51 protein-coding genes, 1 tRNA gene and 2 pseudogenes are annotated in these 55,315 nt (G+C 67.9%); 24 read left to right on the plus strand and 30 right to left on the minus strand.

What is annotated here, in order from left to right; translation table 11 throughout:
- Nucleotides 1-239, plus strand: a pseudogene (locus tag SLNSH_RS25245) (hypothetical protein); the annotation flags it as partial.
- Between the two features lie 1,093 nt (nucleotides 240-1,332).
- Nucleotides 1,333-3,150 (plus strand): methyl-accepting chemotaxis protein, encoded by a 1,818-nt coding sequence (locus SLNSH_RS20655; protein ID WP_158266842.1) that lies wholly within the window; start codon nucleotides 1,333-1,335, stop codon nucleotides 3,148-3,150.
- A gap of 63 nt (nucleotides 3,151-3,213) precedes the next feature.
- Here the strand turns inward: SLNSH_RS20655 and SLNSH_RS20660 are convergent, their stop codons facing one another.
- The 4 genes from SLNSH_RS20660 to msrB all read right to left on the minus strand — a co-directional run bounded on the left by SLNSH_RS20660 (nucleotide 3,214) and on the right by msrB (nucleotide 5,545).
- Nucleotides 3,214-3,459 carry a hypothetical protein gene (locus tag SLNSH_RS20660; protein ID WP_106339521.1) on the minus strand — a complete coding sequence of 82 codons (246 nt, stop codon included), beginning with the start codon at nucleotides 3,457-3,459 and terminating at the stop codon, nucleotides 3,214-3,216.
- A 108-nt stretch (nucleotides 3,460-3,567) separates the two neighbouring features.
- The gene (locus SLNSH_RS20665; protein WP_106339523.1) at nucleotides 3,568-4,509 is read right to left on the minus strand and encodes a phosphatase PAP2 family protein; all 942 of its coding nucleotides are present in this window, start codon (nucleotides 4,507-4,509) and stop codon (nucleotides 3,568-3,570) included.
- 68 nt (nucleotides 4,510-4,577) lie between these two features.
- Nucleotides 4,578-5,135 carry a 2'-5' RNA ligase family protein gene (locus SLNSH_RS20670; protein ID WP_158266843.1) on the minus strand — a complete coding sequence of 186 codons (558 nt, stop codon included), beginning with the start codon at nucleotides 5,133-5,135 and terminating at the stop codon, nucleotides 4,578-4,580.
- Nucleotides 5,135-5,545 (minus strand): peptide-methionine (R)-S-oxide reductase MsrB, encoded by a 411-nt coding sequence (gene msrB, locus SLNSH_RS20675; protein ID WP_106339527.1) that lies wholly within the window; start codon nucleotides 5,543-5,545, stop codon nucleotides 5,135-5,137. Before msrB ends, SLNSH_RS20670 begins: the two co-directional genes overlap by 1 nt.
- Before the next feature lie 306 nt (nucleotides 5,546-5,851).
- Here msrB and glgA point away from each other — a divergent pair, with 306 nt between their 5' ends.
- Nucleotides 5,852-7,291, plus strand: a complete 1,440-nt coding sequence (gene glgA / locus SLNSH_RS20680; RefSeq protein WP_106339529.1) for a glycogen synthase GlgA — start codon at nucleotides 5,852-5,854, stop codon at nucleotides 7,289-7,291.
- Nucleotides 7,292-7,303: 12 nt separating this feature from the next.
- Here glgA and trhA read toward each other — a convergent pair whose 3' ends face one another.
- Nucleotides 7,304-7,975, minus strand: a complete 672-nt coding sequence (gene trhA, locus SLNSH_RS20685; RefSeq protein ID WP_106339620.1) for a PAQR family membrane homeostasis protein TrhA — start codon at nucleotides 7,973-7,975, stop codon at nucleotides 7,304-7,306.
- Between the two features lie 269 nt (nucleotides 7,976-8,244).
- On the opposite strand from trhA, the gene SLNSH_RS20690 reads away from it, so the two are divergent.
- Nucleotides 8,245-8,553, plus strand: a complete 309-nt coding sequence (locus SLNSH_RS20690; RefSeq protein ID WP_146140338.1) for a hypothetical protein — start codon at nucleotides 8,245-8,247, stop codon at nucleotides 8,551-8,553.
- Between the two features lie 14 nt (nucleotides 8,554-8,567).
- On the opposite strand, the gene SLNSH_RS20695 is transcribed toward SLNSH_RS20690, so the two are convergent.
- On the minus strand, nucleotides 8,568-8,783 hold the full coding sequence (locus SLNSH_RS20695) for a hypothetical protein (RefSeq protein ID WP_106339533.1): 216 nt from the start codon (nucleotides 8,781-8,783) through the stop codon (nucleotides 8,568-8,570).
- 101 nt (nucleotides 8,784-8,884) lie between these two features.
- Here SLNSH_RS20695 and SLNSH_RS20700 point away from each other — a divergent pair, with 101 nt between their 5' ends.
- From SLNSH_RS20700 to SLNSH_RS20710, 3 genes are all read left to right on the plus strand, one after another.
- The gene (locus tag SLNSH_RS20700; protein WP_146140339.1) at nucleotides 8,885-9,451 is read left to right on the plus strand and encodes a metallophosphoesterase family protein; all 567 of its coding nucleotides are present in this window, start codon (nucleotides 8,885-8,887) and stop codon (nucleotides 9,449-9,451) included.
- A gap of 405 nt (nucleotides 9,452-9,856) precedes the next feature.
- Nucleotides 9,857-16,045, plus strand: a complete 6,189-nt coding sequence (locus tag SLNSH_RS20705) for a HAMP domain-containing protein (protein WP_245422436.1) — start codon at nucleotides 9,857-9,859, stop codon at nucleotides 16,043-16,045.
- Between the two features lie 11 nt (nucleotides 16,046-16,056).
- Nucleotides 16,057-17,763 (plus strand): response regulator, encoded by a 1,707-nt coding sequence (locus SLNSH_RS20710; protein WP_106339537.1) that lies wholly within the window; start codon nucleotides 16,057-16,059, stop codon nucleotides 17,761-17,763.
- Here SLNSH_RS20710 and SLNSH_RS20715 read toward each other — a convergent pair whose 3' ends face one another.
- The 12 genes from SLNSH_RS20715 to SLNSH_RS20770 all read right to left on the minus strand — a co-directional run bounded on the left by SLNSH_RS20715 (nucleotide 17,764) and on the right by SLNSH_RS20770 (nucleotide 27,277).
- Nucleotides 17,764-18,036 carry a DUF5985 family protein gene (locus tag SLNSH_RS20715; RefSeq protein ID WP_106339539.1) on the minus strand — a complete coding sequence of 91 codons (273 nt, stop codon included), beginning with the start codon at nucleotides 18,034-18,036 and terminating at the stop codon, nucleotides 17,764-17,766.
- Nucleotides 18,036-18,299: a DUF5985 family protein gene (locus SLNSH_RS20720; RefSeq protein WP_106339541.1), complete on the minus strand. Its 264-nt coding sequence runs from the start codon at nucleotides 18,297-18,299 to the stop codon at nucleotides 18,036-18,038. The genes SLNSH_RS20715 and SLNSH_RS20720 overlap by 1 nt, the downstream gene beginning before the upstream one ends.
- A gap of 3 nt (nucleotides 18,300-18,302) precedes the next feature.
- On the minus strand, nucleotides 18,303-18,641 hold the full coding sequence (locus tag SLNSH_RS20725) for a hypothetical protein (RefSeq protein WP_106339543.1): 339 nt from the start codon (nucleotides 18,639-18,641) through the stop codon (nucleotides 18,303-18,305).
- 297 nt (nucleotides 18,642-18,938) lie between these two features.
- Nucleotides 18,939-19,289 (minus strand): RidA family protein, encoded by a 351-nt coding sequence (locus SLNSH_RS20730; protein ID WP_106339545.1) that lies wholly within the window; start codon nucleotides 19,287-19,289, stop codon nucleotides 18,939-18,941.
- A gap of 25 nt (nucleotides 19,290-19,314) precedes the next feature.
- The gene (locus SLNSH_RS20735) at nucleotides 19,315-20,445 is read right to left on the minus strand and encodes an NAD(P)/FAD-dependent oxidoreductase (protein WP_106339622.1); all 1,131 of its coding nucleotides are present in this window, start codon (nucleotides 20,443-20,445) and stop codon (nucleotides 19,315-19,317) included.
- Complete coding sequence (locus SLNSH_RS20740; protein WP_106339547.1) at nucleotides 20,442-21,902, minus strand: NAD(P)/FAD-dependent oxidoreductase; 1,461 nt, start codon at nucleotides 21,900-21,902, stop codon at nucleotides 20,442-20,444. Before SLNSH_RS20740 ends, SLNSH_RS20735 begins: the two co-directional genes overlap by 4 nt.
- Nucleotides 21,899-22,225: a (2Fe-2S)-binding protein gene (locus tag SLNSH_RS20745; RefSeq protein WP_106339549.1), complete on the minus strand. Its 327-nt coding sequence runs from the start codon at nucleotides 22,223-22,225 to the stop codon at nucleotides 21,899-21,901. Before SLNSH_RS20745 ends, SLNSH_RS20740 begins: the two co-directional genes overlap by 4 nt.
- Nucleotides 22,206-23,339 carry an NAD(P)/FAD-dependent oxidoreductase gene (locus SLNSH_RS20750; protein ID WP_106339552.1) on the minus strand — a complete coding sequence of 378 codons (1,134 nt, stop codon included), beginning with the start codon at nucleotides 23,337-23,339 and terminating at the stop codon, nucleotides 22,206-22,208. The genes SLNSH_RS20745 and SLNSH_RS20750 overlap by 20 nt, the downstream gene beginning before the upstream one ends.
- 6 nt (nucleotides 23,340-23,345) lie before the next feature.
- On the minus strand, nucleotides 23,346-24,146 hold the full coding sequence (locus tag SLNSH_RS20755) for an ABC transporter permease (protein ID WP_106339554.1): 801 nt from the start codon (nucleotides 24,144-24,146) through the stop codon (nucleotides 23,346-23,348).
- Nucleotides 24,143-25,003: an ABC transporter permease gene (locus SLNSH_RS20760; RefSeq protein WP_245422434.1), complete on the minus strand. Its 861-nt coding sequence runs from the start codon at nucleotides 25,001-25,003 to the stop codon at nucleotides 24,143-24,145. The genes SLNSH_RS20755 and SLNSH_RS20760 overlap by 4 nt, the downstream gene beginning before the upstream one ends.
- On the minus strand, nucleotides 25,000-26,085 hold the full coding sequence (locus SLNSH_RS20765; RefSeq protein WP_106339556.1) for an ABC transporter ATP-binding protein: 1,086 nt from the start codon (nucleotides 26,083-26,085) through the stop codon (nucleotides 25,000-25,002). Before SLNSH_RS20765 ends, SLNSH_RS20760 begins: the two co-directional genes overlap by 4 nt.
- 157 nt (nucleotides 26,086-26,242) lie before the next feature.
- On the minus strand, nucleotides 26,243-27,277 hold the full coding sequence (locus SLNSH_RS20770; RefSeq protein WP_106339558.1) for an ABC transporter substrate-binding protein: 1,035 nt from the start codon (nucleotides 27,275-27,277) through the stop codon (nucleotides 26,243-26,245).
- A 106-nt stretch (nucleotides 27,278-27,383) separates the two neighbouring features.
- Between SLNSH_RS20770 and SLNSH_RS20775 the strand changes: the two genes are divergently transcribed.
- The 3 genes from SLNSH_RS20775 to SLNSH_RS20785 all read left to right on the plus strand — a co-directional run bounded on the left by SLNSH_RS20775 (nucleotide 27,384) and on the right by SLNSH_RS20785 (nucleotide 29,308).
- Entirely contained in the window at nucleotides 27,384-28,289 is a 906-nt protein-coding gene (locus SLNSH_RS20775) for a LysR substrate-binding domain-containing protein (RefSeq protein WP_210202552.1), read from the plus strand.
- 63 nt (nucleotides 28,290-28,352) lie between these two features.
- Nucleotides 28,353-28,688, plus strand: coding sequence for a hypothetical protein (locus tag SLNSH_RS20780; protein ID WP_106339560.1), 336 nt, complete (start codon nucleotides 28,353-28,355; stop codon nucleotides 28,686-28,688).
- A gap of 209 nt (nucleotides 28,689-28,897) precedes the next feature.
- Nucleotides 28,898-29,308, plus strand: coding sequence for a hypothetical protein (locus tag SLNSH_RS20785; RefSeq protein ID WP_146140340.1), 411 nt, complete (start codon nucleotides 28,898-28,900; stop codon nucleotides 29,306-29,308).
- 3 nt (nucleotides 29,309-29,311) lie between these two features.
- Here the strand turns inward: SLNSH_RS20785 and SLNSH_RS20790 are convergent, their stop codons facing one another.
- A complete protein-coding gene (locus SLNSH_RS20790) occupies nucleotides 29,312-30,388 on the minus strand; it encodes a GlxA family transcriptional regulator (protein WP_106339564.1) in 1,077 nt (358 codons plus the stop codon).
- Between the two features lie 123 nt (nucleotides 30,389-30,511).
- Between SLNSH_RS20790 and SLNSH_RS20795 the strand changes: the two genes are divergently transcribed.
- The 5 genes from SLNSH_RS20795 (at nucleotide 30,512) to SLNSH_RS20810 (ending at nucleotide 35,214) form a co-directional block, all read left to right on the plus strand.
- Nucleotides 30,512-31,159 carry a trimeric intracellular cation channel family protein gene (locus SLNSH_RS20795; RefSeq protein ID WP_106339628.1) on the plus strand — a complete coding sequence of 216 codons (648 nt, stop codon included), beginning with the start codon at nucleotides 30,512-30,514 and terminating at the stop codon, nucleotides 31,157-31,159.
- Nucleotides 31,160-31,293: 134 nt separating this feature from the next.
- The gene (locus tag SLNSH_RS24700) at nucleotides 31,294-31,596 is read left to right on the plus strand and encodes a hypothetical protein (protein WP_146140341.1); all 303 of its coding nucleotides are present in this window, start codon (nucleotides 31,294-31,296) and stop codon (nucleotides 31,594-31,596) included.
- A 79-nt stretch (nucleotides 31,597-31,675) separates the two neighbouring features.
- A complete protein-coding gene (locus tag SLNSH_RS20800) occupies nucleotides 31,676-33,574 on the plus strand; it encodes an ABC transporter ATP-binding protein/permease (protein ID WP_158266844.1) in 1,899 nt (632 codons plus the stop codon).
- A 156-nt stretch (nucleotides 33,575-33,730) separates the two neighbouring features.
- Nucleotides 33,731-34,690 carry an acetamidase/formamidase family protein gene (locus SLNSH_RS20805; protein WP_106339568.1) on the plus strand — a complete coding sequence of 320 codons (960 nt, stop codon included), beginning with the start codon at nucleotides 33,731-33,733 and terminating at the stop codon, nucleotides 34,688-34,690.
- Between the two features lie 119 nt (nucleotides 34,691-34,809).
- Nucleotides 34,810-35,214, plus strand: a complete 405-nt coding sequence (locus SLNSH_RS20810) for a hypothetical protein (protein WP_106339570.1) — start codon at nucleotides 34,810-34,812, stop codon at nucleotides 35,212-35,214.
- A 15-nt stretch (nucleotides 35,215-35,229) separates the two neighbouring features.
- On the opposite strand, the gene SLNSH_RS20815 is transcribed toward SLNSH_RS20810, so the two are convergent.
- Nucleotides 35,230-36,237, minus strand: a complete 1,008-nt coding sequence (locus tag SLNSH_RS20815) for a ribonuclease Z (protein WP_106339572.1) — start codon at nucleotides 36,235-36,237, stop codon at nucleotides 35,230-35,232.
- A 136-nt stretch (nucleotides 36,238-36,373) separates the two neighbouring features.
- Here SLNSH_RS20815 and SLNSH_RS20820 point away from each other — a divergent pair, with 136 nt between their 5' ends.
- Nucleotides 36,374-36,922, plus strand: coding sequence for a c-type cytochrome (locus SLNSH_RS20820; protein ID WP_106339574.1), 549 nt, complete (start codon nucleotides 36,374-36,376; stop codon nucleotides 36,920-36,922).
- 20 nt (nucleotides 36,923-36,942) lie between these two features.
- Entirely contained in the window at nucleotides 36,943-38,421 is a 1,479-nt protein-coding gene (locus tag SLNSH_RS20825) for a hypothetical protein (RefSeq protein WP_106339576.1), read from the plus strand.
- Between the two features lie 82 nt (nucleotides 38,422-38,503).
- Here SLNSH_RS20825 and SLNSH_RS20830 read toward each other — a convergent pair whose 3' ends face one another.
- Both SLNSH_RS20830 and SLNSH_RS20835 read right to left on the minus strand, forming a co-directional pair.
- A complete protein-coding gene (locus SLNSH_RS20830) occupies nucleotides 38,504-39,844 on the minus strand; it encodes an MFS family transporter (RefSeq protein WP_106339579.1) in 1,341 nt (446 codons plus the stop codon).
- A gap of 96 nt (nucleotides 39,845-39,940) precedes the next feature.
- Nucleotides 39,941-40,600 carry a TetR/AcrR family transcriptional regulator gene (locus tag SLNSH_RS20835; RefSeq protein WP_106339581.1) on the minus strand — a complete coding sequence of 220 codons (660 nt, stop codon included), beginning with the start codon at nucleotides 40,598-40,600 and terminating at the stop codon, nucleotides 39,941-39,943.
- A 291-nt stretch (nucleotides 40,601-40,891) separates the two neighbouring features.
- On the opposite strand from SLNSH_RS20835, the gene SLNSH_RS20840 reads away from it, so the two are divergent.
- Nucleotides 40,892-40,968, plus strand: a tRNA-Met gene (locus SLNSH_RS20840).
- A gap of 230 nt (nucleotides 40,969-41,198) precedes the next feature.
- On the opposite strand, the pseudogene SLNSH_RS25455 reads toward SLNSH_RS20840, so the two are convergent.
- Together SLNSH_RS25455 and SLNSH_RS20850 are read right to left on the minus strand one after the other, a co-directional pair.
- Nucleotides 41,199-41,510 (minus strand): annotated as a pseudogene (locus tag SLNSH_RS25455) (site-specific integrase); the annotation flags it as partial.
- Nucleotides 41,511-41,827: 317 nt separating this feature from the next.
- Complete coding sequence (locus SLNSH_RS20850; RefSeq protein WP_106339583.1) at nucleotides 41,828-42,838, minus strand: LacI family DNA-binding transcriptional regulator; 1,011 nt, start codon at nucleotides 42,836-42,838, stop codon at nucleotides 41,828-41,830.
- Nucleotides 42,839-42,980: 142 nt separating this feature from the next.
- Between SLNSH_RS20850 and SLNSH_RS20855 the strand changes: the two genes are divergently transcribed.
- From SLNSH_RS20855 to SLNSH_RS20880, 6 genes are all read left to right on the plus strand, one after another.
- Nucleotides 42,981-44,264: an ABC transporter substrate-binding protein gene (locus SLNSH_RS20855; protein ID WP_106339585.1), complete on the plus strand. Its 1,284-nt coding sequence runs from the start codon at nucleotides 42,981-42,983 to the stop codon at nucleotides 44,262-44,264.
- Between the two features lie 52 nt (nucleotides 44,265-44,316).
- Complete coding sequence (locus SLNSH_RS20860; protein WP_106339587.1) at nucleotides 44,317-45,336, plus strand: carbohydrate ABC transporter permease; 1,020 nt, start codon at nucleotides 44,317-44,319, stop codon at nucleotides 45,334-45,336.
- On the plus strand, nucleotides 45,333-46,385 hold the full coding sequence (locus SLNSH_RS20865; RefSeq protein WP_106339589.1) for a carbohydrate ABC transporter permease: 1,053 nt from the start codon (nucleotides 45,333-45,335) through the stop codon (nucleotides 46,383-46,385). The genes SLNSH_RS20860 and SLNSH_RS20865 overlap by 4 nt, the downstream gene beginning before the upstream one ends.
- Nucleotide 46,386: 1 nt before the next feature.
- The gene (locus SLNSH_RS20870; protein WP_106339591.1) at nucleotides 46,387-47,472 is read left to right on the plus strand and encodes an ABC transporter ATP-binding protein; all 1,086 of its coding nucleotides are present in this window, start codon (nucleotides 46,387-46,389) and stop codon (nucleotides 47,470-47,472) included.
- A 3-nt stretch (nucleotides 47,473-47,475) separates the two neighbouring features.
- Nucleotides 47,476-49,827 (plus strand): glycoside hydrolase family 31 protein, encoded by a 2,352-nt coding sequence (locus SLNSH_RS20875; protein ID WP_106339593.1) that lies wholly within the window; start codon nucleotides 47,476-47,478, stop codon nucleotides 49,825-49,827.
- Nucleotides 49,828-49,898: 71 nt separating this feature from the next.
- A complete protein-coding gene (locus SLNSH_RS20880; RefSeq protein WP_106339595.1) occupies nucleotides 49,899-50,696 on the plus strand; it encodes a UDP-2,3-diacylglucosamine diphosphatase in 798 nt (265 codons plus the stop codon).
- Between the two features lie 3 nt (nucleotides 50,697-50,699).
- Here the strand turns inward: SLNSH_RS20880 and SLNSH_RS20885 are convergent, their stop codons facing one another.
- From SLNSH_RS20885 to SLNSH_RS20910, 6 genes are all read right to left on the minus strand, one after another.
- Nucleotides 50,700-51,797 (minus strand): glycosyltransferase family 4 protein, encoded by a 1,098-nt coding sequence (locus SLNSH_RS20885; RefSeq protein ID WP_106339597.1) that lies wholly within the window; start codon nucleotides 51,795-51,797, stop codon nucleotides 50,700-50,702.
- 232 nt (nucleotides 51,798-52,029) lie between these two features.
- Nucleotides 52,030-52,935 carry a sigma-70 family RNA polymerase sigma factor gene (locus tag SLNSH_RS20890; protein ID WP_106339599.1) on the minus strand — a complete coding sequence of 302 codons (906 nt, stop codon included), beginning with the start codon at nucleotides 52,933-52,935 and terminating at the stop codon, nucleotides 52,030-52,032.
- Between the two features lie 82 nt (nucleotides 52,936-53,017).
- A complete protein-coding gene (locus SLNSH_RS20895; RefSeq protein ID WP_106339601.1) occupies nucleotides 53,018-53,443 on the minus strand; it encodes a cupin domain-containing protein in 426 nt (141 codons plus the stop codon).
- Nucleotides 53,444-53,484: 41 nt separating this feature from the next.
- Nucleotides 53,485-54,234, minus strand: a complete 750-nt coding sequence (locus SLNSH_RS20900; protein WP_106339603.1) for an SDR family oxidoreductase — start codon at nucleotides 54,232-54,234, stop codon at nucleotides 53,485-53,487.
- 209 nt (nucleotides 54,235-54,443) lie between these two features.
- Entirely contained in the window at nucleotides 54,444-54,899 is a 456-nt protein-coding gene (locus SLNSH_RS20905) for a carboxymuconolactone decarboxylase family protein (protein ID WP_106339605.1), read from the minus strand.
- Nucleotides 54,900-55,001: 102 nt separating this feature from the next.
- On the minus strand, nucleotides 55,002-55,268 hold the full coding sequence (locus SLNSH_RS20910; protein WP_146140342.1) for a hypothetical protein: 267 nt from the start codon (nucleotides 55,266-55,268) through the stop codon (nucleotides 55,002-55,004).
- Nucleotides 55,269-55,315: the final 47 nt, after the last annotated feature.

The following is a 55,315-nucleotide window of genomic DNA, read 5'->3' on the forward strand; positions in this document are numbered from 1 at the left end:
CAAGCGGAGCCGCGCCGGGGGCGGGCGGCTCAGTCGCGGTGGACGGCGAAGGCGCAAGGCGCGGCTGGGCGGCGGTGGGCGGAGCAGCGGCGGGCGCGCGGCCCGGCTCCGGACGGCCGGGCTCGGGCCGGTTCAGGTCGGGCCTCTGCGGCTGGTTCGGGACCTGTGCGCCGCGGGGCGCGAGCGAAGGCTCTCCGGGAGCCGGCCTTCCGCTGGGCGCGCGCTCGGGCGCGATCTGACCGCGTACGGGGGGCGGCTCTCCGGCGCCTGGCCGGACGCCAGGGGCGTGCTCGGGGCCGCGGCCCGGGGCCATCTGGCCGCGGGGAGAAGGCTCGCCGGGAGCGGGCCGGCCCATCGGGGCGCGCTCAGGCATGCGTTCCGGCATCCGTTCGGGAGCGGCCTGCGGGCGCGGCGCCATTGGAGCGGCCGGGGCCCGCGGGGCTTCGGGAGCGGGGGCGCGCGGGGCGGACGGAGCCGGGGGCGGGGCCACGTGCGGAGCGGCTGGCGGCGCGACCCGAGGAGAAGGAGGGGCGGCCGGCGGGGCCGCGTGGGGCGCTCCGGGAGGAGCCCCGTGCGGGGCGCCGGGAGGAGGGGCGCCAGCCGGTCCCGGCGGACGCTGGCCCTGGGGGCGCTGTCCGGGCTGCTGGCCCGGGGGAACCTTGCGTTGCTCCCCGGGAGCCGCAGGCTGCTCCTGCGCGATGATGATGCGCGGCTCGGACTGAGCGAACGCGAACGAAGGCTGGCCGGCGAGAAGCGCGGGAGTCATCACGCCGGCGAGCAGAAGATCTCTTATCTTGGTCATGCGCTCTTTATGTTGTTTCGGGGCCTGCACGTTTTCAATCGAGCACGACTGCCATGTGGCGAGGGTGCGGCGAACGTGCGGCGAATCACGCCTGAACTCAAGGCGCCAGCGAAAGAACTGCGGCGGCGACACCGCCCGCCAAATAGCAAAATACGAGAAGTTCAATGGTGCGCCGTATCAATCGGCGCAGCCGCATCTCGGTCAGTTCCGTCATGCGAGCCTCCTGGCGCTTCGCTCGACGCCCCCCGACCTGTTTACGACTCTAAGTTCAAGCTCCCGTTTTCATCAGTGCGCCGCGTCACACCTTCGATCTTTTTTGTCGGGTTTTAAGCCGAGGAGGCCGCCTTGCGAGAAGTGACTCGTTCCGGATCGAATTTGCTGCGTCAAATGACGCACACAAAGGTTGCATTAATCGGTTGTGTCTAGGTTCGGAGGTGGCCAGCGATGGCCTCTTCACCGGATTTGCGATGACGCGTCCCCACTCGATTTGGCTTAGTTGCTGTGGCCTTGTGCTCCTGATCTGCGTTTCAGTGGCGGCTCACGTCTATGAGTATTCAAGGCTCGCGAAGGACGAGGCCGAGGCTTACGCCACCAACGTCGCAAAAGCCGCGACGACGGGCATTGAGCAGATCTTCAACAACGTGGACAGCAACATCCAGGTCACGCGCAACATCTTCACTGAGATCAAGGACCTGAACGCCTTCGCGTACAAGTTCTCGCGCTATGTGCACGCGGAAAAACACACGCTGCAGATCGCGGTACTCGACCGCAGCGGGATGCTGATCTTCTCGTCCCTTTCTGCAGTGACCAAGCCCCTCGACCTGAGCGATCGCGCGTATTTCCAGTTCCACGCCAATGTCACGGACGACGTGCTGTATGTCGGCTCGCCCATTCCCGGCCGCCGCGACATCTGGAACGGCGCATACTTTATCCCGGTGAGCCGGCGCATCACGAACCCGGACGGCACGTTTGGCGGCGTGATCGTCGCGACGCTGGATCCCTATTACTTCGCCAACACCTTCGACAACCTGGACATCGGGGCCGACGGGGCGCTCACGATGATTTCCGAATACGGGACGGTGATGTCCCGGCGCGGGCTCACGAAAGACACCATCGGCAAGTCGATGGCCGGCTCCGACCTGCTGAAGCTGGCGCGCTCCCAGCCGCTGGGCCTGCTCGACGGCGTCGACGAGATCGACGGCAAGCGTCGGCTCATGGCCTATCGTTCGCTCGGCCCATCCGGGCTGATGCTGGCGCTCGGGCTCTCCCACGAGCGCGCCTATGGCGCCTCGGAGCGCCAGGCGCTGCTGGGCCTCATCGTGGCGCTGGTGAGTTGCACGCTGGTCGTGGGGCTGGGCGCCGCCTATGGCCGCAGCCGCAGGAAGCTGGTGAGCAACCAGGCCCTGCTGGAGCAGGCTGCGGCCTCGAACCAGGCCAAGGACGCCGAATTGTCCGCGCTGCACGCCGAAGAGGAGCGCCTGCGGCGCGAACTCGAGCTGGCCACAGGCCTGGACGCCTTCGAGACGAACGTCCGCAACACGGCTCACGGCATCTCCGAGGCGATCGAGCAACTCGGCCACGCATCGCAGGCCCTGTCGGCCCGGGCGCAGGAGACTCGCCAGCACGCCACGGCGGTGCTCACCGTCTCCGAGCGGGCGCTCAGCCGCACGGAAGAGGTGGTGCAGATGGCGGGCGAGCTTGTCGCCCTCAGCGAGCGGATCAGCGACAGCGCCGCGGCGACCTCGGGGCTGGCGAACCAGTCGGTCGAGAGCGCGCGGGAAACGGATGCGGTGGTCAAGGAGCTCGACGGCGCGGCTGCGGAGATCGACTTCGTGGCGAGCTTCATCGCCGGCGTGGCCCGGCAGACAAACCTGCTCGCGTTGAACGCCACGATCGAAGCGGCCCGCGCCGGCGAGCGCGGCAAGGGCTTCGCCGTGGTGGCCGGCGAGGTGAAGGCGCTGGCGGAGCAGACCGGCCAGGCCGCGCAGAAGATCGCGATCCAGACCCAGGCCATCAAGCGCGCTGGGGCGCGCACGGCCGGCGTGGTGCGCGGCATCGTCCAGAGCATCCACGACGTGGCCGACATCAGCCGGACCGTCGCGCAGGCCACCGGCGAGCAGGCGACCTACTCCGCCGACATGGAGCGCTCCATCGCGAAGGTGCAGGGCGCGAACGAAGAACTCGCGCAGGCCGCCGAAAGCCTGAACAACGCGACCGAAGAGGCGGAGACGGTGGTGGCCGACGTGGTGGCGTTCGCCAGTTCGCTCAGGTCCCACGCGGGCGCGCTGACGACCCAGAGCCAGACGGTTTCGGCGGGGTTGCGGAAGCCGGAGCAGCAGGCGGTCTGAGCCGCCGCGTCATCCTGCGGAGCGTGGCGGGCGCCGGCGCACGGATGATGCGCCGGCTCCGACTTACATGGAGTGGTGCTTGGTCCGCTTCTTGTGGCGCTTGGTCACGTGATGCGAGCGGCCGGCGCCGGTGCTCATGGCCATGCCCGGGTTCGTGTCCGAGTGCTTCATCATGGGGCCGCTGCCCGTGTTCATGCTGCGGGAGGCGCCGGGCTGGTCGGGAGGCGTCGCAGACGTCGAGGTCTGGGCCATGGCGATGGCGGGAAGGGCCAGGGTCAGGCCGGCGGCGATGAGTGTAGCTTTGATCACGGGGTCACTCCCTCGGTGCTCATTGACCGTGGGCCAATTCCGCTTGGCGTGATCGGTTCCCCGGCATGGCTTCACCGCCGCGCGAGGTTGGTCCCTGCGACGACCGGTTCAGGCCTTCCTGAGAGCCAGCGTCGAATCCCGTTCCGGCGCGGGTTCCGCAAGTGTTTCGGCCGCCTCCGGCGCCCATCGCCAGCCAGCCGCATAGGCGGCCGCGCAGGCCATGAGGGCGCCCGCGGGCAGGTCGATGAGGTAATGGCCTCCCACCCAGACCGCCGACGCGATTTCGGCGGCCGCAAGCGCGACGGCGAAGCCCCTGAGCCAGGGGACGCCCCACAGGGCGATCACGGCCAGGACGGACCCTGCGGTGTGGTACGAAGGGAATGTTCCGATGCCCTCGAAGGCGTCGATGGTGGTCAGCGCGCCCGAGCGCAGGCTTTCCACGATCGGCCCCGAAAAGGCGGAGAGCGCGAGGGTGCTGTTCGCTTGCGCCTGGGCGCCCAGGGCGGTGGCGGCCGACACCGCCGGCGCCACGCACGAGGCGATCGCGAAGACGAGTTCCGCGATCATGCTCGCCCGGACATAGAATTCGGCTTCGCCCATGCGGCCCAAAAGGGGCAGGATAAACAGAGGCGCGACCACGAAGGCCGGGAAGACGGCATAGACCAGCAGGAAGAAGCTCGTGACGGCGGCGTGCTGGTTCATCCATGGCCCGGCGAGCACCCAGTCGAAGCCGAGCAGGCGATCCGCCGCCAGGAACATCTCGTCCCGGAGGGGGAAGGCCGCCCACGCCTGACCGCAGTAGAACAGGATGAACCCGCAATTCACCGCGAGCGCGAAGTAGATCAGCAGCGTGATCCACTTCAGCAGGCGCAATTCGCGTTCGGACCTGGCCTTCGGAAGGAGGGCCTGCATGAGGATCCAGGCCGCGACCAGCCCCGCCGGGATGCGCAGCACGGGCGTGAAGTCCAGCCCCGAAGTCGGGATCATCAGGACGGCCGCAGCAAGTCCCGCCACGAGGGGCAGCAGCGTTCTGGCTTCCAACGGGAACATCGGGTCGCTCGCGGATGGATTCACGCGAGCCGATTGAACGCACGTCCTGTTTAAGAATTCGCCTTGGCCTACCCGGGCGCTGCGCCGAAGCCGAAGTCGGCGACACGGTCCCAGGGACCGCTGAGATAGCGCCACAGGTCCAAGCCTTCGATCTCGCAGTCGAACGGTGCGAACACCGCGCAGAACGCGTCGAAGGTGCGGCGCGCGTTTTCGGCCGACGTCTTGTTCTGGACCGTGACGTGAGGGCGGTAAGGGCGAAGGTCCTGGGGCGTCAGGGACAGGCTCCACCGCTCCGCCAATCGCGCCCTCAGTTGCTCGAGAGAGGGTGAGGCGATCACCACCTGGACGCCCTGGCCGGTGAAGCGAAGATGCGTCGCGCGGGCCGGAACGGGGTCCAGACGCCAGCACTCTTCCGCCAGTTCGTCCTCGACCTCCGCAATCTGGTCGCCCGGGAGGTTGTGGAACAGCGTCAGATGCGCCGGAACCTTGTTGCGGTCGGCTGGATAATAAGCCCGCCGCCGGGCCTCGAACCAGGCCTGCGCGCGCTCGTCGAAGCGCGCCGTCAGAATGAGCGGCAGCGGGCCCGCCGCCGTTTCGGACTGGCCGGACGGGGAAGGGGCGTCCATCACTCGGGCTGGAAATCCATCGCGACGCCGTTCATGCAGTAGCGCAGACCGGTCGGGGGCGGGCCGTCCGGGAACACGTGCCCCAGATGGCCGCCGCATTGGCTGCAGTGGACCTCCGTGCGGACCATGCCGTAGCTGCGATCCTCCGATGTCTCGACCGAGCCGGGAAGGGGCGTGTTGAAGCTCGGCCAGCCCGTTCCGCTCTCGAACTTGGTCTCGTTGCGAAACAGCGGTTGGCCGCAACCCGCGCAGGAGAAGGTTCCACGGCGCTTCTCATGCAGCAGGGCGCAGCTTCCCGGTCGCTCGGTGCCGTGGCCGCGCAGCACCGCGAATTGCTCCGGGGTGAGGATGCGGCGCCATTCCTCGTCAGATTTGGTCACCGGGTACCGATGCTCGGGGGCAGCAGCCATGAACGGCTCCTTTGGAGGCAGGTCGCGCCGAAGCGCTTAGCCCCAATATAGGCCTGAGCCTGCTCTGGTACAGGTGCTCCCGGCGCCAGAGCCTTCGTGCGGGGAGTTCAAGCTTTCATCACCTTGTCATCTGAATTGTTCAAGTTTTAGCCTCGCCGGCTACGCTGAAGGCGCCCGCTCAGGACGTTTTCGCACGAGCGAAAAAATCGCTCGCAGCCAGGGAACAAACGTGAGCTAATCCACGTTGAGCGATCATCTCAGTCCGCGCGGCGTTATCTGTACGGCGCGCCTATTCCAGAATTGAAAATGCGTGAACGTATATTGTTCGTCACGCCGGAATTTGCTGGGTTCGCCAAGGCGGGCGGACTCGGCGAGATTTCGGCTGCTCTTCCGCGTGCGCTCCGTCGTCATGTCGACGTCAGGATCCTGATCCCGGGATATCGGGAGGTCGTCGGCTCGACCGGGCCGATGGAGGTGGTGAGCCATCTTCCCGCCCGGGGCGCCATTCCGGCCTGCTCCATCGGGAAAACGCACACGGCCGACGGCTTGATCGTCTATGTTCTGCTTTGTCCGGAACTGTTCGATCGGGCAGGGTCTCCCTATGGCGACCAGAATGGGGTGGACTGGGCGGACAACGACATCCGCTTCGCGCGCCTGAGCCTTGCGGCAGCCGACATCGCCGGCGCCTATCCGGTGGAAGGCTGGCGGCCCGATCTGCTACATGTCCATGACTGGCCGGCCGCGCTGGCTCCCGCCTATCTCGCCTGGAACAAGAGCGCGGTCCCCTGCATCCTCACGGTCCACAACCTGGCCCACCAGGGCCTGTTCCCGCCGGAGCGCATGGACAGGCTCGGAATTCCCTCGCAGGCCTATTCCATCAACGGCGTGGAGTTCCACGGCAAGGTCTCGTTCCTGAAGGCGGGCCTGTTCTACGCCAACCACATCACGACGGTCAGCGAGAACTATGCGCGCGAGATCACGACGCCGGAGCACGGCTGCGGCCTGGAAGGTCTTTTGCGGGCGCGGTCCGACCAGGGGCGCCTCACGGGCATCCTGAACGGCATCGACGAGAGCTGGGATCCCTATACCGATCCCCACCTTGCGGCGCCTTTCGCGGCGGGCCGTTGGCGCGGCAAGGCGAAGAACGCCGACAGCGTTCGCAAGGCGTTCGGGCTGGCGGTTTCGCGGGGGCCGATCTTCGCCGTCGTGTCCCGGCTCGTGGCCCAGAAAGGGGTCGACCTCACCATCGAGGCGGCGGAATCCATCGTCCGTCACGGAGGCCAGATCGTGGTCACCGGCAAGGGCGAGGCGCATTTCGAAAAGCAGTTCTCGACTCTCGCGGAGAAGTACCCGGGCGCGGTCGGCATCTCGATCGGTTTCGAGGAGCAGCTTGCGCGCCGGATCTATGCCGGCAGCGACTTCCTGCTGATGCCCTCGCGCTTCGAGCCCTGCGGCCTGAGCCAGATGTACGCCCAGAGGTTCGGCTCGCTGCCCGTGGCGCGCGCGACGGGCGGCCTGGCCGAGACGATCGAGGACGGCGAAACCGGGTTCCTTTTCGAGACCTCGAGCCTGGGCAGCTTCCTCGGGGCGGTGTACCGGGCGTTCGACGCTTATCGCTCCCGGGCGCGTCTCGAGGAGATGCGACGGGCCGCGATGGCTTGCGACCGAAGCTGGGCCAAGCCTGCGCTGGGCTACGCCAGGCTGTTCGGCGAAGCGCTGTCGATCCGCAAGGAGGCGGCGGCCTGAGCGCGTCGCCCTTCAGGCAGCCCGCGACAACACCATGCAATCCAGAACGGCGCCGTAGTGGCAGCCCGCGGCGGCCAGCACGAAGCCGTGCCAGATCGCGTTCTGGAAGCGCAGGCTTTCCCACACGTGGAAGATGACGCCCAGGGTGTAGAGGCCTCCGCCGACGCACAACAGCACGAGGGTGGAGGTCTGCAGCGACGCCGCCAAGGGCCCGAAGGCGAGCACGACGCTCCAACCCAGGGCAAGATAGAGTCCGATCGAGAGGCGGTCGAAGCGTCCCGGCATGAAGATCTTCAGGGCGGCCCCAACCAAGGCGCCGATCCAAACGGTCGTCGACAGGGCGGCGCCCCAGGCGCTCGCCTTGAGCACCGTCATGAAGGGTGTGTAGGTGCCGGCGATCATCAGGTAGATCGTCGAATGGTCCGCGCGCCGCAGCAGCCACTTGGCCCTCGAGGGGGGCGTCATGTTGTAGGCCGCCGAGCAACCCAGCATGGCCACGAGCGCGACGGCGTAGATCGCAACCGAGGTGTATTCGAGCGCTCCGACCACTCCCGCCGCGAGCACCAGCAGAAGCAGCGCCGCGATGAGCCCGCCGACCACCCCGACGGCATGGATGCAGCCATCGGCGATCAACTCCGCCCAGTCGTAGACGCGGGTGAGCCCTGGAGGTCGTCCGTCCGTCATGTGGCGGTCCCCCTGCAGCGATCGTTCATGCGTGAACATTCAGCCCCCTTCGCTCCGCCGTCAAGGCGCCCAAAGAGGTGCAACGCGGCAAGGCGTCTCGGCGTTCGGGCTGCCGGCCGAAGCTTGGGATCCAAAGACTCGGGTTCGAATTCGAACCCAGCACGATCCGATCAATTCGCGCGATTCGACACAGCGGAAATTCATCTTCTATGTTGTCAAGAGTGAGGCCTCCAATTCTCGGTGGATAACTCAACCCAAGAGAGGTCAGCGTGCGAGCGTACACGGTTGGATTGAAGCGCGTGGAAGTGTACGAGCCGGCGGACGTGCGGCCTGCGGACTCCGTCGCAGTCGAGAGCGAAGGCGAAGTCTTCTGCTATGTCGGCCCTCTGGACGCCTGCGACGCAGAGCGCTGCATGATCGAGGCCGCGAGACGGCACCTCCGGCTCAAGATGGCCGCCTATCCCGAGGAGGCGACCTGGCGCGGGTCGCGGCTGCGGCTCTGGGGTCCCGCGGGTCTGGCCGGGGCGCCGCGGAAGAGCCTCTTCGGCCGTGCGGATGCGCGGGCGGCTGTGCACTGACCAGCGTCGCGGCCCTAGGGATCCGGGTTCTTCGCTCCGCCCCCCGGCTGTTGCCCGGGCTGGTAGAACCAGTGCCCCGCAGCGGACACCCGCTCGACAATGGCAGGGTCGATCTCGTGGGGATCCACCTCCTTGAGCAGCCGCCATTGTCCGGCTGGCAGGGTTCGGCCCTGCTGGTCGCGGCTTACGGCCAGGGAGAAGCTCTCGTTGGTGAAGAGATAAAGCGGCATCGGTCGGGGCTCGGTTTCTGCGACAATGTCCGACTAGGGTGGCGGGTTGCGTATCCAGCGTCCCGGATGGACCTTAGCCAGCCCGCGCTAAATGTCGTCCCATGACCATCTTCTTCACCAGCGACACCCATTTCGGCGATCCGCGCGTGCTGCGCATCGATCGGCGACCCTTTCGGTCCCTGGACGAGCATGACGAGGCCCTGATCGCGCGATGGAACGAGACGGTGGCGCCTGGCGACGTCGTTTGGCACCTGGGCGACTTCGCGCTCGGGCGGCCTCCAGGCCAAGCCGACCGGCTGCTCGAGCGCCTTTCCGGCACGAAGCACCTCATCATCGGCAACAATGACGGGCCTGAGACGGTGACGAGCGCCGGTTGGGCCAGCGTGCAGCACTACGCCGAGATCACGGTCGACGGGGCCGAGCTTGTGCTCTGCCATTATCCCTTCCGGACCTGGAACCACATGGGTCGCGGCGTCATCGACCTGCACGGCCATAGCCACGGCAAGCTGACCCCAGTTCCGCGCCAATACGACGTCGGCGTGGACGCCCAGGACTATAGGCCCGCCACGCTGGAGCAGATTCGCCGCTCGCGCCGGGGGCGCAAGGCCGGGACGAAGCCGACAGTCGAGAGGGGCGCGCGCGACCGAGGCCCGGACGCCAACCCCTGAGACGGACTCCAGACCCGCTGACGTAAAGATGATCATGGACTCGATCATCTTCGATTGCCCGTCATCCTGCCTTTTTTGAAACAATTTCCCGTGGCTGTGGATCGATGACGTGGCTCTCATCGAGGCATTTACGGAACGTCCGCTCTGCCGCATAAGTGGACCCAATCTTTCACAGTCTGATGGAACGTTGGCTTGAGCTAGGCGTTTGCTTGCGCTGGGTTGCGCGCGCGCGTCGGGCGTTCTGTCGGCGAATGACAACAACACTCAGGGTGGAGTGGGCACATGAAGGCGAACACGAGCGCTGCCGCAGTGGCGGACGAAGTCGTCGAGCAGCCGGTTCACGCCTCTCCCGCCGAAGCCGAAGAGACGCTGGTCCTGAAGGAACTGCTGGAAGCCCTGCAGGCGATGCGGGTCGGCGACTTCTCCGTCCGCCTCCCGGCCAACCGCACCGGCCTCACCGGCAAGATCGCCGACACCTTCAACGAGATCGTGGCGGCCAACCAGCGCATGGCCTCGCAGCTCGAGAAAGTCGGGCAGAGCGTCGGCCGTGAGGGACGCATCCGCACCCGCGTGAAGTTCGGCATGCAGACCGGCTCCTGGGTCGACATGGAGACTTCGGTCAACACGCTGATCGACGACCTTCTCTGGCCCACGACGGAAGTCACCCGCACCATCACGGCGGTCGCCAAGGGCGACCTGCTGCAGCCGATGCCGCTGGACGTGGACGGGCGCCCCCTGAAGGGCGAGTTCCTGAGGTCGGCGAACATCGTCAACGCCATGATCAAGCAGCTGAGCGTGTTCACCTCCGAGGTGACGCGCGTGGCGCGCGAGGTCGGCACCGATGGCAAGCTCGGCGGCCAGGCGCAGGTGAAGGAAGTGACGGGCGTCTGGCGCGACCTGACGGAGTCCGTGAACTCCATGGCGTCGAACCTGACGGCCCAGGTCCGCAACATCGCCGAGGTGACCATCGCGGTCGCCAACGGCGACCTGTCCAAGAAGATCACCGTGGACGTGCGTGGCGAGATCCTTCTGCTGAAGGACGCCATCAACACCATGGTGGACCAGCTGCGCTCCTTCGCGTCGGAAGTGACCCGCGTGGCCAAGGAGGTCGGTACGGAAGGCAAGCTCGGCGGCCAGGCCATCGTGCCCGGCGTCGCCGGCACCTGGAAGGACCTCACCGACTCCGTGAACGCCATGTGCGGCAACCTCACCGCGCAGGTCCGCAACATCGCGCAGGTGACGACGGCCGTGGCGCGCGGCGACCTGTCGCGCAAGATCACCGTGGACGTGTCGGGCGAGATCCTGGAGCTGAAGGAAACCATCAACACGATGGTGGACCAGCTCAACGCCTTCGCGGGCGAGGTGACGCGCGTGGCGCGCGAGGTGGGCACGGAAGGGCGCCTCGGCGGCCAGGCGCAGGTGCCGGGTGTGGCCGGAACGTGGAAGGACCTGACGGACTCGGTGAACTCCATGGCCGGAAACCTGACCGGCCAGGTGCGCAACATCGCGGAGGTCGCCACAGCCATCGCCAACGGCGACCTGTCCAAGAAGATCACCGTGACGGTGTCGGGCGAGATCCTGGAGCTGAAGGAAACCATCAACACGATGGTGGACCAGCTCAACGCCTTCGCGTCCGAAGTGACGCGCGTGGCGCGCGAGGTGGGCACGGAGGGCCGGCTGGGCGGCCAGGCGAACGTGCTCGGCGTCGCCGGCACGTGGAAGGATCTCACCGACTCCGTGAACTCCATGGCGGGCAACCTGACGGCGCAGGTCCGCAACATCGCGGAGGTGTCGACCGCGATCGCCAACGGCGACCTGTCCAAGAAGATCACCGTCGACGTGAAGGGGGAGATCCTCCAGCTCAAGGAGACGATGAACACCACCGTGGACCAGCTGAACGCCTTCGCGTCGGAGGTGACGCGCGTGGCGCGCGAGGTGGGCACGGAAGGCAAGCTCGGCGGCCAGGCCCAGCTCAAGGGCGTGGCGGGCACATGGAAGGACCTCACGGACTCCGTGAACTCCATGGCCTCCAACCTGACCGCCCAGGTGCGCAACATCGCCGAGGTGGCGACCGCGGTGGCGCAGGGCGACCTGTCGAAGAAGATCTCGGTGACGGTGTCGGGCGAGATCCTGGAGCTGAAGGAAACCATCAACACGATGGTGGACCAGCTCCGCTCCTTCGCCGGCGAGGTGACGCGCGTGGCCCGCGAAGTCGGCACGGAAGGCCGCCTCGGCGGCCAGGCGCAGGTGCCCGGGGTGGCCGGCACCTGGAAGGACCTGACCGACTCCGTGAACTCCATGGCGGGCAACCTGACCGCCCAGGTGCGCAACATCGCCGAGGTGTCGACCGCCATCGCCAATGGCGACCTCAGCCGCAAGATCACCGTGGACGTGCGCGGCGAGATCCTTCAGCTGAAGGAGACGCTCAACACCATGGTGGACCAGCTCAACCGCTTCGCGTCGGAAGTGACGCGCGTGGCGCGCGAGGTGGGGACGGAAGGCAAGCTCGGCGGCCAGGCGCAGGTGCCCGGCGTCGCCGGCACGTGGAAGGACCTCACCGAGAACGTCAACTCGATGGCGTCCAACCTCACCGGCCAGGTGCGCAACATCGCCGAGGTGACGACCGCGGTGGCGCGCGGCGACCTGTCGCGCAAGATCACCGTGGACGTGAAGGGCGAAATCCTGGAGCTGAAGAACACCATCAACACGATGGTGGACCAGCTCAATGCCTTCGCCGGCGAGGTGACGCGCGTGGCGCGCGAGGTGGGCACGGAAGGCAAGCTCGGCGGCCAGGCGCAGGTGCCCGGGGTGGCCGGCACGTGGAAGGACCTGACAGACTCCGTGAACTCCATGGCCGGCAACCTGACCGGCCAGGTGCGCAACATCGCCGAGGTGGCGACCGCGATCGCCAACGGCGACCTCAGCCGCAAGATCACCGTGGACGTGCGCGGCGAGATCCTGCAGCTTAAGGAGACCATCAACACGATGGTCGATCAGCTGCGCTCCTTCGCGGGCGAGGTGACGCGCGTGGCGCGCGAGGTGGGCACGGAGGGCCGCCTCGGCGGCCAGGCCGTGGTGCCCGGCGTCGCCGGCACGTGGAAGGACCTCACCGACAACGTCAACCTGCTGGCGGCGAACCTCACCACCCAGGTGCGCAACATCGCCGAAGTGACCACCGCGGTGGCGCGCGGCGACCTCAGCCGCAAGATCACCGTGGACGTGAAGGGCGAGATCCTCGAGCTCAAGAACACCATCAACACCATGGTGGACCAGCTCAACGCCTTCGCGGGCGAGGTGACGCGCGTCGCGCGCGAGGTGGGCACCGAAGGAAAGCTCGGTGGCCAGGCGCAGGTGCCCGGCGTGGCCGGCACCTGGAAGGACCTCACCGACACCGTGAACGTGATGGCCGCCAACTTGACCGAGCAGGTCCGCGGCATCGTGAAGGTCGTGACGGCGGTCGCCAACGGCGACCTGAAGCAGAACCTCACGGTGGCGTCGAAGGGCGAGGTCGCGGCGCTCGCCGAAACCATCAACAACATGACCAACACGCTCGCCACCTTCGCCGACCAGGTGACGACCGTGGCGCGCGAGGTGGGCGTGGAAGGCCGTCTCGGCGGCCAGGCGCACGTGCCCGGCGCGGCCGGCACCTGGAAGGATCTCACCGGCAACGTGAACCTGCTGGCGGCGAACCTCACCACCCAGGTGCGCGCCATCGCGGAGGTCGCCACCGCCGTGACCAAGGGCGACCTGACCCGCTCCATCCAGGTGGAGGCGCGCGGGGAGGTGGCCGAGCTCAAGGACAACATCAACACGATGATCGGCAACCTCCGCCTCACGACGGACCGGAACACCGAACAGGACTGGCTGAAGACGAACCTCGCCCGCTTCACCAACATGCTGCAGGGCCAGCGCGACCTCGGCAATGTGGGCCGCATGCTGCTCTCCGAACTCGCGCCGCTCGTCGAGGCGCAGCATGGCGTCATCTACCAGGTGGACGAGAGCGGCCTCGAGCTGCTCCATGCCTATGCGGACGACGGTGTGGCCGGCCACCCGCGCCGGATGCGGATGGGCGAAGGCCTGATCGGCCAGTGCGCGCGCGACGGCAAGCGCCTCGTCATCACCGAGCTACCGCCCAACGTGGTGCCGATCTCGTCGGGCCTGTTCAAGGCGACGCCGCGCAACGCCATCGTGCTGCCGGTGCTGTTCGAGGGCCAGGTGAAGGCGGTCATCGAACTGGCCTCGCTCAAGAACTTCACCGACCTGCAGATGAGCTTCCTGGAGCAGCTCACGGCCAGCATCGGCATCGTGCTGAACTCGATCGAAGCGACCATGCAGACCGAGGGCCTGCTCAAGCAGTCGCAGCAGCTCGCGGCCGAGCTGCAGACCCAGCAGAAGGAGTTGCAGCAGACCAACGAGCAGCTGGAGCAGAAGGCCCAGCAGCTCGCCGAGCGCAACGTCGAGGTGGAAGCCAAGAACCAAGAAATCGAGCAGGCCCGCCGGGCGCTGGAAGAGAAGGCGGCCGAGCTCGCGCTCACCTCGAAGTACAAGTCCGAGTTCCTGGCGAACATGTCGCACGAGCTGCGCACGCCGCTGAACTCGATCCTGATCCTCGGCCAGCAGCTGACCGACAATCCGGAAGGCAACCTCACGGCCAAGCAGGTGGAGTTCGCCCGCACCATCCATGGGGCCGGCACGGACCTCCTGAACCTGATCAGCGACATCCTCGACCTGTCCAAGATCGAGTCCGGCACGGTCTCGGTGGAGGCCGAGGAGATCGTGTTCAGCAACCTGCTGGACATGATGGCCCGGCCCTTCAAGCACGAGGCGGAGAACCGCAAGCTCAGCTTCGACGTGGATCTCGATCCCGACCTGGAGCGGAGCATCATCACCGACTCCAAGCGCCTGCAGCAGGTGCTCAAGAACCTGCTGTCGAACGCCTTCAAGTTTACCGAGAAGGGCGGCGTGCGGCTCACGGTGCGGCCAGCCAAGAGCGGCTGGAACCCGGACCACCCCATGCTGCGCAACGCGCCCTCCGTGGTGGCCTTCGAGGTGTCAGACACCGGCATCGGCATCCCGCCCGAGAAGCAGAAGATCATCTTCGAGGCCTTCCAGCAGGCGGACGCCGGCACCAGCCGCAAGTACGGCGGCACGGGCCTCGGCCTCGCGATCAGCCGCGAGCTGGCGAGCCTGCTGGGCGGCGAGATCCAGCTGCGCAGCCAGCCGGGCCTGGGCAGCACCTTCGTGCTCTACCTGCCGCTCACCTATGTGGGCGGGCAGTCGGCGGCGCGGCCGGTCGCGGCCGAAACCTCCGTGGTCTCGCTTGGGCAGGCCGCCCCCAAGGCGAGTCCGACGCCCCAGTCGCGCCTCACCGAGGTCCCGGTGGAGACGCTCACGGACGACCGGGCGGACATCCATCCGGGAGACCTCGTGCTCCTGGTGGTCGAGGACGACCCCCACTACGCGCGGGTGGTCGCGGATCTGGCCCGGGACAACGGCTTCAAGGTTCTCGTGGCGCTCCGCGGCGCCGACGCTCTGACGCTCGCGCGGCAGTACCAGCCGAGCGCGGTGTCTCTGGACGTGTTCCTGCCCGACATGCTGGGCTGGACCGTGCTGAGCCAGCTCAAGCGCGATCCTTCGACCCGGCATATCCCCGTGCAGATCGTGACGCTGGACGAGGACAAGCAGCACGGGCTCGCTCGCGGCGCCTTCGCGTTCATGAACAAGCCCACCACCATCGAGGGACTCGAGGCCTCGCTGAACAGGCTCAAGGGCCTGGCCGGCGCCCGGCGCAAGCGCTTGCTGGTGGTCGAGGACAATCCGGCGGAACAGCTCAGCCTCAACGAGTTGCTCGGTCACGACGATGTCGAGATCCTGACCGCCGACACGGGCGAGGCCGCGCTCGAGCTTTTGCGCAACGAGCCGGTCGATTGCATCGTGCTCGACCTCAAGCTGCCGGACATTTCGGGATTCGAGGTGCTCGAGCGCATGCGGGACGACCCGAAGCTGGCGGACACGCCGGTCGTGGTGTTCACCGGCCGCGAGCTTTCGCCCGAAGAGGACGCCCGCCTGCACACCATGGCGCGCAGCGTCGTGGTGAAGGGCGTGGAGTCGCCCGAGCGCCTGCTCGACGAGACCGCCCTGTTCCTGCACCGGGTCGTCACGCAGCTGCCGCCAGAAAAGCAGCGGATGCTGGAGCGGCTGCACAGCTCCGACGAGGACCTCGTCGGCCGCAGCGTGCTGCTGGTCGATGACGACGCCCGAAACATCTTCGCGCTGAGCAGCGTTCTCGAACGCCGCGGGATGAAGGTGTTGACGGCGACCACGGGCAGCGAAGCCATCCAGGTCATCGAGCAAACGCCTGAACTCGCGATCGTGCTGATGGACATCATGATGCCCGGAATGGACGGCTACGAGACTATGCAGGTGATCCGGGCCAACCCGGCCTATCGCCGCCTTCCGATCATCGCGCTCACGGCCAAGGCCATGAAGGGAGACCGTGAGAAGTGTCTGGAGGCTGGCGCGTCCGACTACCTGGCGAAGCCCGTCAACACGGAGCAGCTGCTCTCGGCCCTTCGCATGTGGCTGCACCGGTGAGCGCGACCAGAGTGAGCGAACAGGACAAGGTCAACATCCTCCTCGTCGATGACCAGCCGGCGAAGCTGCTCAGCTACGAGGTGATCCTGGAAGGCCTGGGCGAGAACCTGCTCACGGCCACGAACGCGCGCGAGGCTTTCGAGCACCTGCTCAAGTCGGACGTGGCCGTGGTGCTCATGGACGTGCAGATGCCGGAGCTGGACGGCTTCGAGCTTGCGGCCATGATCCGTGAGCACCCGCGCTTCGAGAAGATCGCGATCATCTTCGTGTCGGCGATCCATCTCACGGACCTCGACCGGATGCGTGGCTACGCGGCGGGCGCTGTGGACTACGTCCCGGTTCCCGTGGCGCCCGAGATGCTGCGCGCGAAAGTGCGTATCTTCATCGACCTCTATCGGAAGACCCGGCAGCTCGAGCGCATGAACGAGGAGCTGGAGCTGCGCGTCTCCGAGCGTACGGCCGAGTTGGAGGCCTCGACGCAGGCCCTGTCGCGACTCAACGAGGAGTTGGAGGCTCGCATCGAGGAGCGGACGCGCGAGCGCGAGGCGGCGCTGGCGCAGCTGTTCGAAGCGCAGAAGATGGACACCATCGGCCAGCTCACGGGCGGGGTCGCGCACGACTTCAACAACCTGCTGATGGCCGTGCTCGGCAGCCTGGAGCTGCTGCGCAAGCGCGTCACGGACGAAAGGGGCGTGCGCCTGCTGGAGAACGCCATCGAGGGCGCCGAACGCGGGGCCGCGCTGACCAAGCGCTTGCTGGCGTTCGCGCGGCGGCAGGAGCTGAAGCCGGAGGCCGTGCGGGTCGACACGCTGCTGAACGGCATCGAAGACCTGCTGAGCCGCGCAGTCGGCCCCTCGATCCGGATCGAGACGGCGCTGGACAGTGATCTCCCGCCGGTCCGCGCCGACGTGAACCAACTGGAGCTCGCCTTCCTCAACCTGGCCGTGAACGCCCGCGACGCGATGCCCGAGGGCGGCAGCCTGCGCATCTCGGCCGAGCGGATCTCGCTTGTGGCGCCTTCCCAGGACGGGCTCGCGCCCGGCGACTACCTGTGCATCGCCGTGAAGGACACGGGTACCGGCATGGACGAGGCGACCCTGGCGAAGGCGGCGGAGCCGTTCTTCACCACGAAGGGCCCGGGCAAGGGCACGGGGCTGGGCCTCTCCATGGTGCACGGCATGGCCGCCCAGAGCGGCGGGGTGCTGCGCCTGTCGAGCCGGGTGGGCGAGGGCACGGTGGCCCACCTGCTCCTGCCCGTGGCGCAGGGCGATGCGGCGAAGGCGCCGTCCCGGGCCTCCTCCCAGCGCCAGCCGACCTTGGCGAGGGCGCCGGCCAAGCGCGTTCTGATCGTGGACGACGACGCCCTGGTGCGCACCGGAACGGCGGCCATGATGGAAGACCTTGGGCACGAGGTGATCGAGGCGGATTCAGCCGCACAGGCGCTCGCGATCCTCGGATCGAAGGCCATGGTCGATCTCGTGCTGACCGACCACGCGATGCCTGGCATGAGCGGGGCGGAGCTCGTGGCTCGCCTGAGGGAGCAATATCCTGAGGTCAGGGCCATCCTGGCCAGCGGCTACGCCGAGTTGCCGTCCGGCCCGGCGCCCGTGGACGCCATCCGCTTGTCCAAGCCGTTCACGCAGGATGAACTCGCGGCGGCGATCGCCCGCGCCACAGCGGACGCAGATCGGTCGGCCGCCAAGCGCCGGGCCATCTGATCAGCGAGGCGCTTCGCGGTTTTTACGGATCACCGACACGATGATGACCAGGAAGGCGGCCAAGCGAAGCAGGTAAACCCAACCCTGCTCCTCTCGGATGGCGTTGAACCATGTGCCGACGCCCTGCTCCAGCGCGAGCAGGGCGAAAGCAGCGGCGAAGGCGAGGAAGAGGCCGTCGCGAGCACGCGTCCAGAAACGGAGAAAGAACAGGGCGCTGGTCAGGAAGCCCATCGCGGTCAGACCGGAGGTGAAGTCGATCGCCTGCGCGGTCATCACTCCGTCTCCCAGACAAAGCCCGCGACCATGACGGCCGCGGCCGCAAGGGACGTCAGTTTGCGGGCGGGCACCAGGTCGACGTTGGGCAGGATGAGGATATCCAGCACCACGAACAGGTTGTTCAGCGCCAGCAGCGCGAAGCACAGGGCCGTCCACAAGGCCAGTCGGGTAGCCTTGCGGCGATAGCTGGCGAAGAGCACAGCGGCGCAGCCGACGCTTGCAAGCAGGCAGAGCAGGTATATCGCGGCCTTGAGCGCCATGCCTCAGTCCTTCTTCAGCCGGAATGCGTCCGCAAAGCTCTGGAGCTTGGCGTTGGGGGCGCCCAGGACGGCGTTCATCACGGTGGTGGGGCGGTCCCGGTAGAGCTGGTCGAGGCGGTCGACCAGTTCGTCCAGGTGACGGCCTGCGGCCGCGTACCTGCAGAGCGCGCCGTCAGCGACCACCAGTCCAGCCTTTTGAAGCCGTTCCAGCCCCTTGCCGATAATGGAGGGGCTGGCGCGCAGTTCGCGCACCAGTTGGTCGTGGGTCCAGTCCCGGTCCCGGCCGCGGCGCAGGAGCAGCAAGAGCTCCAATTCCCACACCGAAGCCACGGACGCGTTCATGAATCGGAGGACGTCAGCCTCAATCAATCCCTGGTCGTCCTTCTTCAGCCCGCTGCAGGGCTAGAGCAACCTGCGATGCAAGGCAAGCAGAGCCTTCGATGTCGCGCCCGCTGTGTCAGCAAGCATACCTTTTCGGCGAGGCGGCGTGCGGAATTGAATTTGGAATCACCAAGCATCGCTACGAATCAGCTTGGGCTATGAATTTCGAATCGAGCGCTCGTTAAGCTGAAGCTTCGCACCGCCCGAGAGCCGCTTTCCCGCGCGCCCACTACTGGACGCGCGGGAAAGCGTCGAGGATCAGCCCTTGGCGGCCGTGACCACGATCTCGATCAGGGCGCCGCCGCCGAGGTCGGCCACGCCGACGGTGGCGCGCACGGGCAGGATCTCGGGCGAGAGCCAGGCGGTCCAGGCGGCGTCCATCTCCTTCTTCTTGGAGAGGTCGGTCACGAAGATCGTAGCGGCGACGAGCTTCGTCTTGTCGGTCCCGGCCTCGGCCAGGTAGTTGTCGATCTTCTTCAGGATGTTCTCGGTCTGGCCGCCCATGGAGAGGGTGGTGTCGTCCGCGATCGTGCCGCCGACGAAGACGAGGCCGTTCGCCTCGACGACGCGGTGCATGATGGGCGTGCGGATTGAACGCTTGATGGTCATCTCTGGTCCTCTACGGGGTGGGAAGTCAGGCCGAAGCGGCGGTTTGGAAGCGCTGGATGCGCAGCCCGTCGATCGGCACGTTCGTGGCGCCCGTGGCGACGAGCTCCGCCATGACGGAGCCGGCGCCCGGGCCGAGCTGGAAGCCGTGGGCGGAGAAGCCGAACTGGTGGAACAGCCCCTCGTGCTTGGCGCTCGGCCCGAACACCGGGACCTCGTCCGCCATGCGGGCCTCGATCCCGGCCCAGGCGCGTATGATCGTCGCCGAGCGCATGACTGGGAACAGCTCCCAGACCGTCCGGGCGTTCTGAGACAGCTTGTCCCAGTCCAGCTCCGTGCGGTTCTCGTCCGGGAAGGCGCGGCCGAGGTAGCCGCCCCCGATGAGCACCGTGCCGTTGGCGAACTGCTTGAAGGAGAGCTTGCGGCCCCGGAGGATCACCACCGGCCTGATGAAGGGCTCGACCCGGCCGGTGATCATCAGCATGGGGGCGATCACCTCCAGCGGCACGGGCTCGCCGACGCTCGCGGCGAGCCGGCCTGCCCAGGCCCCGGCGGCGTTCACCACCTTGGGGGCGAGGACGTCGCCTTCGGCCGTCTCCACCCGCCATTGCGCGCCGTCGCGCGTGAGGCCGGTGACGCGGACGCCTTCGCGCAGGTCGACGCCGAGCGCCACGGCCTTGCGCTTGAAGGCCTGGGTCGCGCGGAATGGGACCGCGGCCCCGTCCCGACGCGAGACCACGCCGCCGGGGCACGTCTCGGCGACGGCTGGCAGCAGCCGGCGCAGCTCCTTCGCGTCGATCAGCTCCTCATGATGGAAGCCGCGGAGGTTCAAGTCTTCCACGCGCTCGCGGAAGACCGCGAGTTCCTGCTCCGTTTCCGCCACGAGCACCTGGCCGTCGCTGACGAAGCCGCAGTCGTCGTCCACGAGGTCGGCGATACGATGCCAGATGTCCATGGAGTGGTTGGACAGCGGGATCTCGGCCACGTGGCGCGCGAGCTGGCGAACGCCGCCGGCGTTCACGCCGGAGGCGTGGCGGCCGGCGTGGTCCTTCTCGATCAGCACGACCTTCATGCCCCGCTGGGCGCAGTGCAGGGCCGTGGAGCAGCCGTGGATGCCGGCGCCGATGACGACGACGTCGGCGGTGCTGGTGGTTGTCACCTGCACACCGCCTTCACGGCGGCCTCGGTCTTCGGCAGGTTGGCGAGCTCGCCCAGGGTCACCGGCTTCACCGGCGGGCGCAGGCGGTAGTAGCCCACCTCGGCGGGCGCGACGCCGCGCTCTTCGGCGATGATCTCCGTCACGGTCGGGCCGCAGAGGCGGCCCTGGCAGGGGCCCATGCCGCAGCGCAGGAAGGTCTTCATCTGGTTGGGGCCCTGCACGCCCAGCTTGCGCGTGGTCTCGCGCAGCTGCCCGGCGGTGACCTCCTCGCAGCGACAGACCACCGTGGCTGCGTCCTTCGGGGCCAGGAAGGCCTTGGCCGGGCGGTAGAGCACATCCAGGAAACGGCGGCCGCGCATGGCCCGGGCCAGCGTTGCCCGGACCGAAGCGGCCCGGCGATCGCGGTCCGCTTCGTCAATGCGGCCGACCCGGCGCGCGGCCTCAAGGGCCGCGACCTCGCCGCGCAGGGCCGCGCTCTCCGCGCCGCCGATGCCGGCGCCGTCGCCCGCGATGGAGATTCCCGGCACGCTCGCGCCGAACCAGGCGTCGAGCTTGGGCGCCCAGCAATGGCCCTGCTCGTCCCAGACCTGCTCGCAGCCCACCGCGCTCGTCATGTTGACGTTGGGAATGACGCCCTGGTGCAGCAGGAGCATGTCGCAGGCGATGGTCTCGCGGGCGGAACCCCGCTCCACCACGACCTGCTTCACGCGGCCCTCTCCCTCGGCGCGCAACCCGGTGACCCCGCCCACGAAGCGCAGCTTGCGGCGGGCGGCCAGCATCAGCTTGAGGCCCTTCGCCAGGTACGGAGACAGGAGGAAGTCGGGCAGGGCGCCCGCGGCCGCGAGAGCGTTGCCCCGCTCCGTCGTGTCCAGCACCGCGACGATGTTGGCGCCGGCGGACTGGAGCTGGGACGCGAGCAAGTAGAGGAGGGGACCGCAGCCGGCCAGCACCACGCGGCCGTCCGGCACAATGCCGGCGCTCTTGAGCGCGATCTGGGCGGCGCCGGCGGTCATGACGCCGGGCAGCGTCCAGCCCGGGATGGGCATGGGGCGCTCCAGGGCGCCGGTGGCGAGGATCACGTGCCGGGCGTCGATCAGGCGCGCCTGGCCGTCGGCCGAGACGCCGACCTCGAAGCCTTCGCCGCCGCTCATCAGTTCGGTCCGGCCGACGGTCCAGACCGTGGTCCGGGCCGCGTAATCCGCCGCGCTGCGCTCGAAGCGCTGCACGATGGGCTGGCCGCGCCAGTAATCCTCGCCCAGCACCTCGCGGCGCTGCACCGGCGTGGTGGTGACCGCGCGGTAGATCTGGCCGCCGGGGGCGGGGTTCTCGTCCGCGAGCAGGACCGAGAGGCCGAGCTCGGCGGCGGTCGCGGCGGCGGAGAGGCCGGCCGGGCCGGCGCCCACCACCACGAGGTCGTACTGCTCCTTAAGGGCGGAGACATCCGTGACGCGGTTCATGCCCCGATCTCCTGGCTGAGGGCCTCGGCCTGCCGCGGCCCGCGCTGGGTCTCGATGCGCATGCCCTCCTCCAGCGGGACCAGGCAGCCCTGGCGGTTGCCGACGCCGTCGATGACGACGAGGCACTCGAAGCACACTCCCATCATGCAATAGGCGCCGCGGGGCGCCCCGGAGACCGGGGTGTGGCGGTTCACGGAGACGCCGTTGGCGAGCAGCGCCGCGGCGACGGTGTCGCCGGCGCGGGCCGTCATGGGAGCGCCATCAAAGGTGAAGCGCAGCGGCGCAGCAGCCGGCGCGCCGGGATCACGCATGGGCCGGAACATGGAATCTCCGCGAGTTGAAGGTGGCCACGAACTCGGGCAGCGCGCCGGCCTGGATGGCGGGCGCGATCGTCAGCGCGTGGTTGGCGGCGAGCGTGACGCCCGAGTGGCAGGTCGTCACGAAGGCGCCCGGATGAGTGGTCGACTGCTCGTAGATCGGGAACCCGTCGGGGCTCATGACGCGCAGGGCCGACCAGGTGCGCACCACGTTGAGCCCGGCCAGCCGGGGGAACATCCGCACGGCGCGCTCGGCCATGATGGAGATCACGGGCTGGGTCACCACCGTGTCGAAGCCCAGGTCCTCTTGGCTGTCGCCGATCATGACGCCGCCCTCGTCGGTTTGGCGCAGCGTGCCCATGGGGTGATGCAGGAAGGGGGCGGTCTTTTCGGTGACGATCACCTGGCCCTTGCTGGGCTTCACCGGCGCATAAAGGCCGACCATGGGGGCGAGCCGGGCGTTGCCCAGCCCGGCCGCGAGCACGACCTTGGGGGCCCGGATCTCGCCCCAGGGGCCGACGACGCGGAAGCCGCCGTTCTCCGGGGTGATCGTGTCCACCGGGTGGTTGGGCCGGTAGTCGGCGCCCCGGCGCTGCAGGCCCTCGTGGAGGGCCCGGAACAGGCGCAGCGAGTTCACGTGGCCGTCGACGGGGCTGTAGATCGACCCGACCACGTCCGGGCCGATGTCCGGCAGGCGGCGCTTGGTTTCGGCGTGGTCGAGCACCTCGTAGCCGTACTCGACCATGTTGATCTGGTTGTGCAGCCGCTTCATGGCGTCGACGCGCTGCTGCATCTCGGCGTCCGACAGGCAGAGCGCGAAGCCGCCCGGCTGGCTGTGGGCGACGTCGATGCCTGTTTCCTCACGCAGGATGGCGGCGAGCTGATGCCAATCGTCGGCCGAGCGCTTCGACCAGCCCGCATATTCGGGCATGCCCAGGCCCTTGGACTGGACCCAGACCAGCGCGAAGTTGCCGCGCGAGGCGCGGAAGGCGACGTCGCCCTCGTCGAGGACGCAGACCCGGGCGCCGGAGCGCGCCAGCCCGAAGGCCACGGCGCCCCCGACCAGGCCGCCGCCGATCACGACGACGTCAGGCTCTGAGACTTTGGAAGGTTGGGACACGGGAGGTCAGCCCTTTCCGGCTCCGACGAAGAGGCGATCGAGCCCGAAAACCCGGTCCAGCACGAGGAGCATCACGGCGGTGAGCGCGATGAGGCAGGCCGAGACCGAGGCGATCAGCGGGTCGATGTTGTCCTGGATGTAGAGGAACATGCGCACGGGCAGGGTGACCGTGGCGGGCGAGGCGACGAACACCGTCATGGTGACTTCGTCGAAGGAGTTGATGAAGGCGAGCATCCAGCCCGAGACGACGCCGGGCAGGATCAGCGGCACCGTCACGCGCCGGAACACGGTGGCGGCGCCCGCGCCGAGCGAGGTCGCGGCGTGCTCGATACGGGTGTCGATCCCGTAGGATGAGGCCAGGATCAGCCGCAGGGCGAAGGGGATGATCACGATGACATGGCTGAGCACCAGGCCCGTGAAGGTCCCGGCGAGGCGGATCTGGGTGAAGAACCGCAGGAAGGCGATGCCGAGCACTACCGGAGGCACCATCAGGGGCGACATGAACAGGGTGGTGAGCGCCTCGCGGCCGGGGAAGCGGTAGCGCGCGATGGCCAGCGCTGATGGAATGGCCAGCGCCACCGCGATGGTGGACGAGAGTGCGCCCAGCCAGATGCTCACCCAGAAGGCGCTGATGAACTCGGGATATTCGAGGATCTGGCGGAACCAGCGCAGGCTGAAGCCGTGCGTCGGCATCGACAGGTAACCTTCCGGCGTGAAGGCGACCAGGCACACGATCCCCAGCGGGGCGAGCATGAAGGTCACGAACAGGACGTGAAAGGCGATTGCCAGGGGACCGTTGCGGCTCATTCGAACACCTGTGCGTAGCGGCGTTCGATCAGCCGGTTCGAGCCTACGATGATGGCGACGAGGGCCACCAGGAGCAGCGTGGCCACGGCGGCGCCGAGAGGCCAGTTCAGCGTGTTGAGGAATTCGTCATAGGCCAGCGTCGCCGCGACCTTGAGGCGGCGACCGCCGATGATCGCCGGCGACGCGAAGGCGCTGGCCGCCAAGGCGAAGACCACAACGGAGCCCGACAGCATGCCGGGGATGATCTGCGGCAGCACCACGCGTCGCCATGCCGTCCAGGGCGAGGCGCCCAGCGAGCCGGCGGCGTTCTCCACCTGCGGATCGAGGCGCTGCAGGGCGGCCCAGACCGCCAGCACCATGAAGGGGACGAGCACGTGGGTGAGCGTCACCACGACGCCCGTCTCCGTAAACATGAAGGGCAGGGGCGAGGAGATCAGGCCGATCTTCATCAGACCCTGGTTGACCACGCCAGTGGAGCCGAACAGCAGCGCCCACCCCAGGGTGCGGGCGACCACGGACACCAGCAGAGGGCCCAGGATGGCGAGCAGCGACACGCTGCGCCAGACGGGACTCATGCGGTTGAGGATGTAGGCCTCGGGCACGCCGACCACGATGCTGGCCAGGGTGACCAGCACCGCGATGCGGAAGGTGCGCATGTAGACGGTGTAGAAATAGTCGTCCGCAACCATCTCACGCCAATTCTTGAGCGTGAGCTCCGGGACGATGCCCTTGTACTGCCCCCAGTCGTAGAACGAGAGGAGCACCGTCATGGCGAGCGGGATCAGCACCAGCCCGAGGAAGACCAGGGCGGTGGGTCCGGCCAGCAGATAGGGGGTGGGCTTCAGGCGTTCCTTCACGCCGCGCCTCCCGCGGGCAGGAGAGCGGCATCCTCGGCCGAGAAGCGGAGCGTGACGGCCTCGCCTTCGGAAGGAACGACTGCGCCGTCGTTGGGGCGGACGAGCGTGACGGGCCCGGCTTCGCTCTCCACCTGGAGCAGCCAGTGCAGGCCCTGGAACACGCGCATGGTGACCTTGCCGGCGACGCCCGGCTCGCCATGGGCGAAGCCGATGCGCTCAGGGCGCACCGCGACGGAGGTCGGTCCCTGAATGGCCGCTGCGGGCGCGGGCAGGCGCAGGCCGCCAACCGCGATCACAGAGCCTTGCGGGCCAGCCTGCACCGTCCCGGCCAGCATGTTCGTCTTGCCGAGAAAGTTGGCCACGAAGGCGGTGGCCGGCCTGGAATAGGCCTCGTCCGGCCGCGCGATCTGTTCTACCCGGCCCTTGTTCATGAGCACGATGCGATCCGACAGCGCCATGGCCTCGGCCTGGTCGTGGGTGACCAGGATCGTGGTGGTCCCGATGCTGCGCTGGATCGAGCGCAGTTCGATCTGCATCTCCTCGCGGAGCTTCGCGTCGAGGTTCGACAGCGGCTCGTCCAGAAGAAGGATGGCCGGCTTGATGACGAGCGCGCGGGCGAGGGCCACGCGTTGCTGCTGGCCGCCGGACATGCGCTTGGGATAGCGCTCGGCGTAGCCCGCGAGTCCAACGAGAGCGAGCGCTTCGGTCACGCGCTTGTCGCGCTCGGCGCGGGGGACGTCGCGCATCTCGAGGCCGAAGGCCACGTTCTCCGCCGCGGTCATGTGCGGAAACAGCGCGTAGCTCTGGAAGACGATGCCGAGGCCGCGGCGGTTTGGCTTCACCGCGCTGAGATCCTTGCCGTCGAGCACCACCCGGCCCCCCGTGGGCTCCACGAAACCGGCGATCATCTGCAGCGTGGTGGTCTTGCCGCAGCCGGAGGGGCCCAGGAGGGAGATGAACTCGCCCTTCTCGACCGNCAGGAGGGAGATGAACTCGCCCTTCTCGACCGCGAGGTCGAGCGCATCCACGGCGACGTGGTCGCCATAGCGCTTGGTCAGGCTTTCGAGTGCGATGTAGGCCATGGGGGTCCGGTGCTTTCGCCCCATTCGCGGGGATCGTGTTCGACGCCCCTCGTCCTGAGGAGCCCTGCGCCGCAGGGCGTCACGCAGGACGAGGGGGTTCAGGCGGCGCGGGCGGGTCTCCGGGGAGCTGTTTGCCCGCGCTTCTCGTTTCAGCCCCTTACCGCTCGATCTCGCGGTTCCAGCGCTTGGTCCACTCCTCGCGCTTGGCGTTGACGGCGTCCCAGTCGACCGCCTTCAGCGTCTTGGCCTGCTCGCCATAGGGCAGGCCCTTCTGCTCCTCGGGCGAGAGCTTGACGGTCGTGTTGGCCGGGCCCGTGCCTGCGCCCTTGGCGAGCGCCACCTGGATCTCGGGCGAGAGCAGGTGCTGCACGAAGGCGTTGGCCTCCTTCTCGTTCTTGGAGCCGGCCACGGGGCAGGCGGCGGTGCCAAGCGCGTAGCCGCCTTCCTTCGGGTAGATGAACTCGACGGGGAAGCCGGTGTCCGCGAGGGCCTTGACGCGGCCCGAGCCCCAGACGGCGAAGATCGCCTGGCCGTTCTGGAACAGCTCGGTCATCTTGGCCGGGGAGGGCTCATAAGCGATGACGTTGGGGTTGATGTCCTTCTTGAAGGCCTCGAACCCGGGCTCGATGTTCTTCTCGCCGCCGCCCGCGAGCTGCGCCTCGGCGATGAGGGCGTGCAGGCCATAGGTGTTGTTGATCGGCGGGATGACGATCTTCTGCTTGTACTTGGGGTCCTTGAGGTCGGCCCACGAGGTCGGCAGCGGCCACTTGTTGTCCTCGAAGGCCTTCTTGTTGACCATGAAGCCGGTGGCGACCATGCCGATGCCGACCGCCTTGTTGGACGGGAACTTCATCACCGGCGCCACGTCCTTGTAGACGTCGCCGGCGGCGAGCTCGCCGCAGAAGCCCAGGGCTACGGCCTGGTAGGCGGGGCCGTCGTCGACAATGATGACGTCGATCTGCTGGTTGCCCTTCTGCGCCTGCAGCTTGGCGAGGGTATCAGTGGAGTTGCCGGCCACATACTCGACCTTCATGCCCGTCTTGGCCTCGAAGGGCGGGATGATCTCCTTGCGGACGACCTGCTCGTAGGAGCCGCCGTAGCCGGCCACGTAGAGCGTCTTGCCCTGCGCGAGCGCCTGGCCGGAGGCCAGCGCAGTCGAGGCCAGCAGCAGCCCCGCAAACATGTTCTTCATGAGTCCCTCCCTCACATAATTGAAGTCTTCGCCAGCTTGGACGGGGCGCGCGGGGCCGGTCAAATCGAATGATTGCGGCAGTCCATCAGGGAATGTTATGGACTGCATGATGCTCAATCCCCGGCAAATTGAGGCTTTTCGGGCCGTCATCGTGATGGGCGGCGTCACAGCGGCCGCGCAGGCGCTCAACGTCACGCAACCGGCGGTGACGCGGCTTGTGCACGACCTGCAACGCAGCCTGGGCCTGCCGCTGTTCGTGCGCCGCGGATCGCGCCTCGTTCCAACCGAGGAGGCCATGGCGCTTTACCGGGAAGTGGAGCGCCAGTTCGTGGGGCTCGACCGGATCGCGCGGGCCGCCCGGGACCTGCGTGAAGGTCGCGCCGGCACGCTGCGCGTGGCCGCCCTGCCGGCCTTCAACGTCGGCTTCATGCCGCGGGCCGTCGGCGAGTTCATGGCGGAGCGTCCTGAACTGGACGTCTCGCTCTATGGCAGCATCTCGTCACAGGTGACCGACTGGATCGCATCGGGCTTCTGCGAAATCGGCTTCGTCCAGATGCCGATCGAGTCCGCCCACCTCGTGATCGAGCCGCTCGTCTCGGCGCCGGCTGTCGCCGTGCTGCCTGCGGGCCACCCGCTGGGGGCCAAACCTGCGCTCATGCCGGAGGACTTCGCGGGCGAGCAGTTCGTGTCCCTGGAGAACAGCACGCAGCTGCGCTACCGGATCGACGCCGTGTTCTCGCAGGCGCGGGTGTCCCGGCGCACGCGCGCGGAGACGCCGTTGTCGATGATCGCCTGCGCCATGGTGGCGGCCGGGGCGGGCCTGAGCATCGTGGACCCTTTCACGGCCGCCGAATATGACGGCCGGGGGGTCGTGATCCGGCCGTTCCGGCCCCAGATCCAACTCGAGGTCGCCGCGATCTGGTCTTCCCAGCGGTCGCGCTCGGGCATCGCGCAGCAATTCATGGCCTTCATTGAGCGCAGGCTCGAACCGTTCCGGAGGGCCGCGGCCTAGGCTGGCGCGGACTGACCGAATCGTAACTCGTGCCTGCGGGGCGGATGGATCTATAATCCCGGCATGCTGAAACGCCTCTTTCCCGTCCTCGCGCTGCTTCTCGTGCAGGCTGAGACCGCCCATGCGGACTGGCGCTATTGCCTGGCCGTCAACGAGGCGGACCACACGGCGGCGATGACGCAGGCGTTCCAGAGCAGCCAGGCCATGGACGACATCGAGAAGGCGTTCGAGGCTTGGCTCCGCAGCCAGAAAGTCGCCCATAGCCGCGTGCTTTGCCCGCGGGCGGCGGACCAGGCCGCGATCGAGCGGGACCGGGCGCACGCGGCGACGTACAACGCCAAGGTGGGCAACCACGTGAATGCGCTGACCTGGAATACGGGCGCGCCCTCCTCATTCTGATCGCGCTGTCCGGCCCGATCTCTCCGGTCTCCCTCAACTGACGCAAGTCATTGCGACCGACGGCCCCGCGCACTTGACTACGGGCAGGCGCCTTCGGGCCGTCCGTCCCCGGCGCCGCAATGGCGTCGCTGCCTTGGGATGACCAGCCAACTGAGATGACAGGGACGGCTTTGATGTCCGTCGTTTGACGCGAAACGGGAGGTTTGAAGATGCGAAAGCTTCTGGCCGCCACTGCGATTGCGTTGATTACCACGACCGCCATGACCTCCACGGAGGCAAGCGCCCAATGGCGCCACGGCTACTACGGAGGAGCGTGGCGCGGCGGCTGGGGCCGCGGCTACTACGGAGGCTGGGGACGCGGCTATGGCTGGGGCGGCGGCTGGTGGGGCCCGGCGGTCGTCGGCGGCGTGGCCGGACTGGCGCTGGGCGGTCTGCTCGGCGCGGCGACCGCGCCGGCCTGGGGCTACGGATATCCCGTCTATGACGGCTATTACGGCGGCTACTACGGCCCGACCACGGTGGTCTACGCGCCGCGGCGCGTCGTGTACGTGGAGGGTCCCCCGGTCTATCGCCGGGTTTACGCGGTGCACCGGCACCGGCGTCACTGCCGCTGCTATTGAGGTTCAGTAGGGGCGGCGATCCGCCAGGGGCTCGTCCGGCCATGGCGGCCGCGGCTCCAGGTCCGCGCGGAGGCGAAACGCCGACGGCGTTTCGCCGAACGCCTTGCGGAACTCGCGGCTGAAATGCGCGCTGTCGGCGAAGCCCGCCATTGCGGCGATCTCGGCCGTGGTGCGGCTCGACTGGGCGAGGTGCCACCGTCCGAAGGCCAGGCGCAGGCGGCGGTAGATCGCCGCGGGCGAGTGACCCAGCTCAGCCACGAATAATCGCGCGAGCTGGCGCTCGCTCACGCCGGCGCGGCCCGCGAGATCGGCGACCGAGAGCGGCTCGCCCAGGTTCTGCTCCATTGCGGCGACAGCCCGGCGCACGCGCGCCGAGGCGGCGGGCGGGATGAAGCTCGGCAGCGGCTGGGTCGAACTCTCCGCCCGCGGGCTCTCGAACATGAGCACGCCGAGGCTCTTGCGCGCCACGGACGAGCCGAGGTGGCGCTCCACGAGGGCGGCGGCCATCTCGGCCGCGCCTGCGCCTCCCGAGCAGGTGATGCGATCTCCGTCGATCAGGAAGAGGCGATCCGACACCGGCTCGATGTCGTCGAACTCCGCCACGAGGTCGGCGTGGTGATACCAGCTCACGCAGCAGCGCCGTCCGTCCAGCAGCCCGGCCCGAGCCAGGATGAACGAACCGGTGCAGACGCCGATCAGCGGAATGCCGAGCCCTGCGGCTCGGCGCAGGTACTCCTCCGCGCGTGCATCGACCTGGGGGCCATGGTGCAGCAGGCCTCCTACGATGGCGACGTAGTCGAACTGTGTGGGGTCGACCAGGTCCTCGTCGGGCAGGATCTCGATTCCGCAGCTCGCCCGGACGGGCCTCCCGCCGGGGCTCATGACCGTCCAGCGGCAGCGGATCGGGCGGGAGCGGTCGCCCTCATCCGCGGCGAGGCGCAGGGTGTCCACAAACAGGGAAAAGGCCGTCAGGGTGAAGTGGTTGGCCAAGACGAAGCCGACCCGCAGCCGCTCCTGCGGCCCGCGCGGCGCGGCGACCGCCCCACGGCGCCTCGGAGCGCTCTGGCCTGACGTACTCATGGATCCGGCTTAGCAAAAGCGGGGGTCGCCGCCAACGGCGACAGGCGGCCAGCCGAGCCGCTTGAGGCGCTTCGCCTCATGGTGGAGAAGTGGATTCCCGATGTCCCGTGAGCCTCCTCCATGCTGTTCGACACCGCCGCCGCCGTCCTCGACTGGATGGGCGTGATCGTGTTCGCCGTGACCGGCGGGCTGGTCGCCTCCCGCAAGCAGATGGACATCGTGGGTTTCGCCCTGCTCGGGACGGCGACGGGCATCGGAGGCGGATCGCTGCGCGACGTGCTGCTGGGGCAGCCGGTGTTCTGGGTGCACGAGCCCGCCTACCTGGTGACCTGCCTGGTTGTCTCCGCGCTCACCTTCTTCGCGGCCCACCTGCCGCAATCGCGCTACGTCGTCTTGCTTTGGCTCGACGCGCTCGGGCTCGCGCTGTTCTGCGTCACGGGCGCCGAGCGCGCGCTGCTCGCGGGAACGGGACCCACCGTCGCGGTCGCCATGGGGGTGATCACGGCCACGTTCGGCGGCGTCATCCGGGACGTGCTTGGCGACGAGATCCCGGTGGTGCTCACCCGCGAGATCTACGTAACGGCGGCCTTGTGCGGGGCGGCCGTGTTCGTGACCCTGTCGCAGGTGGGTCTCGGCCGGGAGGCCGCCATCGCGGCGGGGCTTGGGGCGGGGCTCGCCGTGCGCGGGGCCGCGCTCCACTGGGGATGGTCGCTGCCGCGCTACCATCCGCGCCCAGGCCGCACACGCGAGGAGATCGAGCGCCTGCGCTGAACCCCTCAAGCCGCGACGCCCCCCCCCGAAAGGACTACGTCCTGCCGGGCGCCAAAATTCGGCTCCAAAGAGCAGTTTGGCTTGCATCGCGCAGCCCGCGCTTCGGCCGGGCAATTCCAGAAGGAGAGAGCTTCATGCGGCCCGAGGACTGGTCGATCTGGCGTTCGGCTTCCGATCACTTCAGCCGGCTCCAACTCGCCGGAGCGCGGACACCGGACAGCGCGGCGCCAAGGCGTAGGCGAATCCTGCCGCAGATCGAGACCGGGCCGCTGGTCGCGGGCGTTATCGTCCTGGGCGTGCCTCTGTTTGTCTGGCTGGCGCTGATCTTCGGATCCGATGGCGTTCAGCTTGGGGGCGTGTCCTTCGCCTTCCTGGTGTTCGGACTTTTCCTGGCGGGGTTCATTTACGAGGTGCGTCGGCTCAGCCAATTGCCGTAGGCGCGCCGATACTCGGTCCCAAATCGAACGCTCTGCCGCTTGCCGCGTTGCCCCTGCAGGTTTGGCAAGAGCGGCCGGAATGAACGACAAGTCTGAAGCGAAGGAAATCCAGGCGAAACAAGGGTCTTCCTTCGCCAGCGAGGTGACCGAGCCGGAGCGGGCGTCCGCCCGCGAGTTCTGGTCCATGGCCTCGGGCTTCTGGCGTGGCGACTCCAAGGGCAAAGCCTGGCTGTTGACGGGGGCCATCGGGGCCCTGGTCGCGATCAACATCGCCGTCCAGTACGGCATCAACCTCTGGAACAAGTACTTCTTCGACGCGCTGGACGCGCGCGACGGATCCCGGGTCACCTGGGCCATCACCCTGTTCGCCGTGCTGGCGGTGCTCGCCGTGCTCGCCATGGTCGGGCAGGTGTTCGCCCGGCTGACCCTGCAGGCCCGCTGGCGCCGCTGGCTCACGGCCGATCTGGCGCGGCAGTGGCTCGAAGGGCGGCGCTTCTACCAGATGAGCATCGCGGCCCCGGAGGTGGACAGCCCCGAGTTCCGGATGACCGACGACGTGAAGGTCGCGACGGAGCCGATCGTCGACTTCGCCATCGGGTTGTCGAACGCAGTGCTGATGGCGGCGGTCTTCGTGGGCGTCCTGTGGACGGCCGGCGGCTCCATCGAGGTGTTTGGCCACACGATCCCAGGCTATTTCGTTGTGTGCGCCGCGGCCTACGGCTTGCTCACGTCAGGCCTCATGGTGCTCCTCGGACGCCCGCTGATCCGCTTCACCGAGCGCAAGAACGCGGCTGAGGCGCAGATCCGCTTCGAACTCGTCAGGGTGCGCGAGAATGCGGAGAGCATCGCGCTGATCGGCGGCGAGGAGGACGAGGAGCGTGGCCTCGGCCGCACGCTGGACGAGGTGCTGGCGCGCTGGCGCAAGGTCGTTTCGCAGCAGGCGCTGATGACCTTCATCATCCACGGCAACACCATTCTGGCGCCGGTGGTGCCCCTGCTGCTTGGCGCCCCCAAGTATCTGGCCGGCCAGATGTCGCTGGGCCAGCTGATGCAGATCGCGGCGGCTTTCGTCCAGGTGCAGCTGGCGTTCAACTGGCTCGTGGAAAACTACATCCGTCTGGCGGAGTGGAATGCCTCCGCCAGCCGCGTGGTGGCCCTGTGGCGCACGCTGCGCGCCATCGAGAAGGCGTCCGCGACGGAGGACCGCATCGCCATCGGCGAGAGCGAGGACGGCAACCTCCATATCCGCGATCTCTCCGTGGCCCAGCACAATGGGCGGGTGGTGATCAATGAGGCGGACGCGATGTTCGCGCCCGGCGAGAAGATTCTGATCAAGGGCGAGTCAGGGACCGGCAAGTCGACGCTGATCCGCGCCATCGCAGGCCTGTGGCCCTGGGGTTCCGGGGACGTGCTGTTGCCACGCGGATCGCGGGTGATGTTCGTTCCACAGAAGCCCTATGTGCCCAACGGGACGCTGCGGCAGGCGCTCCTGTATCCCGAGGGCGCCGGCGACGTCTCCGACCAGGCGCTTAAGGATGCGCTGCATCGTTGCGGCCTGCGGCACATCGCAGGACGGCTGGACGAAGAGGAGCGCTGGGACAAACTGCTGTCGGGCGGCGAGCAGCAGCGGCTCGCCTTCGCGCGCCTCCTTGTGCACCGGCCGGAGGTCATCATCCTGGACGAGGCGACATCGGCCCTGGACGAGGCGAGCCAGGATTCCATGATGTCGCTGTTCCACAGCGAGCTGGCGGACGCCATGCTGCTGAGCGTCGGACACCGTCCCAGCCTGGCGGAGTTCCACGACCGCACGGTGGAGCTCACCCGAAAGCCCAGCGGGGCGGAAATGAACGACCCGAATGCGCCGCCGCGTGCGAAGCGGCAGCGGTTCCTGGGTCGGCTTCTGCGGCGCGGGCTGCGGCCTCGGCCATCGCCCGACGCGGCCGCGGAGGTCGAGCACGTCCAGGAGAGCCAAACCTAGGTCCCCGTCCGTCGCGGCAGACGCGCGAGGGCAGGGGCATCCCTCGTCGCGCGCCTGTTGCCTGTCGCGGATTGAATTCGGATGGTAGCGGCGCCTGAGTCCTCGGGCGTTTCGTTCCTGCCTGTCCGGCCGCCGGTCGCCGCGGAGTTCCCCCTTATGAGCCAACATCACGATCTGCCGTTTCGCCCAGACACGATGGTCTGGGGAACCTTCGACGCGGCGATCCCGCCCGCGATCGAGATCGACTCGGGCGATACGGTGAGCATGCATGCGCTGCCGGCCTGCATATCGAGCCGCTTGCCCAAGGATCCGTCCTACGACGTGCCGGGCCTGCTGCTGGAGGCGATGAAGACTCTGCCGCAGGGCCCGTCTTCGCATTTCGTGTCCGGCCCCGTCGCGGTCCGGGGCGCGCAGCCCGGCGACGTGCTGCAGGTCGACATCCTGGAGGTGGAGCCCTGGATGGACTGGGGCTACATGACCATCCAGCCGCTCAAGGGCACGCTGCCGGACGACTTTCCCGAGGCGTCGCTGATCCATCCTCGCATCGACCGCGAGGCGGGCATGATCCGCATGCTGCCGGGCCTCGACGTGCCACTCGACCCGTTCTTCGGCGTGATGGGCGTGGCCCCGCCGCCCGCCTGGGGGGCGCAGCCGACGATGGTCCCACAGGTGTTCGGCGGCAACCTGGACAACAAGGAGCTACGGGCGGGCGCGACGTTGTTCCTGCCCGTGCTGGCGCCCGGCGCGCTGTTCTCTGCGGGTGACGGGCATGGCGCGCAAGGCGACGGCGAGGTCTGCCTGACCGGCCTCGAAACCGGGCTGCGGGGCCGATTCCGGCTCACCGTTCGCAGGGAACTCGGATGGGCCTGGCCTTTCGCCGAGACCGGCGAGCACCTGATCAGCATGGGCATGAACGAGGACCTGGACGATGCGGCGCGCCAGGCCGTACGGGAGATGATCGCCCACATCGTCCGGCGGACGACGCTCTCCCGCGAGCAGGCCTACATGCTCTGCTCGCTGGCGGGCGACCTTCATGTGACGCAGACGGTGGACGGAAACAAAGGCGTCCACATGATGCTGCGCAAGGCGCTGCTGGCTGGCGTCCAGCGGGCCTGATACAGCAGCCCCAATCCGTGAGGCGCACTTGCGGTCCGACCCGCGCGTTCGGCGATTGAGCCGGTCGAACCGTGTCCGCGCAGCGGCGTTGGGGCATGACTTCAGGTCGAGAGGCGAAGATGGCGTTTGTTGGCGTGCTGGTGGACGAGAAGGGCAAAGACACGGTGGGCACGGCGCTGACCACGACGCCTGACGCGCGGGGAAACGAGTACTCCCGCGCCGTGGACGACCTGAAGACGCGCAAGCTGCTGGACGATCCCAGCTCGGCCAAGATGTTCGCCGACCACTTCGCCGAGATCACGATCGGCAAGATCCTCGACCAGGACGAAGCCGCAGCCGGGCACGCGGCGGACGCCCTGGTCGCCGTCATGGGCCATGACTTCCTGCTCGTGCGGGCGAGCAAGCTTCGGGACGACCTCGAGATCGTCGACATCAAGCGGCTGGAGGCGGACAACCTCGAACAGGCCGAGGAGATCTGGTCCAGCACGCTGGAGCAGCTTCTGACCGAGAAGAAGGGGCACTGAAGCGCCGGCGCGCCGTCAAACGGCGGCAGGCGGCTCGCCCCTGAACGCCCGGTCCGCCTCTTTGAGCAGCGCTTCGCGCCGGTCGAGGTACCGGGGCGAGTGGTGGAACACGGTGAAGCGGCGGGCGCCGGCGCGCCGCGCCAGTTCGCCGGCCTGCCGGGCCGTCAAGTGCAGCCGCTCGGCGGCGACGCCTTCGTCCTCCTCCAGAAAGGCGGCCTCTATGAAGAGGTGGTCGGCATTGCGGGCGAGGTCCAGAATGGAGGCCACGTTCGCGGGCGTGAAGCGCGCATCTGTCACGTAGGCGATCCGCTGGCCGGGCGCGACCTGCAGCGCCTTGTCCCTGACGCGCCCGAGGCGCACGCGCCGACCGGGACCCGCTTCGATCTCCATGTCGTCGGAAGCGCCGCTCCGGACGGCTCGCTTGGCCGCGTTGAGCCAGGGCCCCACGGAGAGGCGCAACTCGTCCAGCCCAGCCGTCCAGACATTCACGCGTAAAGTCTCCTGCAGCGCGAATGCGAGGCACGGCGTCCCGTGGTCGAGCGCCACACACTCGATCCGGAATTCGGGGTCTTGCAGCAGCAGGCCGGCCGGAAGGCCCTCGGGGGCGTCATGCGGGCGCGGCGCGAACTTCTCCTGCGATCGAAAAAGCACCGATTTTCGGATCTGGCCCTCGACGAACTCGGACGCCAGGATCTCGAAGTTCGGGGAGCTCTCGTCGAGCAGGTTCCAGGTGTACGCGTCGATCTTGGCGGTCACGCCCCGGATGAACCCGTCGGGGCCTGCGAGGCAAAGCCTTCCCGGCCGATACAGGCGCGCATGCAGCAGCCGGTCGAAGCCGGCGAAATGATCCATGTGCCGGTGCGATACGAAGGCGTGCGTCACGCGGCCCAACTCGCGGGAGGTGAGGGGGGCCACGTCGCCCAGGTCGAACAGGATCGCGCGCCGGCCAAAACGGAAATCGACGAACAAAGCCGGATCCGAGAAGGGGTCGTTCACGAGGCGAGGCTGGACGAGAGAAGACATGCGCTCGGAACTCCTGAGGCTCTGATCAGAGATGTGAACGCGTCAACCCGCAACCTGTCGTTGGCGACGCCGGGCGATCGTGGGATCATCTCCACGAGCCTTTGCTGGTCGCCAGTCCTTGGCAGGGAGGCCCCTCATGCGGTTCCTGGCTCTCATCGGCGCTCTCGCCATCGTCGCCGCCATCGGCGCGGCTGTGTACTTCTTCGGCGGGTTCTACAGCGTGGCGGCGCAGTACGACGATCCGGCGCCCGTGAACTGGGCCCTGGTGCAGGCGCGCACCCGCTCGATCGATCGCCACGCCAAGGACCAGCCGCCTGGCGACCTGCAGTCGCGCGTCGAGGCGGGCGGGCGCGCCTTCGCCACCCGGGGATGCCCCACCTGCCACGGAGCGCCGGGGGTGGAGTGGGCGAAGTTCTCGGAAGGGCTGAACCCGTCTCCGCCTGACCTGAAGGACGTGGCCAAGGACCTCGAGCCGCAGCAGATCTTCTGGGTCGTGAAGAACGGGATCAGGATGACCGGCATGCCGAGCTTCGCCGGCGCCGGCGCGCCCGACGACGAAATCTGGTCCATCGCCGCCTTCGTGAAGAAGCTGCCCGAGGTCAAGGAGGAGGACTACAAGAGCTGGACCACCGCCGCAGCGCCGGCGGGCCAGTCGGCCGCCGAAACGCCAGCGCCGAAACCCTGATCCCGCGCCGGTGAGCGCTCATGCGGGTTCCGAGTCGCTCGCGGCCCCCCGGGCGGGGGCTGGGCTCCTATGATGAGTTCGTCGCTTCGGCCGTGACCTTGCGCGCCGTCGCGATCGGCGGCGGACTGGCGTGGGCCGTTGCATTCGTCGTCGTGGGCCTGGGGTGGCGTCTGCAGACCTATGCGGATGGCGCGCTGTTCTCCTATGCGGTGGCGGTCCGGGAGGTCTGGGCCTTCCACTGGCGCGATATCGCCGTGCGCGGCGTCGTGGCGCTCGTCACCATGGCTCCGGCCGAGTTCGTCGCCGGCTGGACGGGCGACCTCCAGGCCGGGGTGGTGGCGTATGGGGCGCTGTTCTTTTCCGTGCCGCTGCTTTCGCTTGCGGGGACATACGCGGCGGATCGGACCGAGGGGCGGCCATTCTTCACCTGGGCCTGTGTTTCGACAGCCTCGCTGTGCCCGCTCGTGTTCGGGTTCCCGACAGAAATGTGGGTGGCCCACGGGCTGTTCTGGCCAACGCTGGCGAGCGCTCATGGGGCGCCGCCCGGCAGGGCTGGCGCCTTCCGGGTCTGCTGCCTGATGGTGGCGCTCGCCTTTACGCATGAGGGTGCCCTTGTGCTGATCGGGACGCTGCTCGCCGGGCTGTCGCCCCGGGGCGTTGGGGACGCCCGTTTCCGGCGTGCCGCCGCCTGCGCCGGGGCAGCTGCCGTGCTTTGGGTCACGGCCAACGCCCTTGCGCCGCCGGGGCCCTATTTCGGGGAGGTCCGCTGGCGGGCGGCGACCCAGTTTCTCGATCCGGGGCTGCTCCTAAGTTCCCTCGCGCTGACGCTCGGGGGCGCGCTGAGCCTCTATGGGATCAGTGTTCTGGCGCTCGCCCGACTCACGGGCCGGCCGCAGGCTTTCTTGGCAGTTGGGGCTTCCGCGGCTGCGCTGGCCGCCTACTGGGCGCTTTGGGATCACTCGCTGCATGCCGACGAGCGCTATGGCATGCGCACGGCGCTTCTGGTCCTCACGGCCATCCTCGGCGGTTTCGCCTCGCTGGCCGCGCTGCCCGGCTCGCTTCTGGCCGCGCGGCTCGTTCGTGACGCTGGCACGAGGCTTTTATCGCCGGGCGGAGCCCGCGCACTGGCGGGAGCGCTCGCGCTCGTGATGCTTGTCCACGCCGTGGAGACGGCCAAGTTCGCCCGCGCGTGGACCCGCTACCGCGCGGCCGTCGCCGATCTGGCCCGATGCACGCTCGCCGATCCCGCCCTGGGGAGCCCCGATTTCGTTTCCGTGACGCGCGCCGCGGCCGACCCCCGATTGGGCTGGTCGTCCACCACGCCGTACCTTGGCGTGCTCGTGGCCGACTTCCGGCCCCGCCGGCTGGTGGTGGATCCGGGAGCCGGATATTTCTGGCTCTCGTGCGCCGTCGCAACGGGAAGCGTGGACGCCGGCGGCCTTGATGACCGGCGCGCCCGGGATCTGCTGAGGGACTATGCGTGCCTGCATCGCCCATGATCCTCTGCGCGAGAGCGCCGATGGCGCGGAAGCCGCCAGACAGGTCCGGCGTCTTCCTTGCTGCGAGCTTCAACTGCGGCTCCTACTCGGTGCCGTGGCCCTGGAGATATCCGTTCTCGCGCGAGTCCGGCATGACGAGCGACACCAGGAAGCCGACCACCATGAGGGCGGTGACGTACCAGTAGAAGTCGCTTTCCATGCCGGCCTGCTTGAACCAGAGCGCGACGTATTCGGCAGTGCCGCCGAAGAGCGCGTTGCCGATGGCGTAGGCCAGGCCGACGCCCAGCGCGCGCACCTCCGCGGGGAACAGCTCCGCCTTCACCAGGCCACTGATGGAGGTGTAGAGGCTGACAACGGCCAGGGCGAGCGTGATGAGCGCGAAGGCCGCCACCGGCGAGCGCACACCGGAGATCATGGTCAGCACCGGGACGGTCATCAGGACCGAGAGGCCCGTGAACAGCCGCATGGAGGTGCGCCGGCCGATCCGGTCAGCCAAGGCCCCGAAAAGCGGCTGCATGAGCATGTAGACGAAGAGCACCGCCGTCATGGTGTTGGTCGCGGTGGCGGCGCTGAACCCGGCTGTGTTGACCAGGTATTTCTGCATGTAGGTGGTGAAGGTGTAGAAGATCAGCGATCCGCCGGCCGTGAAGCCGAGGACGATGAAGAAGGCCTTCCGGTTATCTTCGCTGGCGAAGATGGCGCCGACCGTCCCCGCACCCTTCTTGCCGCGCGTCTCGGCCGAGGACGTCTCGTGCAGCGAGCGGCGCAGGTAGAATGCGATCACGGCGGCGATGGCCCCGATGGCGAAGGGGACGCGCCAGCCCCAGGCGCGCATGTCGCCCTCCTGCAGAAACAGCTGCATGATCACCAGCACCAGCGTGGCGAGCAGCTGGCCGCCGATGAGGGTGACGTACTGGAACGAGCTGAAGAAGCCGCGACGGCCGCCGATCGCGACCTCGCTCATGTAGGTGGCGCTGGTCCCGTACTCGCCGCCAACGGACAGTCCCTGAATGAGCCGCACGACGAGGAGCAGCACCGGCGCCATCACGCCGATGGTGGCGTAGGTGGGCAGCACGGCGATGGCGGCCGACCCGGCGCACATCAGCGAGACCGACAGCATCATGGCGTTGCGGCGGCCGAGCCGGTCCGCGATCGCGCCGAACAGCCAACTGCCGACTGGCCGCATCAGGAAGCCGGCCGCGAAGATGCCGGCGGCGTTCAGCAATTGGGAGGTCTGGTCGCCCTTGGGGAAGAACTCTGGGGCGAAATAGAGCGCGCAGAACGAGTAGACATAGAAGTCATACCACTCGACCAGGTTGCCTGACGCGGCGCCCACGATGGCCAGGACGCGCCGGCGCGTTTCGTGCCGGTCGGGCGCAAGCTCGCCTGGCGCGAGGGTGGGGGAGGGGGCGATCTGGTCCATGACTCACCTGGTGCGTTGGGGGGGCTTGCTTCTTGCGCGGACTGGCCGCCGTTCGTGCAACGGCGCCGCTCGCCCGCGGTTTCTCAGGGTTCCGGCTCAGCGCGCCGGTTTGGGCGCAATCGGGACGCCAGGAGGCGTGAAGTCGATCCGAGACAGCGCCTCGGCGATGCGGAGGGCGACCTCTCGTTCGGGCGGTTCCGAAAGCAGTCCGGCGAGCGCCCGCAGGTGCAGGTCTCCCCGAAGCGTCTCGAGAAAGCGCGTGGCCTCGCGGAGCGGGTCGTCGACGGCGAGGAGCCCGGCGGCGCGCCAGCGTTCGAACTGCGCGCCCAACTGCGCGGCGATACGCTCGGGCCCGCCGCTGAAGAAGGCGCGCGCGATGTCCGGGAAGCGAGGGCCTTCAGCGATGACGAGCCGATAAAGCCCCAAGATTTCGGGCGACAGCACCGCGGCGATATAGCGCCGTGCGAATCGGGCCAGGGCGGCCTCGACGTCGCCACCTGAGGCTCCGAGATCGAGCGCCAGCACGCTTTCCGCGCGTTCCACGATCACGGCCGCGAAAAGCGCGGCCTTGTCGCCGAAGAAGCTGTAGATCGTCGCCTTGGAAGCCTGCGCGACATTGGCGATCTCGTCGACCGTCGCGCCGGCGTAGCCGCTGCGCACAAACACCTCTGCAGCCGCCTGCAGGATCTCGGCCCGCCGTCGTTCTCCCCGCGACGCCTTTCCCCTGGCGCTCTCTTGACCGTTTGTTGTTGTCATGAACTGTACGGTACAGTTTTCTGAGAAGCGACGTCAACAGTCCTGGCTCCAGAAGCTGATTGGCGGGTACGAGCGATGGGTTGAGCGCCCAAGATTGCTTGCGGTGCGAGGAAGCCGCAGCGCGTCTCTTACCAGGGGCGGAACGGTGACAATCCGCCGGCTTTGCGAGCCAGCCTTTCATCGCGCGAGACATCGCGGCTTATGCTTGACACACCCGCGCCCCTATCCTATCACCCGCCTCGCCTTGCGGGGGCGCATCGACCGAACCCCGCGACGCCGATACGGCGCCGGGGCGGAGTAGCTCAGCTGGTTAGAGCAGAGGAATCATAATCCTTGTGTCGGGGGTTCGAGTCCCTCCTCCGCTACCACCCTAAGCGCCCTGAAAGACAGCCTCAGTCTCAGCAGCTTGCGCGCCTCCTGGTAGCGGATGCGCCCTCACGCATGTGACTCACATGTGTGCCTCTCGCCGAGGCCGGTCGCAGCCGCTGCCGCAACCTCGCGAGAGCGGCGGTGGCACGCACAGAATACCTTCTCCGAATCAACCGACGATACGTCTTCAACGCGCGGTTTGCCCCATTCGGGAATCCAGACGAGCTTAGATGGCCGCTCTAGTTGAGCCCGTCAATTCGAACGGGACGGGACGGCCCGTCTTCTGCTGGACGACCGTCGACTTGGTGCTTACCGTCCCACCTGCGGCTACGTCGGCGACGCGAAGACGAACGAGATCGCAACCTCTTAGCTTGTTGTCGATTGCGACGTTGAACATCGCGAGGTCGCGAAAGCGTCTCTCGAGCTGGAGCCGTGTCCTCAATGCCCAGATGTGCTGGGGTCTGAGTGGCGGTTTCGCGCCTATTATGCGACCCGCAGTCCATGGCCGGCGCTCCGAAAGCATTCCCTGCTGGAAAGACATGGCGAACTCCTACTTGGATCGCCGCTTCCGCTCAAAAAACTGCGATGGACATCCTTCTCTGCCGGCGAGCAGCGCGTCAGCGTCGCTTAGGAGGCGACATTAGGCTCGCGTAGCCGGAGAGGCCGCTCCCGACCCGGAACGGACACTGAGCCCTGGCGCGGAGAAGGTCGGCCTCAGGACCCGAAACGAACCTTGGCCTCTGTCGCGGCGAACCTTCATTCAGGAGTTCGCTTTGGGTTCGGTCCGGAACGCGCCCATTCGGGACTTGCCCCATGCGGGCAAGCTGACCTTAGGGGCTCGGACTCTGCCAGCCTCAGTCAGGACGGCTTCAGGACCAGTCGATGTTCCAGCAGAACTTCGCCCACGTCTAAACCCGTCTTGACCCCCTTGAGGCAATCGACGATGCGCGCTCCGAAGTCGCTATACGGGACGCTCACCGAACTGAGCCAGGGCGCAATCCAGGCGTTCAGGGCGTTTCCATCGATGCCGATGGGGATGCAATCGTCAGGGATGCGGACGCCACGTTCGGAAGCGGCCTTGTACAGGCCGTAAGCCATCAGATCGCTCGGGCACAGCACCGCGTCGGGCCAATCTTCCTTCCCGCCCAACGCGGAAGCGGCGCTGTAGCCCGCGTCGAGATGGTTCTTCCCGGCCCCGCTGAAGCGGCGCACCCTGGCGCCCGGCGTGCGCGCCTCGAAGCGTTCGATGAAACCCTCGACCCGGTCGCGGATCGTCAGCGAGAGGTCTTCGGGATGCACCGCGGCCGGCCGGCGCGCGCCGCAGGCGATCAGGTGGTCGGCCGCATCCGCTCCGGCTTGCCGGTTGTCGATCCCCACGAACGCCAGGCCACCATAGGGGCTGCGCCGGTTGACGAAGACGATCGGGTCCGCACGCCCCACGGCCGCCTCGAGCTCCCGGCTCGCGACGGCGCTGACCAGCACGAAGCCCTCGACGAAGCGGGACCGCATGGCGCGCAGGTACTCGTCCTGCAGGTCGGGCTCGTCGTGCGTGTCACAGAGGATCATGACGTATCCGGCGTCACGGAGCGCAGCCTCCGTAGATGCCGCGATCGCCGCCATGGCCGGGTTGTCGAGGTTCGGCGCCAGCATTGCGATAAGTCGGCTCTCCCCGCCGCGCAGGCTGCGGCCCACCGGGTTCGGGCTGTAGCCGAATTCCGCGATGAGGCGTTGGACCTTTTCGACGGTCGCCGGGGAGGCGCGGCGCAGCGCGCCGTTGGCGATGCGCGACACGGTCGAGACCGAGACGCCGGCTTTGGCGGCTATGTCGGCCAGGGACACGTTTTGCGGCTCACGCCTGCGATCGTTCACGGTCGCTCTCCAAAAAAGTCACGTTGACAGCTTAGGCAAACGTTTGCCATGTTCAAGTGCGATCGGTTTCGCGACGCCGAACCGGCGCGGAAAAAAACACGCTCAGCCTGAACAAAGGGCTGCGCCGGGAGGAGAGAACGCCATGAAGAAGACCGGATGGGCGGTCGGCTGCGCCCTGGCGCTGTCGGTTCTGGGATCTGGCTACGCCCAGGCGCAGACCACGCTGCGCATGATGTGGTACTCGGACGGCAACGAGGGCGAGGTCATGGCTGACCTCCTCAAGCGGTTCGAGGACAAGAACAAGGACATCAAGGTCGTCCTCGACCAGGTCCCGTTCAAGGCGACCAACGAGACGCTTCCCGTGCAGCTCGCCGCCGGCCAGGGTCCGGACATGGCCCGCACCACGGACATGGGCGGCATCGCCCCCTACATGCTGGACCTCCGTCCCTACCTGAAGGACGCCGCGACCTTCGAGCGGAACTACGCCCCGTTTCTCGAGTGGATGCGGGTCCCGGGCGACGCCAAGTCCATCCCCGGCTACATGACCCAGCTCACGGTGACCGGCCCCTTCGTGAACAAGACCCTGTTCGAGCAGGCCGGCGTTCCCATGCCGAGCCCGAAGGCGACGTGGGAGGAGTGGGCCAAGGCGGTGAATACCGTCGCCGACAAGGTGCAGGCGCCGTTCCCGCTGGCGCTGGACCGGTCGGGCCACCGCTTCTTCGGCCTTGCGGTGTCCCAGGGCGCGAAGGTCATGGACGCCAAGGGCGACCCGGCCGTCATCGACGAGGGCTTCAAGCGCGCGGCGCAGTTGGTGGTGGACTGGCACAAGTCCGGCGTGATGTCGAAAGAGCTGTGGGGCTCGGTGTCGGGCGCCGCGTACCGGGGCGCGAACGAGGAGTTCAAGAACGCCCAGGTCGTCATGTACCTTTCGGGCTCCTGGCAGATCGCGCAGTTCGACAAGACGGTTGGTGACGCCTTCGACTGGGTGGCCGTGCCCACGCCGTGCGGCCCCGCCAATTGCTCGGGCATGCCCGGCGGCGCGGCCCTGGTCGGAATCAAGGCCACCAAGCACCCGGCCGAGGTCGCGCGGGTGCTGGAATACCTCGCCAGCGACGACGTCGTGAGCGAGTTCTATTCGCGTACGCTGTTCGTGCCGGGCAACCTCGCGGTGGCCAAGAAGGGCGTCCAGTATCCGTCCGCTTCGCCCCAGGCGGCGGCGGCGCTCAAGGTCTTCGGCGATGCTGTCGCAAGCATCGACCCGGTCGCCTACAAGATCCAGGGCTGGACCAACAGCCGCATCGTCTTCAACGCCGTGATCAGCCGCCTGGGTCAGGCGGTCGCGGGCGAGACAACGCTGGACGAGGCCTACAAGCGCATCGAGACCGACGTCGCCCAGCAGATCGCCGAGCGCAACAAGAAGCAGTGACGCGCGCGCGGCCGGGGCCGTACTAGCCCCGGCCCCTCACAGGAAGGCGGCCATGACACTGATTGCGCCTCCTCGGGCCCGTCCGCGCGGCCCCTCCGCCTCGTTGCTGGACCGGTTCGGCCACGCGGTCGTGCGCGTGTTCGAACCGCCGTTCAGGGCGTTGCAGCGCATCCTGGGCGTGAGGCGCATGCCCTACGTCTTCCTGCTGCCGAACGCCGTGTTCTTCGGCCTGTTCGTCTTCCTGCCGATCGGGATCAACCTGGTCTACTCGGTGACGGGCGGCACGGCGCTGTTTCCGTCGCAGCGTCCCTACGTGGGACCGGAGCAATACGCCTACCTGCTGGACTGCGGGTCCTACCTCGATCCGTCCACCTGCCGGGAGGACCACTTCTGGCGAGGCGTCGCCAACACCCTGAAGTTCACCGTCTTCCAGATGGTCGCCATGGTGCTGTTCTCGCTTCTGGCGGCGCTGGCGCTGAACAGGCCCATCCGCGGGCGCGGCTTCTTCCGGGCGGTGTTCTTCTTTCCCGTGCTGCTGTCGCCCGTGGTGGTGGCCCTGATCTGGAAATGGATCCTCCAGCGCGATGGCCTGCTGAACGCCGCGGTCACCAGCCTGGGCGGGCAGAAGATCCTGTTCTTCGTCGACCCGAGCTGGGCCATGTTCTGGTCCGTCTTCGTTTCGGTCTGGGCCCATATGGGCTTCTACACGCTGATCCTGCTGGCCGGGCTGCAGGCGATTCCGCGGGACATCTATGAAGCCGCCGAGATGGACGGAACGCGCCCCTGGCGCGTGTTGACCCGCATCACCCTGCCGCTGCTGTGGCCCAACCTCCTCGTGGTGCTGGTGCTGGTGCTGATCCGCTCTGTGCAGGTCTTCGACGAGGTGTTCGTGCTGACCGGCGGCGGGCCGGGCACCGCCACCCAGATGATCGTGCAATACATCTACACCACGGCGTTCGCGAACCAGGTCCAGAACTTCGGCCTGGCGGCCGCCGCCTCGGTGCTGCTCGGCGCCGTGCTCTTCGTGCTCACGCTCCTGCAACTCTTCCTGACCCGTCGGAGGGCGGCATGACGGGGATCCTGCGCCTCCTCACGGCCCGCCGCGGCGCGGGCCGGCTCCACTGGACCGACTGGGCGACCTATGCCTACCTGGGGCTCGCCGTCCTGCTGATGTTCGGGCCGGTGCTCTGGCTCGTTCTGTCCTCCTTCAAGACCCCCGCCGCGTTGCTGGAATTCCCGCCGTCCTTCCTGCCCATGACGCAGAAGGAGGTGAGGGTGGAAGGCTACCCGCAGCCTCTGCCCCTGTTCTCCGTGACCATGGAGGACGGCTCCACCCGGGAGCTCGCGCAGGTGCGGCGCGTCGGCCTCATCGCCCAGATGGTCGATCCCAAGGCGCCGGGAACGACAGTCCGCGTTGCGGCCGACAAGCGCCAGCCGGTGAGGGAGATGGCCTTCGCGGTGAGCAACTACACCGAACCCCTGGCCAAGTACGACTTCCTCCGATTCCTCGAGAACTCGCTGTTCGTCACCCTGATCGCGACGGCGATCACGCTGGTGATCAACTCGATGGCGGCCTATGCGCTGTCGATCTACGAGTTCAAGGGCAAGACCCTGGCGATGCTGGCGGTGATCGGCACGTTGATGATCCCGATCACCATCGTGCTGGTTCCGGTCTACCTCGTCGTCACCGAGATGGGGCTGGTGAACTCGCTCTGGGCGGTGATCCTGCCTGGCGCGGCGACCCCGACGGGCGTGTTCCTGCTGCGGCAATACATGCTGACGATCCCGCGTGACCTCATCGAGGCCGCGCGCATGGACAAGGCTTCGGAGTGGCGCATCTACGCCCGGATCGTCATGCCTTTGTCCGCGCCGGCGCTCGCCGTGCTGACCATCTTCTCCATCATGTGGCGCTGGAACGACTTCCTCTGGCCCCTCGCGGTCCTGACGAAGAGCGAGGTCCAGACCCTGCAGATCGGGCTGAACGCCTTCCAGGGCGAGCTCCAGACGCAATGGCATTACCTGCTCGCCATGACGGTGGTGACGCTGACCCCGGTCGCGATCGTGTTCGCGTTCCTGCAGCGGTTCATCGCCACCGGCATCGCCAACACGGGGATGAAATGAGATGGCCGGCCTGGAACTGAAAGCCGTGCGCAAGGACTTCGGCCCGGTGTCCGTCATCAAGGGCGTGGATCTCTCCATTGCGGACGGAGAGCTCGTCGTCTTCGTCGGCCCGTCGGGCTGCGGCAAGTCCACGCTGCTGCGCATGATCGCCGGCCTGGAGACCGTGAGCGACGGCGCCATCCGCATCGAGGGCGCGGATGTCACGCATATGCCCGCCTCGGACCGCGGGCTGGCGATGGTGTTCCAGTCCTACGCCCTTTATCCGCACATGAGCGTCTACGCCAACATGGCCTTCGCGCTCGAAAACATGGGCGTCGCCAAGCCGGAGATCGCGAAGCGCGTGCAACGCGCGGCCGCGATGCTGCGGCTCACCGACTACCTCGACCGCAAGCCGGGCGCTCTGTCCGGAGGGCAGCGGCAGCGCGTCGCCATCGGCCGCGCCATCGTGCGCGATCCCAAGATCTTCCTGTTCGACGAGCCGCTGTCGAACCTGGACGCCGAACTGCGGGTGGCGACCCGCAAGGAGCTCGCCGCGCTTCATGCTGAGATCGGCGGCACCATGATCTACGTCACCCACGACCAGGTCGAGGCGATGACGCTCGCCGACCGCATCGTGGTTCTGAACGGGGGCCGCATCGAGCAGGTCGGCGCTCCCCTGGACCTCTATAACCGCCCCGACAACCTGTTCGTAGCCGGCTTCATCGGCTCGCCCCGCATGAACCTCCTGCCCGCAACGATGGACGCCTCCGGCGCCCTGCTGCTGGCCGGACGGGCGCTCGCAGGCGCGCCGCGCGGGCTAGCGCCGGCCGGCGAGCGGCTCACGTTGGGGGTCCGCCCGGAACACGTGGAGGCTTGCGCGGAGGCCGAAGCGGACCTCGTGGCGCAGGTGGATCTGGTCGAGCGTTTGGGCGGCGAGACGTTCGTGTATGGCGCGGCGCCTGGCGACCTGGCGCTCACCATCCGCCTGGATGGCCAGACCGCCGTCGCGCGCCGCGAGAGTCTCCCCGTCCGCTTCAGCCGTTCGCATCTGCATGTCTTCGACCAGACGGGCCAGGCCCGCCGCCCCGACATTCCCGCCCGGAGCTGATCCATGAAAGCCCTGACACGCGCCCGCTTCGCGGGCCGCGACGGCGTTTACGCCGTCTTCGCGCTCGACTTCGGCGTCGACATCCGCGTGGGCCTGCTGGAGGCGGATCTCGGCCGTGTCCTGATGCGCCGCGACGGCGCCTATCGGCTCGATCGGGGCTGGACGGTGGCGCCCAACGGCCACGAGCCCGGTTTCGAGGGGCGTCCCCGCGACGGCCTGGCGGGCTTCTCCTGCCCGCCCGCTACGTTGGACGAAGGCGAGGGCATCGTGACGCTTCGTGGCGAGCGCCTGAGGGCGGAGGTGAGCCTCGACCCGTTCGGGATCGCCTGGTTCCGCACCGGGGAATCCGAGCCCTTCCTGCAGGACCGGCGCACCCAGGCCTATTTCGTGTCACGCCAGACGCACGCCTTCGAGCATCACATGGCCCGCGACGCCGGAGACCGGCACTATGGCCTCGGCGACAAGACAGGCCCGCTCGACCGGACGGGCCGCCGCTTCAAGATCGACGCCGTGGACGCGTGCGGGTTCGACGCCGAGACGAGCGACCCCCTCTACAAGATGATCCCGTTCTTCATCGTCGCTGGGGCGGCAGGCGCCCATGGGGTCTATTACGACAACCTCGCGACGGCCGAGGTCGACCTCGGCGCCACGCTCGACAACTACCATGGCCTGTTCCGCTCCTATCGGGCGGACGATGGCGACCTCGACGCCTACATCCTGGCCGGTCCGACCGTGCCCGACGTCACGCGCGCCTTCTCGCGCCTCACGGGCGGCCATGCGTTCAACCCCAAGTGGACGCTCGGCTTCGCGACCACGTCCATGGCGATCGCCGACGCGCCTGACGCCCATGCGCGCATCGCGGACTACATGGCCCAATGCGCCCAGCACCGCATTCCATGCGACAGCTTCCACTTCGGCTCGGGCTACACGATGATCGCGGGCCGTCGCTACGCCTTCAACTGGAACCGGGACAAGTTCCCCGACCCGGAGGGCACGCTCCAGAGTCTCAACGACGCCGGCCTGCATCCGGTGGCGAACCTCAAGCCATGCCTGCTGGACGATCATCCCCGCCTTGCGGAGCTGCAGGACCGGGGCGGGCTCGTGCTCGACGGACAGACCGGCGAGCCCGCGGTGGCGCAGTTCTGGGACGGCCTCGGCTATCATCTGGATTTCACGCACCCTCACGGCCGCGCCTGGTGGCGCGCCGGCATGGAGACGGCCCTGCTGGACAAGGGCTTCGTCACCGTCTGGAACGACAACAACGAATACGAGATCTGGGACGAGGACGCCGTCTGCGCCGGCGATGGCCGGCCTTTCCCGCAGGCTCTGGCGCGCCCCGCCCAGGCGCTGCTCATGACCAAGCTGTCGCGCGAGACCCAGATCGCCCATGCGCCGGGCAAGCGCCCCTACGCCATCACGCGCGGCGGCCCCGCCGGCGTCTGGCGCTACGGCCAGACATGGTCGGGGGACAACGCGACCGCCTGGAAGACGCTGCGCTTCAACCTCACCCAGGGGCTCAACATGAGCCTGACCGGGATGTTCGACATCGGCCACGATGTGGGCGGATTCCATGGTCCCAGCCCCACGCCGGAGCTCCTCGTCCGCTTCGTGGAGTTCTGCTCGTTCTGGCCGCGGATGGTGATGAACTCCTGGAATTCGGACGGCGTGACCACGCTGCCCTGGATGTATCCGGAGATGATCGACCCGATCCGCCAGGCCATCCGGCTGCGCTACCGGCTTGCCCCGTATCTGTACGCGCTGATGTGGCGCGCCGCCCTGGACGACACGCCGGCGGTCCGGCCCTTGTTCTGGGATTTCCCGAACGACCCCGACGCCGTGACGACCGAGGACGCCTTCATGCTCGGGCCCGACCTGCTGGTCGCTCCAGTGCTGGAGGAGGGCGCCCGGACGCGGTCCGTCCGCCTGCCGGCCAACCCGGGCGGCTGGTATCTGTTTCACGACGGGTCGCATGTCGAGGGCGGCGCCCACGTCACCGCGGACGCGCCGCTCGGCCGCGCCCCGCTCTTTGTGCGCGCCGGGGCGATGCTGCCGCTGGGCGCCGCCACGGACCGGCTCCACCCCGCGGGCGACAGCGTTCGGGAGCTGGTGGTCTATGGCGACCCCCACGAGGCCGCGGTCGCGCTCTTCGACGACGACGGGGACACGGCCGCCTGGCGGACGGGCGAGGGGCTCGAAACGCGCATCACCTTGCGCCGGAACGGCGAGACCGCCGTCCTTTCGGCTGCCGCCGAGGGCCGCTATCGCCCGGCCTGGCGCGAGATCCGCGTTCGCGGCGTGGGCTCGCGCTCCTTGGAAATCGAGGCCGGAAGGTCGACGCCGCTGTCCCTTGCCTGATCTGACGACGCGCTGTCACCAAACTGAGACGGGAATCCGGTTTTTAGCGGCAGGTTTCCGGAGGTCTCGCCATGGCCCAGTCCGTCAAGGTCCGCTCCCTGTTCCTGTCCGACGTCCACCTCGGGACGCGCGGCTGCCAGGCGGACATGCTGCTCGACTTCCTGAAAGTCTATGAGGCCGAAACGATCTTCCTGGTCGGCGACATCGTCGACGGCTGGCGCCTCAAGGTGAGCTGGAACTGGCCGCAGGCGCACAACGACGTCGTGCAGAAGCTCCTGCGCAAGGTGCGCAAAGGCGCCCGCATCATCTACGTTCCGGGCAACCACGACGAGTTCCTGCGAGAGTACGTCGGGACGAACTTCGGCGGCATCGACATCGTCGAGGAGCACGTCCACACCACTGCCGATGGCCGCCGCATGCTGGTGCTGCACGGCGACAAGTTCGACATCGTGGTCCGCCACGTGAAATGGCTCGCGCTGCTGGGCGACTGGGCCTACGACCTGGCCCTGTTCCTCAACGTCTACATCGGCCGCATGCGCCGCCGCATGGGGCTGCCGTACTGGTCCTTTTCCGCCTGGAGCAAGCAGAAGGTGAAGACGGCCGTCAACTTCATCGGCGCGTTCCAGGACGCGGTGGCCAGCGACGCGCGCAAGCACGGCGTGGACATCGTGCTGTGCGGGCACATCCACCAGCCCGCGGTCGAGACCATCGATGGCGTCCTCTACGTCAACACCGGCGACTGGGTGGAATCGTGCTCCGCCGTGGTGGAGCATGGCGACGGCCGCCTCGAGCTGGTGCGCTGGACCAGCGCGGCGTCGGATCACGCGCCCGCCGCCCCGGCGCGGCTGGCGCTCGCGCCGGCGGCCTGAGGCTCAGAGCGCCGCTCGCCTGACGATCTCGAGGAAGCTCCTGCAGCTCTCCGCCATGGTCGCCCCGCGGGCGTAGGCGCGGCAGCGCTCCCGGGGAATGTTCAAGGCCTGCATGGCCGCTTCGGCCAGGTTCTCCGACAAGACCCCGCACCCCGAGTCGCCCAGCACGTCGCGCGGACCCGTCACGGGAAACGCCGCGACGGGCGTGCCGGCCGCCAGCGCCTCCAGCATCACGAGCCCAAACGTGTCGGTCCGGCTCGGGAAGACGAAGGCGTCCGCGGAGGCGTAGACGTCCGCCAGGGCTTGGCCCGACAGAAGCCCGAGGAAATGCGCCTGCGGGAACCGGGCCTGAAGGTCGTTCCGCGCCGGGCCGTCGCCGACGACGACCTTGGAGCCGGGGAGTTCGAGAGCCAGGAAGGCGTCGATGGTCTTCTCGACCGCCAATCGGGCGACGCACAGGAAGATTGGCCTGGGCAGGTCCAGCACGCCTGGCCGGCCGCCGGCGAACAGGGACACATCGACGCCGCGCCGCCACAGCGCGAGGCGATCGAAGCCATGGCTCGCCAGTTCGCTGGCTAGGGCCGGGGTTGCGGCCATCGTGGCCACGGCAGGCGCGTGAAAGCGGCGGATCGCCCCGTAGGACCACGCCAGCGGAATCGGCGCCCGCGCCGCCAGGTACTCCGGAAAGCGCGTGTGATAGCAGGTGGTGAATGGCCAGCCGCGGCGCAGGCAGTGGCGCCGAACCATGAAGCCCACCGGGCCCTCCGTGGCGATATGGATCGCCGAAGGCCGCACCGCCGTGATCGCTGAATCGATTGTGCGGGCAGACGGGAATGCGAGCTGGATGTCCGGATACCCCGGCATGGGAATCGACGGGAACCGGTCGGGACCGAGCACCTCGATGTCCGCGCCCAGGCCTGGAGCCTCGGCGATCAGGCCTTCCAAGGTGCGTACCACGCCGTTCACCTGTGGCCGCCACGCGTCGCTTGCGACCACCACTTTGAAGAAGCCCTCGGCCGGAGCGCTCCAAGGCAGCGGCTCGTCCCGTTGAGCCGGTGAGACGGAGGCGACGGCGAAGTCTGACGTGTCGAGGGCGCTCATGGCGCTACCTAAACAGGACTCGCACGGCAAGCGGATGACACGCGCCTTGCGCATCTCACAAGGTGGGCAAGGGCGGGGCCCGGTCGTCTCGCGCACTATCACCCAGATGTCACGATCCCAAAACGTTTGCTGTGTCATGCTGTTCTGCGTAATTTGGCGCGCCTTGCGGGAGCTAGAGCGCTCTGAGAGGCTGGATCTCGCGCGAGGCGACCCAGGGTCGCCCGCCGCCTGATCACTGTGTCCGGGAGTTCGGGTCCGGCTCCGCCGCGAGAGCCTGAGCGACGTGGCGAAGCTTGTCAGGATTGCGGGTGATGTAGATCGCCGTGATCCGGCCGTCCTCGATGGCGAGCGCTGTTGTCTGGAGGACATCGCCACGCTCGCGGCTGACGTAGCCGGGCAGCCCGTCGATCCAGACGGGTTCGAGCAACTGCGCCCAGCCTTCCCCCCACTTGGACCGCACAGCCTCGTACAGCCGTAGGAGGCGGTTCAATCCCGTGATGGGGTTGATGAAGGCTAGAACCTTGCCGCCGCCGTCCGAACGCAGCACGGCGTTCTCGGCAAGAAGCGTGCGCAGCGTTGCGGTGTCGCCGGTGGTGGAAGCCGCGAAGAAAGCACGTGCGATCCGCTCGCCCTGTTCGCGTTCGACCGGAAAGCGCGGACGCGCGGCCTGCACGTTTCGCCGCGCCCGGACGGCGAGTTGGCGCACGGCCGCGGCTTCCCGGCCGAGCGTGTCCGCCACCTCGCCGAGCGGAACGCCGAAGACGTCGTGGAGGAGGAAGGCGGCCCGCTCGAGCGGCGAAAGGCGCTCCAGCGCCATCATCAGCGTCAGCGTGAGGTCGTCCTCGTCCACGCCGTCCTCCTCCGTTTTCAACAGAGGCTCGGGCAACCAGGCGCCCACGTAGGTCTCGCGGCGGGCGCGAGCCGACTTCATCTCATCGAGGCAAAGTCGCGTGACGACGCGCGTAAGGAAGGGATACGGAGCGGCGACCTTCGTCTGGTCCACCGTCACCCAACGCAGCCATGCGTTCTGTACAACGTCCTGGGCTTCGCTGCGCGAGCCAAGCATGCGGTATGCAATACGCAGGAGCCGCGCCCGATGGGTCTCGAAGATGACCGTGGCGTCGTCTACCTGCTGCATGTGCGCTTCCTTGATGGTGGATTCGGCTGCCTAGGCGATGATGGCCACGGATGAGCCCCGCCGCCCAAGATACAAGGGTGCGCTACGGGCGGTCCGGCTTCGTCAGCGCGGTGTCGTTCGTATCCACGACGAAAACGGCAAGGAGCCCGGACGGCTCGACGTCACTCGCGTTGGCGCTGACGCCGTGGTGGTCGCCCGGCATCTCAACGAAGCTCTCGCCGACCCGAAAGACCTTCTCCGGGCCGTCGTTGATCCGGCTGCGCACCGCGCCCCTGATCACAGTCGCCGTGATGAAGGCGGATGCGGCGTGGGTGTGAGACGGCGACGAGCCACCAGGGCCATACTCCACCAGGACACCGCGCAGGCTCTTGCCGGGAACCGAAGGCAGAGGATGGTCGAAGATCGTGGTCACGCGTGCCTCGCCCTTCGCGACATCTGCTGCCATGGCGGGGACAGCTGAGACGGAGGATACGGCAAGGCAGGCTGCCAGCAGGATTGTTCTCGACATGGAACGGGTCTCTCTTCGTGGATGGGGGACGCGCGCAGGGTTCAGGCGGCGGCGAGCCAGCTCTCGAACCGCGTCGGCCCGAGCCGCGCCGCTCCCGCATGCTCGGGAACAAGCGAACCCGGCTCGAGCGCGGCGCCGAAGTAGAGCGCCGCCCTGTCGGCCTGCACCTCCCGATGGTCGCCGCGAGCAGCGATGCGGCGGGCGACGAAGTCGCGGAACGGCAGGCGGTCGGGCCCGGCGATCTCGATCGTGACGTTGCGCGGCGGAGCGAGCGCGACATCGGCGAGCGCTGCGGCGACATCGGCGGCGGCGATGGGCTGGAAGTCGGCATCGGGTACGACGAGGCGGTCGCCGTCGACGGCAGCTTCGGCGATGGTGGCGACGAACTCGAAGAACTGGGTCGCGCGCACGATGGTGAAGGGGATGCCAGAGGCCTTGATGAGCCGCTCCTGCGCGACCTTGGCCCGGAAGTAGCCGTTCCCCTCGAGGCGGTCCGTGCCGACAATGGACAGGGCGACGTGATGCTTCACGCCCGCCTGGCGCTCAGCCGCGAGGAGGTTACGGCCCGAGCGCTCGAAGAAGTCGAGCACCGCCGCATCCTCGAAGGAGGGCGAGTTCGCGACGTCGACGACAGCCTCGGCTCCGGGGAGGACTTCGGCGAGGCCTTCGCCCGTCAGCGCGTTCACCCCGCTGCTGGGCGATGCCGCGATGGCCTCATGCCCCAGTCGCGAGAGTTCAGCTGTCAGGCGCCGGCCGATGAGACCGCTTCCGCCTATCACCACGATTTTCATGGTACCGTCTCCTCTTTGAAAACGGACGGGGCGGCTCCATGCCGCCTTCAGGTGTGAGTTGAAGAAAAGGACGATGCGGGTTGGGCGGTATGTGACATGCCCAGGCAAAAAGCTTCTGAGGTGAGACGCGGAGTTGCGGGTCAACATGCGATCACCATCGGCGGGAAAAGGACGGCGCTGGCGCCGCCTAGACGGTGTCATAGGGCCGACTAGGCCTTCGCTTTGACCGGAAGGCGAAAGGGCGCCCCAAGCCGATTGAAGGCGTTCATCGCAGCGATGGTGATCGTGAGGTCCACGAGGTCCTTCGGCGCGAAGGCCGCGCTGGCGGCTGCATAGGCCTCGTCGGAGGCGTGCGTCTCGCTGACCAGCGTGACCTCCTCCGCCCAGGCGAGCGCCGCGCGGTACTGGTCGGAAAAGAGATGCGGCGCCTCGGCCCAGACCGGAACCAGGACCACCTTCTCGATCGGCATGGTCTTGAGCAGGTCGCGCGTATGGAGGTCGATGCAATGCGCGCAGCCGTTGATCTGCGACACACGCAAGAAGATGAGGTGGATCATCTCATTCGGCAAGTCAGTGGCCGTGGTGATGTAGTGGTGGATGCCATAGAGCGCTTTGGCGCCCTGCGGGGCCACCTCGTTCCAGACCAGTCGCTTGTTCTCGCTCATGTCTCGTCCTTGTGCTCGGAACGCGGATATTGACGTTCGAAGCAGTGACGAGCCGAGCGACCCTCGTGTGACATGCGACGCAGCATTTTCGCTGGAAGCGGCTCATTTCGAATTGGAGCCGGCCGCTTCGGATCCCGGCAAAGGGGGCAGCGACCAGTCCTCAAACCGGTCCAGGAACTGGGCCTGCGACAAGCGTTCGATTGTGCCCAAGCTGGCGCTCGTCAGGCGCACCCAGGCGAGCCCCTTTTCGGGAATCACAAAGAAGGCGCCCCGCACCGCGATGCCGGGGCGATCGAGCCAGTCGAATTGAAAGTCCAAGTGCATTGCAGGCAATTTTGTCGAGCACCAAAACGTGCCCGTTCCCAACATCGGGCCAATCAGGCTCAGCCGCGAGCACCGATGCGCCCAATGGGTTT

The organism is Alsobacter soli (genome assembly GCF_003004785.1).
Lineage (GTDB): Bacteria > Pseudomonadota > Alphaproteobacteria > Rhizobiales > Beijerinckiaceae > Alsobacter > Alsobacter soli.

Bases quoted from the DNA above. Each gene is read 5' to 3' on its own strand.
- SLNSH_RS20715 (WP_106339539.1), bottom strand. From the start codon at position 18,036: ATGACCGCGCAGGCGATCGACTTCACCTCCGGTCTGACCGCGATGGGC.
- SLNSH_RS20755 (WP_106339554.1), bottom strand. From the start codon at position 24,146: ATGAGCCGCAACGGTCCCCTGGCAATCGCCTTTCACGTCCTGTTCGTG.
- SLNSH_RS20665 (WP_106339523.1), bottom strand. From the start codon at position 4,509: ATGTTCCCGTTGGAAGCCAGAACGCTGCTGCCCCTCGTGGCGGGACTT.
- SLNSH_RS20770 (WP_106339558.1), bottom strand. From the start codon at position 27,277: ATGAAGAACATGTTTGCGGGGCTGCTGCTGGCCTCGACTGCGCTGGCC.
- SLNSH_RS20725 (WP_106339543.1), bottom strand. From the start codon at position 18,641: ATGAACGCGTCCGTGGCTTCGGTGTGGGAATTGGAGCTCTTGCTGCTC.
- msrB (WP_106339527.1), bottom strand. From the start codon at position 5,545: ATGGCTGCTGCCCCCGAGCATCGGTACCCGGTGACCAAATCTGACGAG.
- SLNSH_RS20695 (WP_106339533.1), bottom strand. From the start codon at position 8,783: ATGCCGCTTTATCTCTTCACCAACGAGAGCTTCTCCCTGGCCGTAAGC.
- SLNSH_RS20835 (WP_106339581.1), bottom strand. From the start codon at position 40,600: ATGACAACAACAAACGGTCAAGAGAGCGCCAGGGGAAAGGCGTCGCGG.
- trhA (WP_106339620.1), bottom strand. From the start codon at position 7,975: ATGACGGACGGACGACCTCCAGGGCTCACCCGCGTCTACGACTGGGCG.
- SLNSH_RS20745 (WP_106339549.1), bottom strand. From the start codon at position 22,225: ATGTTCCGGCCCATGCGTGATCCCGGCGCGCCGGCTGCTGCGCCGCTG.
- glgA (WP_106339529.1), top strand. From the start codon at position 5,852: ATGCGTGAACGTATATTGTTCGTCACGCCGGAATTTGCTGGGTTCGCC.
- SLNSH_RS20700 (WP_146140339.1), top strand. From the start codon at position 8,885: ATGACCATCTTCTTCACCAGCGACACCCATTTCGGCGATCCGCGCGTG.
- SLNSH_RS20780 (WP_106339560.1), top strand. From the start codon at position 28,353: ATGCTGAAACGCCTCTTTCCCGTCCTCGCGCTGCTTCTCGTGCAGGCT.
- SLNSH_RS20910 (WP_146140342.1), bottom strand. From the start codon at position 55,268: ATGTTGGGAACGGGCACGTTTTGGTGCTCGACAAAATTGCCTGCAATG.
- SLNSH_RS20865 (WP_106339589.1), top strand. From the start codon at position 45,333: ATGACGGGGATCCTGCGCCTCCTCACGGCCCGCCGCGGCGCGGGCCGG.
- SLNSH_RS20705 (WP_245422436.1), top strand. From the start codon at position 9,857: ATGCGGGTCGGCGACTTCTCCGTCCGCCTCCCGGCCAACCGCACCGGC.
- SLNSH_RS24700 (WP_146140341.1), top strand. From the start codon at position 31,294: ATGCGGCCCGAGGACTGGTCGATCTGGCGTTCGGCTTCCGATCACTTC.
- SLNSH_RS20820 (WP_106339574.1), top strand. From the start codon at position 36,374: ATGCGGTTCCTGGCTCTCATCGGCGCTCTCGCCATCGTCGCCGCCATC.
- SLNSH_RS20855 (WP_106339585.1), top strand. From the start codon at position 42,981: ATGAAGAAGACCGGATGGGCGGTCGGCTGCGCCCTGGCGCTGTCGGTT.
- SLNSH_RS20830 (WP_106339579.1), bottom strand. From the start codon at position 39,844: ATGGACCAGATCGCCCCCTCCCCCACCCTCGCGCCAGGCGAGCTTGCG.
- SLNSH_RS20740 (WP_106339547.1), bottom strand. From the start codon at position 21,902: ATGAACCGCGTCACGGATGTCTCCGCCCTTAAGGAGCAGTACGACCTC.
- SLNSH_RS20805 (WP_106339568.1), top strand. From the start codon at position 33,731: ATGAGCCAACATCACGATCTGCCGTTTCGCCCAGACACGATGGTCTGG.
- SLNSH_RS20895 (WP_106339601.1), bottom strand. From the start codon at position 53,443: ATGTCGAGAACAATCCTGCTGGCAGCCTGCCTTGCCGTATCCTCCGTC.
- SLNSH_RS20810 (WP_106339570.1), top strand. From the start codon at position 34,810: ATGGCGTTTGTTGGCGTGCTGGTGGACGAGAAGGGCAAAGACACGGTG.
- SLNSH_RS20775 (WP_210202552.1), top strand. From the start codon at position 27,384: ATGATGCTCAATCCCCGGCAAATTGAGGCTTTTCGGGCCGTCATCGTG.
- SLNSH_RS20825 (WP_106339576.1), top strand. From the start codon at position 36,943: ATGCGGGTTCCGAGTCGCTCGCGGCCCCCCGGGCGGGGGCTGGGCTCC.
- SLNSH_RS20880 (WP_106339595.1), top strand. From the start codon at position 49,899: ATGGCCCAGTCCGTCAAGGTCCGCTCCCTGTTCCTGTCCGACGTCCAC.
- SLNSH_RS20790 (WP_106339564.1), bottom strand. From the start codon at position 30,388: ATGAGTACGTCAGGCCAGAGCGCTCCGAGGCGCCGTGGGGCGGTCGCC.
- SLNSH_RS20905 (WP_106339605.1), bottom strand. From the start codon at position 54,899: ATGAGCGAGAACAAGCGACTGGTCTGGAACGAGGTGGCCCCGCAGGGC.
- SLNSH_RS20875 (WP_106339593.1), top strand. From the start codon at position 47,476: ATGAAAGCCCTGACACGCGCCCGCTTCGCGGGCCGCGACGGCGTTTAC.
- SLNSH_RS20670 (WP_158266843.1), bottom strand. From the start codon at position 5,135: ATGGACGCCCCTTCCCCGTCCGGCCAGTCCGAAACGGCGGCGGGCCCG.
- SLNSH_RS20785 (WP_146140340.1), top strand. From the start codon at position 28,898: ATGCGAAAGCTTCTGGCCGCCACTGCGATTGCGTTGATTACCACGACC.
- SLNSH_RS20890 (WP_106339599.1), bottom strand. From the start codon at position 52,935: ATGCAGCAGGTAGACGACGCCACGGTCATCTTCGAGACCCATCGGGCG.
- SLNSH_RS20815 (WP_106339572.1), bottom strand. From the start codon at position 36,237: ATGTCTTCTCTCGTCCAGCCTCGCCTCGTGAACGACCCCTTCTCGGAT.
- SLNSH_RS20885 (WP_106339597.1), bottom strand. From the start codon at position 51,797: ATGAGCGCCCTCGACACGTCAGACTTCGCCGTCGCCTCCGTCTCACCG.
- SLNSH_RS20800 (WP_158266844.1), top strand. From the start codon at position 31,676: ATGAACGACAAGTCTGAAGCGAAGGAAATCCAGGCGAAACAAGGGTCT.
- SLNSH_RS20900 (WP_106339603.1), bottom strand. From the start codon at position 54,234: ATGAAAATCGTGGTGATAGGCGGAAGCGGTCTCATCGGCCGGCGCCTG.
- SLNSH_RS20720 (WP_106339541.1), bottom strand. From the start codon at position 18,299: ATGGCGCTCAAGGCCGCGATATACCTGCTCTGCCTGCTTGCAAGCGTC.
- SLNSH_RS20870 (WP_106339591.1), top strand. From the start codon at position 46,387: ATGGCCGGCCTGGAACTGAAAGCCGTGCGCAAGGACTTCGGCCCGGTG.
- SLNSH_RS20730 (WP_106339545.1), bottom strand. From the start codon at position 19,289: ATGACCATCAAGCGTTCAATCCGCACGCCCATCATGCACCGCGTCGTC.
- SLNSH_RS20860 (WP_106339587.1), top strand. From the start codon at position 44,317: ATGACACTGATTGCGCCTCCTCGGGCCCGTCCGCGCGGCCCCTCCGCC.